The organism is Streptomyces humidus (assembly GCF_014649655.1).
Lineage (GTDB): Bacteria > Actinomycetota > Actinomycetes > Streptomycetales > Streptomycetaceae > Streptomyces > Streptomyces humidus.
In genome coordinates this window covers 1-56851 of the sequence record NZ_BMTL01000017.1, presented here as the reverse complement: position 1 = coordinate 56851, position 56851 = coordinate 1, and the positions used below count along the sequence as shown (strand labels likewise).

Annotated in this window: 52 protein-coding genes, 1 pseudogene and 1 riboswitch (1 of these 54 cut by a window edge); of the genes and pseudogenes, 24 read left to right on the top strand and 29 right to left on the bottom strand. The window is 72.6% G+C overall.

Annotated features, from left to right (window positions below):
- The 9 genes from IE239_RS20580 to IE239_RS20540 form a co-directional block, all read right to left on the bottom strand.
- Nucleotides 1–39, bottom strand: partial view of an ABC transporter permease gene (locus IE239_RS20580; RefSeq protein WP_190150812.1) — the 5' end (the start) only. Its footprint begins 1248 nt before the window's first position; the window shows 39 of its 1287 coding nt (coding positions 1–39); it begins with the start codon at nt 37–39; the stop codon falls past the left edge of the window.
- On the bottom strand, nt 39–1166 hold the full coding sequence (locus tag IE239_RS20575) for an ABC transporter permease (RefSeq protein ID WP_190150811.1): 1128 nt from the start codon (nt 1164–1166) through the stop codon (nt 39–41). Before IE239_RS20575 ends, IE239_RS20580 begins: the two co-directional genes overlap by 1 nt.
- On the bottom strand, nt 1163–2722 hold the full coding sequence (locus tag IE239_RS20570; protein WP_373308127.1) for an ABC transporter ATP-binding protein: 1560 nt from the start codon (nt 2720–2722) through the stop codon (nt 1163–1165). Before IE239_RS20570 ends, IE239_RS20575 begins: the two co-directional genes overlap by 4 nt.
- A gap of 168 nt (nt 2723–2890) precedes the next feature.
- Nucleotides 2891–3949 carry a BMP family lipoprotein gene (locus IE239_RS20565; RefSeq protein WP_190150810.1) on the bottom strand — a complete coding sequence of 353 codons (1059 nt, stop codon included), beginning with the start codon at nt 3947–3949 and terminating at the stop codon, nt 2891–2893.
- 287 nt (nt 3950–4236) lie between these two features.
- Nucleotides 4237–5466 carry an amidohydrolase gene (locus tag IE239_RS20560; protein ID WP_190150933.1) on the bottom strand — a complete coding sequence of 410 codons (1230 nt, stop codon included), beginning with the start codon at nt 5464–5466 and terminating at the stop codon, nt 4237–4239.
- 499 nt (nt 5467–5965) lie between these two features.
- Nucleotides 5966–7057 (bottom strand): hypothetical protein, encoded by a 1092-nt coding sequence (locus IE239_RS20555; RefSeq protein WP_190150809.1) that lies wholly within the window; start codon nt 7055–7057, stop codon nt 5966–5968.
- Between the two features lie 43 nt (nt 7058–7100).
- The gene (locus tag IE239_RS20550; protein WP_229878206.1) at nt 7101–8093 is read right to left on the bottom strand and encodes an N-acetylneuraminate synthase family protein; all 993 of its coding nucleotides are present in this window, start codon (nt 8091–8093) and stop codon (nt 7101–7103) included.
- Nucleotides 8094–8106: 13 nt separating this feature from the next.
- A complete protein-coding gene (locus IE239_RS20545) occupies nt 8107–9324 on the bottom strand; it encodes an acylneuraminate cytidylyltransferase (RefSeq protein WP_190150808.1) in 1218 nt (405 codons plus the stop codon).
- Nucleotides 9325–9428: 104 nt separating this feature from the next.
- Nucleotides 9429–10751, bottom strand: a complete 1323-nt coding sequence (locus IE239_RS20540) for a DUF6716 putative glycosyltransferase (protein WP_190150807.1) — start codon at nt 10749–10751, stop codon at nt 9429–9431.
- A gap of 198 nt (nt 10752–10949) precedes the next feature.
- Here IE239_RS20540 and IE239_RS20535 point away from each other — a divergent pair, with 198 nt between their 5' ends.
- The 3 genes from IE239_RS20535 to IE239_RS20525 all read left to right on the top strand — a co-directional run bounded on the left by IE239_RS20535 (nt 10950) and on the right by IE239_RS20525 (nt 14580).
- Nucleotides 10950–11936: a glycosyltransferase family 2 protein gene (locus tag IE239_RS20535; RefSeq protein ID WP_190150806.1), complete on the top strand. Its 987-nt coding sequence runs from the start codon at nt 10950–10952 to the stop codon at nt 11934–11936.
- Entirely contained in the window at nt 11936–13342 is a 1407-nt protein-coding gene (locus IE239_RS20530; protein ID WP_229878205.1) for a polysialyltransferase family glycosyltransferase, read from the top strand. The genes IE239_RS20535 and IE239_RS20530 overlap by 1 nt, the downstream gene beginning before the upstream one ends.
- Before the next feature lie 65 nt (nt 13343–13407).
- Nucleotides 13408–14580: an acyltransferase family protein gene (locus IE239_RS20525; protein ID WP_190150805.1), complete on the top strand. Its 1173-nt coding sequence runs from the start codon at nt 13408–13410 to the stop codon at nt 14578–14580.
- Here IE239_RS20525 and IE239_RS20520 read toward each other — a convergent pair.
- The gene (locus IE239_RS20520) at nt 14577–15227 is read right to left on the bottom strand and encodes a TetR/AcrR family transcriptional regulator C-terminal domain-containing protein (RefSeq protein WP_190150804.1); all 651 of its coding nucleotides are present in this window, start codon (nt 15225–15227) and stop codon (nt 14577–14579) included. The genes IE239_RS20525 and IE239_RS20520 overlap by 4 nt on opposite strands.
- Nucleotides 15228–15380: 153 nt before the next feature.
- On the opposite strand from IE239_RS20520, the gene IE239_RS20515 reads away from it, so the two are divergent.
- A complete protein-coding gene (locus IE239_RS20515) occupies nt 15381–16709 on the top strand; it encodes an FAD-dependent monooxygenase (protein ID WP_190150930.1) in 1329 nt (442 codons plus the stop codon).
- Between the two features lie 144 nt (nt 16710–16853).
- Here IE239_RS20515 and IE239_RS20510 read toward each other — a convergent pair whose 3' ends face one another.
- From IE239_RS20510 to IE239_RS20485, 6 genes are all read right to left on the bottom strand, one after another.
- Complete coding sequence (locus IE239_RS20510; RefSeq protein WP_190150803.1) at nt 16854–18434, bottom strand: acyl-CoA mutase large subunit family protein; 1581 nt, start codon at nt 18432–18434, stop codon at nt 16854–16856.
- Between the two features lie 305 nt (nt 18435–18739).
- A complete protein-coding gene (locus IE239_RS20505; RefSeq protein ID WP_190150802.1) occupies nt 18740–19906 on the bottom strand; it encodes a hypothetical protein in 1167 nt (388 codons plus the stop codon).
- Complete coding sequence (locus IE239_RS20500; RefSeq protein WP_190150801.1) at nt 19906–20565, bottom strand: RNA polymerase sigma factor; 660 nt, start codon at nt 20563–20565, stop codon at nt 19906–19908. Before IE239_RS20500 ends, IE239_RS20505 begins: the two co-directional genes overlap by 1 nt.
- Before the next feature lie 290 nt (nt 20566–20855).
- On the bottom strand, nt 20856–21740 hold the full coding sequence (locus IE239_RS20495) for a hypothetical protein (RefSeq protein WP_190150800.1): 885 nt from the start codon (nt 21738–21740) through the stop codon (nt 20856–20858).
- Nucleotides 21741–21839: 99 nt separating this feature from the next.
- Nucleotides 21840–22502, bottom strand: coding sequence for an RNA polymerase sigma factor (locus IE239_RS20490; RefSeq protein WP_190150799.1), 663 nt, complete (start codon nt 22500–22502; stop codon nt 21840–21842).
- Nucleotides 22503–22887: 385 nt separating this feature from the next.
- On the bottom strand, nt 22888–23295 hold the full coding sequence (locus tag IE239_RS20485; RefSeq protein ID WP_190150798.1) for a hypothetical protein: 408 nt from the start codon (nt 23293–23295) through the stop codon (nt 22888–22890).
- A 137-nt stretch (nt 23296–23432) separates the two neighbouring features.
- On the opposite strand from IE239_RS20485, the gene IE239_RS20480 reads away from it, so the two are divergent.
- Complete coding sequence (locus IE239_RS20480) at nt 23433–23909, top strand: DUF1877 family protein (RefSeq protein ID WP_190150797.1); 477 nt, start codon at nt 23433–23435, stop codon at nt 23907–23909.
- A gap of 35 nt (nt 23910–23944) precedes the next feature.
- On the opposite strand, the gene IE239_RS20475 is transcribed toward IE239_RS20480, so the two are convergent.
- A complete protein-coding gene (locus IE239_RS20475) occupies nt 23945–25165 on the bottom strand; it encodes an RNA-guided endonuclease InsQ/TnpB family protein (RefSeq protein ID WP_190150796.1) in 1221 nt (406 codons plus the stop codon).
- Between the two features lie 17 nt (nt 25166–25182).
- Between IE239_RS20475 and IE239_RS20470 the strand changes: the two genes are divergently transcribed.
- The gene (locus tag IE239_RS20470; RefSeq protein ID WP_190150795.1) at nt 25183–25341 is read left to right on the top strand and encodes an Arc family DNA-binding protein; all 159 of its coding nucleotides are present in this window, start codon (nt 25183–25185) and stop codon (nt 25339–25341) included.
- Nucleotides 25342–25436: 95 nt separating this feature from the next.
- Here IE239_RS20470 and IE239_RS20465 read toward each other — a convergent pair whose 3' ends face one another.
- Together IE239_RS20465 and IE239_RS20460 are read right to left on the bottom strand one after the other, a co-directional pair.
- Nucleotides 25437–25991, bottom strand: coding sequence for a hypothetical protein (locus tag IE239_RS20465; protein WP_190150794.1), 555 nt, complete (start codon nt 25989–25991; stop codon nt 25437–25439).
- A 131-nt stretch (nt 25992–26122) separates the two neighbouring features.
- Nucleotides 26123–27715, bottom strand: coding sequence for a beta-N-acetylhexosaminidase (locus IE239_RS20460; protein WP_190150929.1), 1593 nt, complete (start codon nt 27713–27715; stop codon nt 26123–26125).
- Nucleotides 27716–28000: 285 nt separating this feature from the next.
- Between IE239_RS20460 and IE239_RS20455 the strand changes: the two genes are divergently transcribed.
- The 9 genes from IE239_RS20455 to IE239_RS20415 all read left to right on the top strand — a co-directional run bounded on the left by IE239_RS20455 (nt 28001) and on the right by IE239_RS20415 (nt 35264).
- Nucleotides 28001–28555 (top strand): 2-oxo-4-hydroxy-4-carboxy-5-ureidoimidazoline decarboxylase, encoded by a 555-nt coding sequence (locus tag IE239_RS20455; protein ID WP_190150793.1) that lies wholly within the window; start codon nt 28001–28003, stop codon nt 28553–28555.
- 289 nt (nt 28556–28844) lie between these two features.
- Nucleotides 28845–29225, top strand: coding sequence for a succinate dehydrogenase, cytochrome b556 subunit (gene sdhC, locus IE239_RS20450; protein ID WP_078504082.1), 381 nt, complete (start codon nt 28845–28847; stop codon nt 29223–29225).
- Between the two features lie 5 nt (nt 29226–29230).
- On the top strand, nt 29231–29713 hold the full coding sequence (locus IE239_RS20445) for a succinate dehydrogenase hydrophobic membrane anchor subunit (RefSeq protein WP_190150792.1): 483 nt from the start codon (nt 29231–29233) through the stop codon (nt 29711–29713).
- 19 nt (nt 29714–29732) lie between these two features.
- Entirely contained in the window at nt 29733–31487 is a 1755-nt protein-coding gene (gene sdhA / locus IE239_RS20440; RefSeq protein WP_190150791.1) for a succinate dehydrogenase flavoprotein subunit, read from the top strand.
- A complete protein-coding gene (locus tag IE239_RS20435) occupies nt 31487–32266 on the top strand; it encodes a succinate dehydrogenase iron-sulfur subunit (RefSeq protein ID WP_190150790.1) in 780 nt (259 codons plus the stop codon). Before sdhA ends, IE239_RS20435 begins: the two co-directional genes overlap by 1 nt.
- A 165-nt stretch (nt 32267–32431) precedes the next feature.
- The gene (locus tag IE239_RS20430) at nt 32432–33049 is read left to right on the top strand and encodes a Uma2 family endonuclease (protein WP_190150789.1); all 618 of its coding nucleotides are present in this window, start codon (nt 32432–32434) and stop codon (nt 33047–33049) included.
- A 403-nt stretch (nt 33050–33452) separates the two neighbouring features.
- A complete protein-coding gene (locus IE239_RS20425; RefSeq protein ID WP_190150788.1) occupies nt 33453–33869 on the top strand; it encodes a hypothetical protein in 417 nt (138 codons plus the stop codon).
- 5 nt (nt 33870–33874) lie between these two features.
- A complete protein-coding gene (locus IE239_RS20420) occupies nt 33875–34402 on the top strand; it encodes a thiol-disulfide oxidoreductase DCC family protein (RefSeq protein ID WP_190150928.1) in 528 nt (175 codons plus the stop codon).
- Nucleotides 34403–34412: 10 nt separating this feature from the next.
- On the top strand, nt 34413–35264 hold the full coding sequence (locus tag IE239_RS20415; RefSeq protein WP_308435403.1) for a TetR/AcrR family transcriptional regulator: 852 nt from the start codon (nt 34413–34415) through the stop codon (nt 35262–35264).
- Nucleotides 35265–35286: 22 nt separating this feature from the next.
- Here IE239_RS20415 and IE239_RS20410 read toward each other — a convergent pair whose 3' ends face one another.
- Complete coding sequence (locus IE239_RS20410) at nt 35287–37695, bottom strand: MMPL family transporter (protein ID WP_190150927.1); 2409 nt, start codon at nt 37693–37695, stop codon at nt 35287–35289.
- A gap of 164 nt (nt 37696–37859) precedes the next feature.
- Here IE239_RS20410 and IE239_RS20405 point away from each other — a divergent pair, with 164 nt between their 5' ends.
- The 3 genes from IE239_RS20405 to IE239_RS20395 all read left to right on the top strand — a co-directional run bounded on the left by IE239_RS20405 (nt 37860) and on the right by IE239_RS20395 (nt 41108).
- A complete protein-coding gene (locus IE239_RS20405; protein ID WP_190150787.1) occupies nt 37860–38549 on the top strand; it encodes a response regulator transcription factor in 690 nt (229 codons plus the stop codon).
- Nucleotides 38546–40039 carry a HAMP domain-containing sensor histidine kinase gene (locus IE239_RS20400; RefSeq protein WP_190150786.1) on the top strand — a complete coding sequence of 498 codons (1494 nt, stop codon included), beginning with the start codon at nt 38546–38548 and terminating at the stop codon, nt 40037–40039. The genes IE239_RS20405 and IE239_RS20400 overlap by 4 nt, the downstream gene beginning before the upstream one ends.
- Before the next feature lie 151 nt (nt 40040–40190).
- Nucleotides 40191–41108, top strand: a complete 918-nt coding sequence (locus tag IE239_RS20395) for a YihY/virulence factor BrkB family protein (RefSeq protein WP_190150785.1) — start codon at nt 40191–40193, stop codon at nt 41106–41108.
- Here IE239_RS20395 and IE239_RS20390 read toward each other — a convergent pair.
- Nucleotides 41062–42423 (bottom strand): D-alanyl-D-alanine carboxypeptidase family protein, encoded by a 1362-nt coding sequence (locus IE239_RS20390; RefSeq protein ID WP_352306222.1) that lies wholly within the window; start codon nt 42421–42423, stop codon nt 41062–41064. The genes IE239_RS20395 and IE239_RS20390 overlap by 47 nt on opposite strands.
- Before the next feature lie 91 nt (nt 42424–42514).
- Here IE239_RS20390 and IE239_RS20385 point away from each other — a divergent pair, with 91 nt between their 5' ends.
- Together IE239_RS20385 and IE239_RS20380 are read left to right on the top strand one after the other, a co-directional pair.
- A complete protein-coding gene (locus IE239_RS20385; protein WP_190150783.1) occupies nt 42515–42754 on the top strand; it encodes an SCO4848 family membrane protein in 240 nt (79 codons plus the stop codon).
- Nucleotides 42755–42756: 2 nt separating this feature from the next.
- Nucleotides 42757–44142 (top strand): metallophosphoesterase, encoded by a 1386-nt coding sequence (locus IE239_RS20380; protein ID WP_190150782.1) that lies wholly within the window; start codon nt 42757–42759, stop codon nt 44140–44142.
- Nucleotides 44143–44212: 70 nt separating this feature from the next.
- Here the strand turns inward: IE239_RS20380 and IE239_RS20375 are convergent, their stop codons facing one another.
- Complete coding sequence (locus IE239_RS20375; RefSeq protein WP_190150781.1) at nt 44213–45163, bottom strand: decaprenyl-phosphate phosphoribosyltransferase; 951 nt, start codon at nt 45161–45163, stop codon at nt 44213–44215.
- Nucleotides 45156–45755, bottom strand: coding sequence for a phosphatase PAP2 family protein (locus IE239_RS20370; protein ID WP_190150780.1), 600 nt, complete (start codon nt 45753–45755; stop codon nt 45156–45158). Before IE239_RS20370 ends, IE239_RS20375 begins: the two co-directional genes overlap by 8 nt.
- Before the next feature lie 133 nt (nt 45756–45888).
- Here IE239_RS20370 and dprE1 point away from each other — a divergent pair, with 133 nt between their 5' ends.
- Complete coding sequence (gene dprE1 / locus IE239_RS20365) at nt 45889–47262, top strand: decaprenylphosphoryl-beta-D-ribose oxidase (RefSeq protein WP_190150779.1); 1374 nt, start codon at nt 45889–45891, stop codon at nt 47260–47262.
- Nucleotides 47259–48014 (top strand): decaprenylphospho-beta-D-erythro-pentofuranosid-2-ulose 2-reductase, encoded by a 756-nt coding sequence (gene dprE2 / locus IE239_RS20360; protein WP_190150778.1) that lies wholly within the window; start codon nt 47259–47261, stop codon nt 48012–48014. The genes dprE1 and dprE2 overlap by 4 nt, the downstream gene beginning before the upstream one ends.
- 128 nt (nt 48015–48142) lie before the next feature.
- Here dprE2 and IE239_RS20355 read toward each other — a convergent pair whose 3' ends face one another.
- The 5 genes from IE239_RS20355 to IE239_RS20335 all read right to left on the bottom strand — a co-directional run bounded on the left by IE239_RS20355 (nt 48143) and on the right by IE239_RS20335 (nt 53286).
- Entirely contained in the window at nt 48143–48760 is a 618-nt protein-coding gene (locus IE239_RS20355; protein ID WP_190150777.1) for a 2'-5' RNA ligase family protein, read from the bottom strand.
- 175 nt (nt 48761–48935) lie between these two features.
- Nucleotides 48936–50003 (bottom strand): tryptophan--tRNA ligase, encoded by a 1068-nt coding sequence (gene trpS / locus IE239_RS20350; protein WP_268254520.1) that lies wholly within the window; start codon nt 50001–50003, stop codon nt 48936–48938.
- A 77-nt stretch (nt 50004–50080) separates the two neighbouring features.
- Nucleotides 50081–51532, bottom strand: coding sequence for a glycine hydroxymethyltransferase (locus IE239_RS20345; protein ID WP_190150924.1), 1452 nt, complete (start codon nt 51530–51532; stop codon nt 50081–50083).
- A 38-nt stretch (nt 51533–51570) separates the two neighbouring features.
- Nucleotides 51571–51661, bottom strand: a riboswitch (ZMP/ZTP riboswitch).
- Nucleotides 51662–51680: 19 nt separating this feature from the next.
- The gene (locus IE239_RS20340; RefSeq protein WP_190150776.1) at nt 51681–52868 is read right to left on the bottom strand and encodes a glutathionylspermidine synthase family protein; all 1188 of its coding nucleotides are present in this window, start codon (nt 52866–52868) and stop codon (nt 51681–51683) included.
- Nucleotides 52869–52929: 61 nt separating this feature from the next.
- Nucleotides 52930–53286: a hypothetical protein gene (locus IE239_RS20335; protein WP_190150775.1), complete on the bottom strand. Its 357-nt coding sequence runs from the start codon at nt 53284–53286 to the stop codon at nt 52930–52932.
- A 125-nt stretch (nt 53287–53411) separates the two neighbouring features.
- Here IE239_RS20335 and IE239_RS20330 point away from each other — a divergent pair, with 125 nt between their 5' ends.
- Together IE239_RS20330 and pabB are read left to right on the top strand one after the other, a co-directional pair.
- Nucleotides 53412–54296 carry a DMT family protein gene (locus IE239_RS20330; protein WP_190150923.1) on the top strand — a complete coding sequence of 295 codons (885 nt, stop codon included), beginning with the start codon at nt 53412–53414 and terminating at the stop codon, nt 54294–54296.
- Nucleotides 54297–54419: 123 nt separating this feature from the next.
- Nucleotides 54420–56585, top strand: coding sequence for an aminodeoxychorismate synthase component I (gene pabB, locus IE239_RS20325; protein ID WP_190150774.1), 2166 nt, complete (start codon nt 54420–54422; stop codon nt 56583–56585).
- A gap of 114 nt (nt 56586–56699) precedes the next feature.
- Here the strand turns inward: pabB and IE239_RS42210 are convergent.
- A pseudogene (locus IE239_RS42210) lies at nt 56700–56851 on the bottom strand (RNA-guided endonuclease TnpB family protein); the annotation flags it as partial.

Sequence of the window (56851 nt, the reverse complement as noted above, 5' to 3'; positions counted from 1 at the left end):
CGCCGCGGGCGGCGGCGTGTCGGTCATCGTGGCAGTCATCACGCCACCTCCTGCTTCTGGGTCGGGGCGGCGGCCTGGGCGGCGAGTTCGGCGCCGACCCGCTGCTGCTGACGCTTGAGGCCGTAGCGGCGCACGAGCTCGTAGGCGATGACGACGCACAGGACGATGACGCCCTGGATGACGCCGAGGATCTCCTTGTCGTAGCCCTCGAACTCGAGGTGGTTGGTCGTGCGCTCCAGGAAGCCCCAGAGCAGCGCGCCGAGCGCGATGCCGACCGGGTTGTTGCGGCCGAGCAGGGCGATCGCGATGCCGGTGAAGCCGATGCCCGAGGGGAAGTCGTTGCTGAACTGGTGGCTGTCGTTGAGCAGGGTCGGCATGCCGATCAGGCCGGCCACCGCACCCGAGATGACCATGCTGGTGGCGATCATCTTCTTGACGGAGACACCGCTCGCGGCGGCGGCGCTCTCGGACTGGCCGACCGTGCGCAGGTCGAAGCCGAACCGGGTGCGGCCGAGCACGAACCAGTACGCGACGCCGACGAGCACGGCGATGACGATGAAGCCCCACAGCACTCCGGCGGGGCCGGTGTCGATGCTGAAGAAGTACGAGGACTTCGGCAGCGGCTTGGTGGAGATGACCGTGCCGCCGCTCTGCAGCTCGGCGAGCTTTCCGGGCTGCAGCAGGTAGGCGATGATCGCGGTGGCGATCGCGTTGAGCATGATCGTCGAGATGACCTCGCTGACCCCGCGGGTCACCTTGAGGACACCGGCGATGCCCGCCCACACGGCGCCGGTGGCCATGGCGCACAGGATGATCAGCGGGATGGAGATCCAGCCGGGCGTGGTCAGCGCGCCGCCGAGGACGGCGGCGAAGAACGCGGCGAGCCGGTACTGGCCGTCGACGCCGATGTTGAACAGGTTCATGCGGAAGCCGATGGCCACCGCGACGCCCGCCAGGTAGTACGTCGTCGCCTTGTTGAGGATGTAGACCTGGCTGTCGCTGGCGGAGCCGTAGGTCAGCATGTCGCTGAAGGCGGCGCCCGGGTTCTTGCCGGTGGCCAGGATCACCAGGGCCGTGACGACGATCGCGGCGACGAGCGCCAGCAGCGGTGCCGCGATGCCGAGGAGCAGCCGCTCCTTGTCGATCCGCTTGGTCAGCTTGTTCATCGGGCGTCGTCCTCTGTGTGCTCCAGGTGGCCGGTGGCCGCGCCCGTCATGGCGGAGCCCAGCTCCTCGGGGGTGATCGTGGCGGGGTCGGCGTCGGCGACCAGCCGGCCGCGGTACATCACCCGCAGGGTGTCGGAGAGCCCGATGAGCTCGTCCAGGTCGGCGGAGATCAGCAGCACGGCCAGACCCTCGCGGCGGGCCTCGCGGATGTGGTCCCAGATGGCGGCCTGCGCGCCGACGTCCACTCCGCGGGTGGGGTGGGCGGCGATGAGGAGCTTGGGCGCGTGGCTCATCTCGCGGCCGACGATCAGCTTCTGCTGGTTGCCGCCGGAGAGCGAGGCGGCGGTCACGTCGATACCGGGCGTGCGGACGTCGTAGGCCTGCACGATGCGCTCGGTGTCGGTGCGGGCGGCCCCGATGTCGAGCAGCTGGCCGTGGGAGTTGGGCTTCTCGGTGACGTGGCCGAGGATGCGGTTCTCCCACAGCGGCGCTTCGAGGAGCAGGCCGTGGCGGTGCCGGTCCTCGGGGATGTAGCCGACGCCGGCCTCGCGGCGGCGGCGGGTGGGCAAGCGCGAGATGTCGGCGCCGTCGAGGGTGATGACGCCGGCGTCCGGGTCGCGGATTCCCATGATCGCCTCGACCAGCTCGGACTGGCCGTTGCCCTCCACGCCGGCGATGCCGAGGACCTCGCCCTTGTGGATGGTGAAGGAGATCGCGTCGAGGATGATCCGCTGGACGCCGTCGAGGTCCGTCTGGGTCAGGTGCAGTCCGTCCAGCTTCAGCAGCGGGACGTCGGTGACCGTGGACTCCTCGGTCTCCGGTGTGGGCAGTTCGCTGCCGACCATCAGCTCGGCGAGCTGCTTGGGGGTGGTGCCCGCCGGCTTCACGGTGCCGACGGTGGTGCCGCGCCGGATGACGGTGATCTCGTCGGCGACGGACAGCACCTCGCCCAGCTTGTGGGAGATGAAGATGACCGTGAGGCCCTCGGCCTTCAGCTCGCGCAGGTTGCCGAAGAGGGCGTCGACCTCCTGCGGCACGAGGACGGCGGTGGGCTCGTCGAGGATGAGGGTCTTGGCTCCGCGGTAGAGGACCTTGAGGATCTCCACGCGCTGGCGGTCGGCGACGCCGAGCTCCTCCAGGAGCACGTCGGGCCGGACGTTCAGACCGTAGGCGTCGGAGATCTCCTTGATCTTCTTACGGGCCTTGGCGCCGATGCCGTGGAGCTTCTCCGCGCCGAGAACGATGTTCTCCAGGACGGTGAGGTTGTCGGCGAGCATGAAGTGCTGGTGCACCATGCCGATGCCGCGGGCGATGGCGTCGGCGGGGTTGCTGAAGACGACCCGCTCGCCGTTCACCGTGATGGTGCCCTCGTCCGGCTGCTGCATGCCGTAGAGGATCTTCATCAGCGTGGACTTGCCGGCGCCGTTCTCACCGCACAGGGCGTGGACTGTGCCGGTGCGGACCGTGATGTCGATGTCGCGGTTGGCGACGACGCCGGGGAATCGCTTGGTGATGCCGCGCAGTTCGACGGCAGCGGGAGGGCTGGACGCGTTGATGGCGCACTCTCCTCGGGGAAAAGGGGCTGCGTAGGGGAGGGCAGGCGTCGGCGACGCTAGCGCGGCAACTCCGCGCTACACGCGTAGAGTTGACACATTGTTATGGCTCGACGAGGGGGTTCTCATCCACCCCCCTCGTCGAGCCGGGGTACGTCGGGAACCGTCAGGTCACGGGGTGGTCTTGACCGTGATGGAGCCGTCGACGATCTTCTGCTTGGCCGCGTCCAGCTGGGTCTTGATGTCGTCGATGAAGCCGCCGCTGGTGGCCAGCGAGACACCGTTCTTGGCGAGCGAGTAGTTGTTGACGCCCGTCAGCGGCTTGCCGTCGTGCACGGACTTGATGAAGTCGTAGACACCAACGTCGACGTTCTTGACCATCGAGGTCAGGATCGAGGCCTTGTACTTGGCCAGACCCGGGATGTTGTACTGGTCGGAGTCGACACCGATGGCCCACGCGCCCTTGACGCCGTTGACGGCCTCGATCGCGCCGTTGCCGGAGGAGCCGGCCGCCGAGTAGATCACGTCGGCGCCATTGTCCAGCATGCCCGACGCGGCCGCCTTGCCCTTGTCGGGGCTGGCGAAACCGGAGAAGTCCGAGCCGTGGCTCAGGTACTGCGTGTCGACCTTGACCTTCGGGTTCGTGTCGTGGACGCCCTGGACGTAGCCCGCCTCGAACTTCTTGATCAGCGGGACGTCGACACCACCGATGAAGCCGACGTGGTTCTTCTTGGTCTTCAGCGCCGCGGCGACACCGGCCAGGTAGGAGCCCTGCTCCTCGGTGAAGGTGATGCTGTCGACGTTCTTCGCGTCCACCACGGAGTCGACGATGCCGAAGCTGACCTTCGGGAACTTCGCGGCGACCTTGGTCATCGAGGCGGCGTAGGAGAAGCCGACACCGACGACGGGGTTGTAACCGGCCTGCGCCAGGTCGGTCAGGCGCTGCTCGCGGTCGGCCTCGGTGTCGGAGGTCTTGGCGGTCAGCTCCTTGATCGAGCCGCCGAACTCGCCCTTGGCCTTGTCGGCGCCGCGCGCGGCGGAGTCGTTGAAGGAACGGTCACCACGGCCGCCGACGTCGAAGGCGAGACCGATCTTGACACCCGAGCCGCTGCCCCCGGAGGCGGACGACGAGCTGCTGCTGTCGGAGGAGGTGCTGCCACACGCGGTGGCAGTCATGGCGAGAGCTGCGGTCGCGATACACGCAGCAGAAAGCTTGGCTACCCGGCGCACGGGAAGGCTCCTTCACCTGACCTGAGCGCCTCGTCGGCGCTTGATGTGAGCACCATGTCGGTGCTCGAGCCAGGACGCCCTGTCGGCGTCGGCTTCGCGGCATCGTAACGCGCGTAGATGTCAGAAAAACACCCCTCGCGACGCCGTTATCGAACCGAGGCGAACACCGTCTGAACTCGGTGCCTCACAGCTGCGCGCCGTTGATTTCGAACCGGGGACGAATGGCTTACAACCGGGTTGCGCCAGACGGCGGAGCGGCCCTCGGGGGCCGTTCCGCCGGCCTCCGGCTACCTGGTGACCGCGTCCAGCAGGGCCGCCGCCGTGAAGAGTTCCACGCCGACGGTGATCGCCGACTCGTCCGCGTCGAAGTCGCCCTGGTGCAGGTCGCGAACGGTGCGCTCGCCGGGCGGGCGGACGCCGAGGCGGGCCATCGCGCCCGGCACCCGCTCCAGATACCAGGAGAAGTCCTCGCCGCCGAGGCTCTGCTCGGTGCCCTCGACGCCCGTCTCACCGCGCCGGGCGACCATGGCGTCCCGCAGCAGGCCGGTGACGTCGGCGTCGTTGACGACCGGGGGGACGCCCCGCACGTAGTTGATCTCGGACTTGGCGCGGTGCAGGTTGGCGACCTCGTCGATGGCCGCGACGACGATGTCCGGCGCCTGCCGCCACGCCTCGATGTCCAGGCAGCGGACGGTGCCGGACAGCTCGGCGTGCTGCGGGATGACGTTGGGCGCGTGGCCGCTCTCGATCCGGCCCCAGGTGACGGCGAGCCCGGCCCGGGTGTCGACCCGCCGCCCGACCAGCGCGGGCACGTCGGTGACCACGCGGGCGGCCGCCGTGACCAGGTCGGTGGTGAGGTGGGGGCGGGCGGTGTGGCCGCCGGGCCCGTCCAGGGAGATCTCCAGCCGGTCGCAGGCGGAGGTGATGGCGCCCTCGCGCAGACCGATCAGGCCGGCGTCGACCCGGGGGTCGCAGTGCACGGCGATGATCCGGCCGACGCCGTCCAGCGCGCCGTCCTCGATGGCGTCGGCGGCGCCGCCGGGCAGCACCTCCTCGGCGGGCTGGAAGATCAGCCGTACGGGGCGCGGGAGCCGGCCCTGGCGGTGCAGCTCGGCCAGGACGAGCCCGGCGCCGAGGACGACGGTGGTGTGCACGTCGTGGCCGCAGGCGTGTGCGCGGTCCGGGACGGTCGACCGGTAGGCGCACTCGGTCTTGGTGTCCGGGATGGGCAGCGCGTCGATGTCCGCGCGCATGGCCAGGACGGGAACGCCGTCGGCCGCGCCCACCGTCCCGATGTCGCAGATGAGGCCGGTGCCGACGGCGAGCACACGTGGTGCGAGCCCCGCCTTCTCCAGGCGGGCCTTGATCGCGGCCGTCGTACGGAACTCCTGGTTGCCCAGCTCAGGGTGCATGTGCAGGTCGCGGCGGAAGGCCACGAGCTCTGCGCGCAGCTCCTCCGGCAGGACGCCGGGGAGGGTGTCTTCCCCTGAAGGATCGGCCTCGGACTCTCGGGACATCAGTTGCTTCACCCTCTGAAGGGTAGGACGCCGAGGCGGTCGACCGACCTACGATCAACAAAACTTCAACCCGTCAGGCGAAGAAAAGTCGGCCGCGCGGCGCATGGCTGCTGTGGGGGGTGGGTAAACTCCGCCGATTCCGGTTCGGCTCCCACACTTGTTCCTTCCTCTCACGGATACCACGGACCGCTCGAGGCACGCCGTGCCTGTCCACGTTCCGGGACCGGTCCCGGCATCATCGCCCGCGCGCCGCGGTCCCGCCACGCGGGCGACGCCGGGACGCGACGCCGGGGGCACGGCGTCGCGACCGGTCCGGCCGTCGGGAAGAACCGGAGCCGGGGACCCGGGACCCTGGACCCGGGATCTCAGATCCGGCGCCCCGGCCCGCAGACCGGAGCAGGAAGCCGGGCGGGGGACCGAAGGCAGGCGGCGGGAGACGGAAGGCCGGCTGAGAAGGGGTCCGCCCACGCGGGTGACGCGGGTGACGCGGGCAGGGGGGTCAGGCCGGGTTCACCGCCGTCAGTCCGTGCGCGGCGCGCGCGGTCCCCGTGACCCCGGCCAGGAAGCCCTGCGCCCGAGGCGAGGCGTGGGCGGTCAGCCAGGCCGGGTCGATGTCGCAGACCGTGACGCGCACCTCCGTCCCCGCCAGGGCCAGGGGCAGCGTGTGGACGACCGTGGACGGGAAGCTGAGGACCGTCCGGCCGATGGGACCCCGGCGGGCGATCAGTTCCAGCGGGAGTTCGGGGCGCACGATCTGCAGTCCCGTCTCCACGGCCAGCCGGTGGAGTTTCTCCGCGCTCTCGCGGCGGTGCGCGAAGTAGCGGGTGACGCCGTGGGCTTTGGCCAGGGCCCGGACGGCCTCCACATAGCGGTCGGCGTCGACCACTCCCGTCTCCACCAGCGAGGTGCCCACCATGTCCGCGCCCTTCGTGACGCGCGGCGGGCCGAAGCGGTCCCGGGTCCAGGCGAAGCGGTTGGCCGTGCGGACCACGCCGTCCGGGGCGTCCGTGATCGGCATCGCGGAGAACACCTCGACGCGGTGGTCCGCGCCCGGCGTGAGGCGGTGGCGGGCCACGGCGGAGACCGGGGCGAAGAGCAGGTCGCGCAGGCTCGCCCGGGCGCCCTTGCGGTGCCAGCGCACCAGGCGTTCGCCGCGGGCCAGCTGGCCGACGAACTCCATGGTCGCGGTGCCGTCGTCCACCACGACGAGTTCGCCCGCCCGGGTGAGGGTCAGCAGCAGCTGGACGTAACGGGAGAACGGGTCGCCCATCACCATCCGGTCCGCGCGCCGCAGCAGGCCGGTGAGACCGCCGACGGTGCGGAAGGGGGCCGCGGCGCCGTCGCGGGCCTCCTCCCAACGGACGGTGTGCCCTTCCCGGCGGGCCAGCTCGGCCATCCGCCGCAGCTGGCCGCGGGTCATCGGGTCGGTCGGGGACAGCACGACGAGGGTGAGCCCCGCGCCGGACTCCCGCCGCCGGTGCAGCCCCCGGGAGTGCGCCCACTCCAGGACGTTCAGGAGCTGCACCGGGCTCTCCACGAAGGCGAGGGTGTGGGGGGTGGGGCCGGTGTTCTTCCCGGCGCGAGGACTCATCGTCGGACGACCATCCCGTGGGGCACTCGGAGGGACACGCGGGTCAGACCGCGAGCGGCTCGCCCGCCGCCGCCGCGATCTCCGCCTGGGCGACGACGCCCGGGACGCGGCGCAGCTTGCGCATCGGGCCGAGCTCGGAGTCGTAGACCTTCTTGACGCCGTCGCCGAGGGACGCCTCGATGGTGCGGATGTCGCGGACGAGGCGGGTCAGGCCGCCCGGCTCCACGGAGGCCGCCTGGTCGGAGCCCCACATCGCGCGGTCCAGGGTGATGTGGCGCTCGACGAAGACGGCGCCGAGGGCGACGGCGGCCAGGGAGGTCTGCAGGCCGGTCTCGTGGCCGGAGTAGCCGATCGGCACGTTGGGGTACTCCCGCTCCAGGGTGTTGATCACCCGGAGGTTGAGCTCCTCGGCCCTGGCCGGGTAGGTCGAGGTGGCGTGGCACAGGAGGATGTTGTCCGAGCCGAGGACCTCGACCGCGTGGCGGATCTGCCGCGGGGTCGACATGCCGGTGGACAGGATGACCGTCCTGCCGGTGGCACGCAGGGCGCGCAGCAGTTCGTCGTCGGTCAGGGACGCGGACGCCACCTTGTGCGCGGGCACGTCGAACTGCTCCAGGAAGGCGACCGCCTCGGTGTCCCACGGCGACGCGAACCAGGCGATGCCCTTCTCCCGGCAGTACGCGTCGATCCGGCGGTACTCGTCCTCGCCGAACTCGACGCGGTGGCGGTAGTCGATGTACGTCATCCGGCCCCAGGGCGTGTCGCGCTCGACGTCCCACTGGTCGCGCGGGGTGCAGATCTCGGGCGTGCGCTTCTGGAACTTGACGGCGTCGCAGCCGGCCTCGGCGGCCGCGTCGATCAGCCTGAGGGCGTTGTCGAGGTCGCCGTTGTGGTTGATGCCGATCTCGCCGGTGACGTAGACGGGGTGGCCGGGTCCGACGGGGCGGGAACCGAGGAGGCGCAGGCGGGCGTTGATGCGGGGCGTGACATCGGTGCTGGTGCTGGTGCGGGTGCGGGTGCTGGTGCTGGTGCTCATGGCGGAACGTTCCTTACTGGGGGAGGGTGTCGAGGGAGGGGCCGAGGATCCAGCCGGCGATCTCCCGGATCGCGCCGTCGCCGCCGGGCCGGGCGGTGACCGCGCGGGCGGCGCCGCGGACGACGTCGTGGGCGCTCGCGACCGCGACCGGCCAGCCGACGAGCGCGAAGCAGGGAAGGTCGTTGACGTCGTTGCCGACGTAGAGCACGCGCTCGGGCGCGACGCCCTGTTCCTCGCACCACTGCTTGAGCGCGAGGTCCTTGCGGTCGACGCCGTGCAGGACGGGAAGGCCGAGCTTGCGGGCGCGGGCGGCGACGACGGGGTTGCGCTCGGTGGAGAGGATCAGCATCCGCAGACCGGACCGGCGCAGGGCGGCGATGCCGAGGCCGTCGCCGCGGTGGACGGAGACGAGCTCGCGTCCGTCGGAGTCGATCAGCACCCGGTCGTCGGTCTGGGTGCCGTCGAAGTCGAGCACGACGGCGTCGACGTCGGCGGCGGTGGGCAGGGAGCCGGGGAGGTCGGCGTCGAGGAGCGGGGCGAGCGCGCGGGCACGGGCGAGGTCGTGCGGGTCGTCGATCTCCAGGACGCGGGCGGGGTCGGTGCGCACGAGTTCGGTGCGGCCGAAGAAGCGGTGCCCGTGTCTGCGGAAACCGGCCGCGTCCATCGCGTAGGCGGCGCCGGTCTCCAGGAAGTCCTGGGGGCGGTCCTGGCGGCGCGGGCGGAAGGACCGGTCGTGGTTGACCCCGGCGCCGCCCTCGCCCGCCTCGTCCGAACGGCGCCAGACGAAGCCGTGGAAGGGAGCCACCGTGACGGCCGTGTCGGCGCCCTGTTCGGCGACGGCCGCGGCGACGCCGTCGATGTCCTCACGGACGAGGAACGGGCTGGTGCACTGGACGAGCAGGACGACGTCCACCGGGGAGCCGTGCAGGGCCTCGTGGGCGTCCAGGGCGTGCAGGACGGCCGCCTCCGAGGTCGCCGTGTCCCCGGCGAGGGCGGCCGGACGCAGCACGACCTCGGCGCCCGCCTCGCGGGCCGCCGCGGCGACGGCGGGGTCGTCGGTGGACACGACCACGTCCGTGACGAGCCGGCCGGCCCGGCACTCGCGGACCGCGCGGGCGACCAGCGGGACGCCGCCCACCGGGGCGAGGTTCTTCGCGGGCACGCCCTTGGAGCCCCCGCGCGCGGGGATCACGGCGAGAACACGGCGCACGCCGGCTGCTGAGTCGGGCATGGGCGCTGCTCCTGGAGAGGTCAGAGGGGAGGTCGCTGGGGAGCCCGTCGGGCAGGCGCCGGAGAAGGCTCCCGGAGAGGCCGCCGAGGGAGCCGCCGGGGAACTCACAGCTCCCCCATGCGGCGGATCACCGGGGCCACGCGCTGGACGCCGTGCCGGTAGGCGCCGCGGGCCGCCCTGCGGACGGTCCGGCGGACCGGGCCGGGGGTGCCGGCCGCGGCCGGGGCGCCGGGAAGGGGACTGCCGTCGGGGCCGAGGTGGTGGCGGGCGAGGATGCCGGGGAGGTAGCCCGGTGCGACGGCGGGTGTGTAGTAAGGGGTCAGGGGCGGCGGCCCGGCGGGGCTGTCGAGGAGTCCGGCGATGCGGTCGCGGGCCGGGGCGAAGGCGCGGGCGTAGGGGTCTCCCCCGGAGGGGTCCCCGGCGGCGACTCCCTGGCGGGACACCCAGTCCTCGTCGGGGTCGGGGCGGTGCCCCGCGTCGAGCTGGTCCCAGGAGGCCAGGCAGCCGGACCCGACGAAGTGGTGGTTGCCGAGCGCCTCACGCACCCCGAGGTCGGTGAGGACCACGGTGGGGATCCGGCGGTGCAGGGACTCCAGGGCGGCTGTCGAGCTGACCGTGACGAGGAGGTCGGTGCGGTCGAGGACCTCGCCCATGTGCCCGTACACCAGGCGGAGGTTGGACGGCAGGTCGAGCCCCCGCGCCAGCTTCTGGTAGGGCAGTTCCTCGATGTGGGTGGTGTGCTCCCCCGGCCTGGAGCGGAGCTTCAGCAGCACGTCGCGCTCCGGGTGCAGACGCGCGTGCCGCACCAGCCGGTCCAGCAGGTAGGCGCGGTCCGCGCGGTTCTCCGGCACCGAGGGCTGCGCCGCGAACACCACGGTGAACGGGTCGTGTTCGCCGGTGTACGGCGTGCCGCCCAGGAACGGCAGGGCCACTTCGGTCACCGCCGAGGCGTCGGCGCCGACCCCCTCGTACACGGCGCGGAAACGCTCCGCGTCCTGACGGGAGTTGGCGAGGACGAGGTCGGCGCCGTGCCGCAGCAGCAGTCCGTCGGCGAGCTTCTCGTAGACGACGCCGACATAGCCGGTGACGACGACGGGGCGCCTCCCGCCGTTCTCCGCGACCCGCTTCAGACCGTGCAGGAGGGCCTGGACGCTGCCGCCGACCAGCGCGAGGACGAGGACGTCGTACGGCGTGCTCGCCACGACGCGCAGGAACTCGACGGCGGTGACCTCGCGCAGCGAGTCGGCGCGCACACCGACCTCGGCCAGCTGACGGGGGGTCGGGGTGGCCCGGCCCCGCAGCAGGAAGCCGTCCAGGACGGGGGCCGAGGGCGCTGTCCGCGTCGCGGTCAGCGCACCCCATTTCCATCGGGTGTCGGAGTCCGCGAGAACGGCAATCCGTGGGGGGTTCGCAGTACTTGCTGGCACACCGAAGACGCTAGAAAGCAAAACACGTGATTTACCCAATGCCCGATCAACGAGAAGTTAACAACGCGACACCGGAATCCGAACCGGCCCGTCGGCCGCCTGCCGGAAGACGGGGTGCACGAATCCGCCACATTCAGTTCACCCCGCGTCCTCTCGTCGCTAAGTTCCGCCGCCGGAGGCCCTCCTAGGCTTTCCCCCGTGCCCAAGCTCTCTGTGATCGTGCCGTTCTACAACGTCCGTCCGTACGCGCCGGACACCCTCAGAAGTCTTCACATGAATGCCCGTCACGAATTCGAGTTCGTGCTGGTGGACGACCATTCCACGGATGAGACCCCGGAAATTCTCGAACAGGCGGCCGAGGCTCTTTCGAAGGTCGCCCAGGTACGTCATGTGCGCCACGCGGAGAACGGCGGTCTCGCCACCGCGCGCAATACCGGACTCAATGCGGCACAGGGCGAATACCTGACGTTCCTGGACGGAGACGACTGGCTCTCACGCGGCCATCTGGGCGAACTCGTCGCCGCGATCGAGGAGCTGGGCTGCGATTTCGTGCGCACGGACCACGTCCAGGCCACCGGCCGCGCCCGCACGCTGGTCCGGCACCCGCACGGGCTGCGCGGGGAGGTCCTCGACCCCCGCCGGGCGATCCTGCCCGCCGACCGCTCCACGTCCGTCGACTACGCCTACGCCTGGGCCGGCGTCTACCACCGCCGCCTCCTCGACCGCGGCCTGCTGCACTTCACCGACGGGCTGCGCACCGCCGAGGACCGGCCGTGGATCTGGAAGCTGCACCGGGAGGCGGAGTCCTTCGCGGTGGTGAACCTGCACGGCGTCTTCTACCGCCGGGGTGTCGCCTCGTCCCTCACCCGGATCGGCGACGCCCGGCAGCTGGACTTCATCCGCGCCTTCGACCAGGTGGTCGAGGAGACCGCACGGGACCGGGACGCCGACCTGCTGCTGCCCAAGGCGGTGCGCACCTACTGCGCGATCATCGCCCACCACCTCGCGGACATCGACAAGTTCGAGCCCGCCGTCGCCGGACAGCTGCGCACGCGAAGCGCCGCCGCCGTCCGGCGCCTGCCCCAGGAGCTGCTCACCGACGTGCTCGACCGCATGGACCCGAGCCGCTCCGCCAAGCTCCGGCGACTGCGCCGGAGAATCGTCTCCGCGAAGGCGGCCGCCTGATGTCCCCCACGCCCCCCGCCCCGGAGCACACCGCGCACCACGCCCCGGAGCACACCGCGCCCCGCGCGGCCGCCCGTACGACCCAGATCTTCTGCGCCTCCACCCTCTACGGCGCCGCCACCCTCGCCGCCGCCCTCGACGCGGACGTCTTCGCGCCCGCGGACCGCCGGCTGCTGCTGGTGTGCAACAACGCGACGACGCCCGAGACGTCCCCCGCCCTCGACGAGATGCCGGGCTTCGCCGCGCTGCGGGACCGCTTCGACGAGGTCCGCTCCTGGAACGACGCCATCAGCCCCTTCCACCCGGGCGCCTGGTCCCCGCGCCCCGACGACGTGCCCCTCCTCGAGCGGTACCTGCGGCAGCTGTGGGGCCTGGGCGACGACCGGGTGACGATCGTCCTGGAGTCCATCCAGGTCAACCCGGCCCAGGCCATCGCCCAGCTGTTCCCCGGAGCGCCCGTCGACGTCTACGCGGACGGCCTGATGAGTTACGGCCCCACCCGCGACAAGCTCGACCCGCTGCTCGGCACCCGGGTGCGGCGGGTGCTCCACCTGGACCTGGTGCCGGGACTGACGCCGCTGCTGCTCACCGAGTTCGGCGCGCCCGCGCAGACCGTGCCCACCACCGCCTTCCTGAAGGTGTTGGGAGAGGTCGCCGACGCCGTGCCGGAGCTGCCGCCGCTGCCCGAGGAGTGCGCGCTGCTGCTCGGCCAGTACCTCTCCGCGCTGGAGATCCTCACCCCGCAGCAGGAGGAGGAACTGCATGCGCGCATGCTGCGCGGGGCGGTCGCGCGCGGTCACCGTACGGTCGTCTTCGCACCGCATCCGAGCGCGCCGGCCCGCTACGGCCGTGCCCTGGAGGCCGAGGCGGAGCGGCTGGGCGTCACGCTGACCGTCCTCGGGACGCCGGTGCTCGCCGAGGTGCTGTTCGACCGGGCGCGTCCCGCGCTGGTCGTCGGCTGCTTCTCGACGGCCCTGTTCACCGCCTCCTCCTTCTTCGGGCTGCCCGTGGCCCGCGTCGGCACCGAGTGGCTGCTGGAACGGCTGGTCCCCTACCAGAACAGCAACCGCGTGCCCGTCGTGCTGGCCGACGCGCTGCTCCCGGACCTGGAGGACCGCGGAAGCGAACACAGCGTCGAGGCGGACACGGTGGCCGAACTGCTCGCGGCGGTGGGCTTCGTGATGCAGCCCCAGCTGCATCCGGGGCTGCGACCGGTCGCCGAGCGGTATCTGCGCACCCGTCTCGGTCCGCGCACCGGGCGGTACTTCAGGCGCAGGCGGCTCACCGCCCTCGGGCTGCCGGGCGGCATCCCGCAGCGGCTGGCCTTCCTTCCGCGCCACGCCGCCACGCGCCGGGTGGTGCGGCGGGCGAGGGCGCTGCGCAGGGCCGTCCGCCGACGGAAATGACGACGCACACGACCACGGGCACGACGGCAGACACGACGACGGACACGACTGCGAGGGGTACGGGCATGACCGAGACGGTCGTGAGCGGCACGTCACCGGCATCGCCCGCCGCGACGGCATCGCCCGCCGCGACGGCGCCGGTCCACGGGACCGGTGGACCGGGCGGGCCGGACGGGCCGGGCAGGGCCGAGGGCAGACTGCGGGCCCTGGACGGGCTGCGGCTGGTCGCCGCGCTGATGGTGGCGGTGTACCACTACGCGGGCCGCGACGGCGAGGTCTCGCGCGCGTGGGGGACCTCGCCGAGGGTGCAGTTCCCCACGCTGCACGTCTTCGCCTCGTACGGCTGCCTCGGCGTCCAGGTCTTCTTCGTGATCAGCGGGTTCGTGATCTGCATGAGCGGCTGGGGCCGGACGCCGCGGTCGTTCGCCGCCTCACGCGTGTCCCGGCTGATGCCCGCCTACTGGGCCGCCGTCCTGCTGGTGACGGCGGTCTTCGCGCTGCCGCCGGTCGTCTTCGCGGCCGTCTCCCCGAGCGACGCGCTGGTCAATCTGACCCTGCTCCAGCAGCCGTTGGGCGCGGACCGGGTGCTCGGCGTGTGCTGGACGCTGTGGGTGGAGATACGTTTCTACGTCCTGTTCGCGCTGTGCGTCGTCCTGCCGGGCGCGAACCGCCGCCGGGTCGTGATGTTCTGCGCGGGCTGGACGATGGCCGCCGCGATCGCGCAGGCGGCGCACGAGCCGCTGCTCGATCTCGTCCTGATGCCCGAATACGCGCCGTTCTTCGTCGGCGGGGTCGGCCTCCACCTCGTCCACCGCGACCGGCGCGACCCCTACGCCTGGGGAATCGTGGCCGCGGGCTTCCTGATCGGCCAGCACTACGCGGTGCGCCGACTGTCCGGCGTCCCGGACCCGCATGCCTTCGCCCACCGCACGAGCCTCGGCGTCGTCCTCGTGGTCGCCTTCGGCTTCGTGGCGGTCGGGGCGATCGCGCTGGGCCTCCTGCACCGGGCGAACTGGCGCTGGCTCACGGTCGCGGGGACGCTGACGTACCCGTTCTATCTGGTCCACGAGCATCTCGGCTGGGTGGCGATCCGCTTTCTGCACCGCGGTCTGCGTCTGCCGTCGGCGGCGACCTTCGCACTGACCCTCGTCGCGATGCTGCTGCTGGCCCTGCTGCTCAACCGCTGCGTGGAGAAACCGCTGGCACCCCGGCTCCGGCGCGCGCTCTCGCGGGCCTAACGGACCCCGTATTGTGCGGCGATCCCGGCCACGACGATCTCGAGGCCCTCCTCGAAGTGCCGGTCGTAGTCGGCGAAGATCTCCGCGCCCGCCTGCGCGGCCAGCGGGAACTCCCGCATGGAACGCGCCCGTTCGTCGAGGTCGTACCCCTCGCGCCGTTCGCCGGGCCGTGGTTGGACGCCCTGCTCCTCGGTGACGAACCCGAGGGTGTACAGGTACGACGTCGAGGTCGCGCGGACGGCCTGGGCGAGGGTGAAGCCCGCGGCCGTGAACAGTCGCAGGGTGTCCTCCATCTGCTCGGCGTGCACGAGCTCGGTGAAGCGTGAGCCGCTGAAGACCTTCGCGCCGTCGCGGTAGCCGCGCAGCGCCTCGCGCAACCCCCGGTTGGACTTGCGCAGCCGCTCCTGCCAGGTGTCGTCGGGACCGAGCGCGGTTCTGGCGGTCATCCGCCGGAACATCTCGGTGGCCATCTCGTCCAGCAGCGCCTGTTTGTCCTTGAAATGCCAGTACAGAGCGGGCGCCTTGACGTCCAGCTCACGGGCGATGGCCCGCAGCGTCAGGCCGTCGAGGCCCACCTCGTCGAGCAGCCGCAGGGCGGTGTCGGCGACCCGCTCGCGGTCCAGGGGCACGCGTCGTTCGATGCTCACGCTTGACAGCTTAACGCCGTTAAGGACACCCTCGTGGGGGACGGCACTTAACAGCGTTAAGGAGATGCGGTGAACGGTGACGCCGTGGACACGGACACCCGGCGGCGGAACCCGCGGCCGGACAGGCGGCGGGACGGACGGCGGGACGGGCGCGTGGACGTGCTGATCGTCGGCGCGGGCCCCACCGGCCTCGCCCTCGGCATCGACCTGGCCCGGCGCGGCGTCGACGCGCTGCTGCTGGAGCGGGGTGAGACCCTCGCCCCCGGCTCACGCGGCAAGGGCCTCCAGCCGCGCACCCTGGAGGTCTACGAGGACTTCGGCGTCGTCGACGAGGTCCTCGCCGCCGGAGGCCCGTACCCCGTGAGCGTCGTCTGGACGGACGGCCGCCGGACCGGGGAGCACCGGATCTTCGACCCCGTGGAGGACGGCGGGGAAATCTCCCGGTTCACCGTCCCCTGGATGGTCCCGCAGTGGCGCAACCAGGAGATCCTGCGGGCGCGGCTGGAGGAACTGGGCGGGACGGTCGCCTTCGGCCGCGAGGTCGCCGGGATCGGCCAGGACGAGGACGGTGTGACGGCGCGCCTGGCCTCCGGCGAGGAGATCCGCGCCCGGTACGCGGTCGCCGCCGACGGAGGCCGCTCGACGGTCCGCCGGGCGCTCGGCATCGCCATGTCGGGCGAGACGGTCGACCCGTACCCGCTGCTGGTGGCGGACGTGCGCATCCCCGGCCTCGGCCGGGACCGGTGGCACGTCTTCCCGCCGAGCGGACAGGGCGCCGGCTACGCGTCGATCTGCCCGCTGCCGGGCACGGAGGACTTCCAGCTGGTGGCTCAGCTCTCCGGCCGCACGGACATCGACCTCTCCCCGGACGGCGTCCGCAAGGCGGTCGCCGAGCGCACGCACCTCTCCCCCGCGGACGTCACCGAGGTCCGCTGGTCCTCCGAATTCCGCCCCCGCGCCGCCCTGGCGGACCGCTTCCGCGAGGGCCGGGTCTTCCTCGCCGGGGACGCGGCGCACGTCCACTCCCCGGCGGGCGGCCAGGGCCTCAACACCAGCGTCCAGGACGCCTACAACCTGGGCTGGAAGCTGGGCGCGGTGCTGAGCGGGCGGGCGCCGCAGGCTCTGCTCGACACCTACGAGGAGGAACGGCGTCCGGTGGCCGAACACGTCCTCGGACTGTCGACGGCGATCCACCGGAACCAGGCGCGCCGGGGCGCGGGGACCCGGCAGCTGGGGCTGCACTACCGGGAGTCGTCGCTGAGCGAGGAGACGAGGCCGGCCCCGGGCGCGCTGCGCGCCGGTGACCGCGTCCCCGACCTGACGGTGGACGGCGTCCGCCTCTTCGACCGGCTCAGGGGCCCGGACTGGACTCTGCTGACCCTGGACGACGGGGTGTTCCTGGTCCGCCCGGACGGCTACGTGGGCTGGGCGGGCCCGTCCGTGGACGGCTCGGACGCGTACCGGGCGCGTGTCGGCGCCTGAGCCTGCCCTGACGGTCGCCCGACCGTCAGAGCAGGCCCCCCGGGCCGGAACGGCCTCCGCCGACCGGTCCGGCGGCTCCGCGTCCGGCGTGACCGGGGGCGCCTGGAGACCGTCCACGGCCGCCCCGGCGAGGGAACCGCCGGCTCAGAAGGCGTCCGACGGCACGTACGTCCCCCAGACCTCCCGGAGGGCGTCGCACACCTCGCCGACCGTCGCCCGCGCCCGCAGCGCTTCCTTCATCGGGTAGAGGACGTTGCCCTCGCCCTCCGCCGCCTTCCTCAGGGCGTCCAGCGCGGTGTCCACCGCCGGCCGGTCGCGTTCGGCCCGCAGCCTCGCGAGCCGATCCGCCTGCCGGGCCTCGATGGCCGGGTCGACGCGGAGCGGCTCGTAGGGCTCCTCGGCGTCGAGCCGGAAGCGGTTGACGCCGACCACCACCCGCTCGCCGGAGTCGGTCTCCTGCGCGATGCGGTAGGCGTTCTGCTCGATCTCGTTCTTCTGGAAGCCCTGCTCGATGGCCGCCACCGCACCGCCGAGGTCCTCGACCCTGCGCATGAGCCCGACGGCCGCCGCCTCGACCTCGTCGGTCATCCTCTCGACGGCGTAGGAGCCCGCGAAGGGGTCGACGGTCGCCGTCACGTCCGTCTCGTGGGCCAGTACCTGCTGGGTGCGCAGGGCGAGGCGCGCGCTCTTGTCCGTGGGCAGCGCGATCGCCTCGTCGAAGGAGTTGGTGTGCAGCGACTGGGTACCGCCCAGGACCGCGGCCAGACCCTGGACGGCGACCCGCACCAGGTTCACCTCGGGCTGCTGGGCGGTGAGCTGCACGCCGGCCGTCTGCGTGTGGAAGCGCAGCATCAGCGACCTGGGGTTCCGCGCGCCGAACTCCTCCTTCATCACCCGGGCCCAGATCCGGCGTGCGGCGCGGAACTTCGCGACCTCTTCGAGGATCGTCGTACGGGCCACGAAGAAGAACGAGAGGCGGGGTGCGAAGTCGTCCACGTCCATCCCCGCCGCCACCGCCGTACGCACGTACTCGATGCCGTCCGCCAGAGTGAAGGCGATCTCCTGCGCGGGCGAGGCGCCCGCCTCCGCCATGTGGTAACCGGAGATCGAGATGGTGTTCCACCTCGGGATCTCGGCCCTGCAGTACCTGAAGATGTCGGCGGTCAGCCGCAGTGAGGGCTTCGGCGGGAAGATGTACGTGCCGCGCGCGATGTACTCCTTGAGGACGTCGTTCTGGACCGTGCCCGTGAGCCGCGCCGCCGGGACGCCCTGCTCCTCGCCGACCAGCTGGTACATCAGCAGGAGCAGCGCCGCGGGCGCGTTGATCGTCATCGACGTCGAGACCTCGTCCAGCGGGATCCCGCCGAACAGCACCCGCATGTCGTCGACCGAGTCGACCGCGACGCCCACCTTGCCGACCTCCCCGTGGGCGATCGGGGCGTCGGAGTCGTAACCCATCTGGGTCGGCAGGTCGAAGGCGACCGACAGGCCCGTCGTGCCGTGGGCGATCAGCTGCCGGTATCGGGCGTTGGACTCCGCCGCGGTGCCGAAGCCCGCGTACTGGCGCATGGTCCAGGGGCGGCCGGTGTACATCGACGGGTACACGCCCCGGGTGAAGGGGTAGCCGCCCGGCTCGCCCAGTCTCTCGACGGGATCCCAGCCGGTCAGGTCCTGCGGCCCGTAGACCGGCTCGATGGGCAGTCCGGACTCCGACTCACGCGCCATGGGTGCGATGCCTCCCGCTGGTCTGTCCGCTCCGGGACCTTCCTCCCAGGATGGCCGCAGACGCCGTTCCTCACCATGCCGGGACGGCACGGGGCACGGGGGCGGGGCGGGGGCGGGTGTAAGGGGCGCGGGCGGGACCGGGGGAACGTGTCCCGCCCGCGCCAGGCGCACGAGCCGAAGGTACGGGGGGAACCCCGGCTCGGTGCAAGGGCCGATGACCAGTCGGCTCACTTGTTACTGCGTTCCACCCGCGGAAAACGTCACACCTCTCGTCGAAAAATTTCGACGAATTAAGAAACCGCAGGTCAGTGACCGTGTGGACGGCGGCCGTCGTGGTGACGGCCGTCGTGATGACCGCGGCCACCACCACTTCCGCCGTGCCCGGTGTTTCCGCCGTTGCCGCGGGTGACGCCCGGATGTCCGTGGCCTCGGTCGTCGCCGTCGTCGCCCCGGCCGGACTTGCCGTCCGGGCCGCCGCGGCCGCTCGCCCCGCCCTTGCTCCCGCCGTCGCCCCGGCCCTTTCCGGCGTTCCGGCCGGCGGCGCCCTTCCCCGTGCCGCGGTCGTCGCCGCGGGAGGTCGCGCCGACGCCCTGGAGGACGCCGGCGCAGAACGCCGGTACCCGCTTCGGGCCGCCCGCACGGTGCTCCAGGGCGCGTCGCCGCTCGGCGTCCGGGATCCTGCCGGAGCCCAGCTCACGGCAGGACGCGATCACACCGGGCGGCCATGCGCCGGGAGAAGCCGGAGGCACCGGGACGCCGTCGTCCGTCGTCCCGTCCCCGGCGGTTCCGCCGCCGACGGCCCTGTGCCCGCCGTCCGGCGTCGCGGGAGCCGTGCCGCCGCCGACCGTGCCGGAGGCGTCCGGGGACGGCGGGACGAGCGCCCGGCCGGGGGACGCCGGGGCGGAGACGGACACCCCGGGGCGGCCCGGCTCCGCGCCGCCGAACGGCGTCGGCAGGAGGCCCGTCCCGCTCGCGGCCGCGACTCCGCCGGCCACCCCGACGGCCAGCGCCGCGGCCAGCCCCAGACGCACGGATCGGCTCCAGCGGGTGGGACGGCCGGACGCCGGGACCGGACCGCCGATCCGCACCAGGCCGGCGTCGGCGGCGAACACCTCGGCGCGCGCCGCCTGTCCGGCGCCGCCGACGGGTACCGCGCGGTCCGCCGCGGCGGACGGGGCGGCGCGGAAAGCGAGGTCGGTGCGGTCGGCGTGCGCCTTGCGGAAGGCTGCCAGGGCCGCGGCCTCGCCGGGGAGCTCCTCGTCGTCGCCCGGGGACCCGGCGCTGGAGGGCGACAACGCAGAAAGCGCGGACAACGCAGACCGCTCCGACAACGCGGACAGCGCGCCCAGGGTCCGGGCGAGCCGTTCGGCCTCTTCCCGGGCCGGGCCGTCGACAGCATTGTCGGGTGACTCACCGCGCAGCAGACGCTCCGCCGTCTCGCGGTCCAGCCACCTGTCCTGCTTGTCGGCCATCACATGTCCTTCTGCGTCCGCGCGCGCACACGCGTCACACCCGCGGACGTCACCGCCCGCGAGCACGGGCCTGGTTGAGGCGGCAGCGCGTCGAGCGCCCCCGGCGACTCCGGATCCCCGCCGAGCAGTTCGGCGAGCTTCCGCAGGCCGCGGTGCGCGGCCGTGCGGACCGCGCCTGGTCGTTTGCCGAGCGTCTCGGCGGCCGTCTTGGCGTCCAGGCCCATCACCACGCGCAGGACGACGGCCTCGGCCTGGTCCTGCGGCAGCCGGGCGATGAGGCCGAGGGCGTGGCCGGTGGCCAGCGCCTCCATGGCCTCGCCCGCGGTGTCGGACGCGGCGGCCCGGCCGGTCAGCTCGGTCTCGTCGGCGACCGTCGCCGGGCGTCTGCCGCGCATGCGCACATGGTCCAGGGCGCGGTTGCGGGCGATCCGGGCGGCCCAGCCCCGGAAGCGGTCCGCGTCGCCGCTGAACCGCTCCAGGTCCCGGGCGACCTGCAGCCAGGCCTCGGAGGTCACGTCCTCGGCGTCGAGATCGCCGACGAGCGTGCGCACGTACCCGAGCAGCCGCGGGTGCACCGCGCGGTACACGGTCCGGAACGCGGTCTCGTCCCCGTTCTGTGCCGCGAGCACCGCGGCTGTCAGCTCCGCGTCGTCCCCCACGTCGTGGTTCCTCGGTCGATGGTGCGCGGTTTCTGAGGACCGCAGGTCGTTTGCGGTGGTCTGCCGCTTGGCCGTCCGGCGCGAAAGGCACGTTACGACCTGAAACAGCCGCGCGTCCATGTTCGTAGAACATGCAACTGACTCGTGACGCACTGGATGTGCTCGGGGTGTGACAGAAAACGCACGCACGGCGCTGTAGAGAGTACGGGCCGCCGCGCGGCCCGTGCCGCGCGACGGCCGGGGCCTCTCCTGTGGGGGGTGGCGGCCTCGGCCGTTGCCGTGGCGGCGGGTCACCCGCCGCTGCCGGCCCCGGTGTCCTGCGCCTTCGCCGGATCCGCCGCCTTGGCGGAAGTCCCGGGCTTCGCGGACGCGGGGGGCTTCGCGGGCGTCACAGCGCCGCCGCTCCCGGAACCGCTGTCCGCGCCGGAACCCTTCTCGCCGCCGGAACCCTTCCCGGCGCCGCCGCCCTGCCCCCGGGCCGGGCTCCTTTCGGGCTTCGCGGGTCCGTCCGCCGTGTCACCGCCGGGCTTGCCGCTGCCCGCGCCGTTCGCCGTCCGCCGCTCCTGGGCCGCGCAGTACGCCGGGACGTTCTTCTCGCCGCCCGCGGCCGTCACAAGCCGCCGCCAGGCGGTGGAGTCCATCGCGTCGCCCCGCCCCCGGACCTTGTCGTAGGCGCGGCAGTGGGCGTCGTCGTCCCCGGCGCTCGCGGGGCGGTCCCGGTCGGCCTCGTCCGTCGTGGAGGGGGCGGCGGAACTCGTCCCGGACGGGTCCGAGGCGTCGGCGGGCGCCCCCGCCGACGGCTCGGTGCGCCTCGCGCCGTCGGCCCCGTCGCCGTGGACGCCGGAGCCGATCGCGGCGAACGCGGCCCCGCCCAGCGCGAGGCCGGCGACGAGAGCGCAGAGCGTGACCCGCAGCGAGCGCACGGTGTGGCGTCGCGCCCTGGGCCGCCAGTCGTCCCGGCGCCGGGTGCGGACGTGGTGCGCACCCGCCTCCCGGGCGGTCCGGAAGGCGGCGAGCGCCCGCAGTTCGCCCTCGCTGCCCTCGCCCGCAAGGTCGCCGGGTTCGCGCAGGGCCTGGGCGAGCCGCGCCTCGAACCCCGGCGGTCCGGGGACGCCGTCGTCAGGGTGCGCGCGGCGACGGCCGTGGCCCGCGCCGTCGTTCAGCCGTTCACCCATGTCCGTTTCCGCCTTCGTCCCATGCATCCGCCGGGACCGCTCGACCGCTGGTCCCGCGTTGATCCCTCACTGATCCATACGGTTCGCGAACGTTTCCGTTCACGTCGACTCCCCCAGCGTCCTGGGGCCGCCATCCGTCACACCTTCGCCGTCGCGACCGTCCGCGCCGCCCGCACCGTCCGCGCCGGCCACGCCCAGCTCGCGGGCGAGCCTCTTCAGGCCCCGGTGCGCGGCCGTGCGCACGGCGCCGGGCCGCTTGCCGAGCACCCGCGCCGCGGCGGGGCCGTCCAGTCCGACGACGACCCGCAGCAGCACGGCCTCCGCCTGGTCCCGGGGCAGTCCGCGCACCAGTTCCAGCGCCTGCGCGGTGGACAGGGACTCCAGCGCCTGGTCGTGCGTGCTGTGCGGCCCGGGCAGGTCGAGGACGGCGTCCTGGTCCAGCCCCGCCGAGCGCGGCCGCACCCGCAGCCGGCGCAGGTGGTCGAGCGCCCGGTGCCGGGCGATGGTCGCCGTCCAGCCGCGGAAGCCGGCCCCGTCGCCGCGGAACCTCCCCAGATCCCGGGCTATCTCCAGCCAGGCGTCGGAGGCCACGTCCTCCGCGTCGTCGCCGACGATCCCTCGCAGGTAGCCGAGCAGTCCGGGCTGCACGATCCGGTACGCCATCGCGAACGCGGCCTCGTCGCCGTCCTGGGCCCGCGCCACGGCCGCGCCCAGTTCCCCGTCGTAGGCGTGCGCGCGCCCGGGTTTCCCTCCCTGGCCCAAGACTTTCCTCGTTCGTACGGAGTTCGTTGCGGGCGCGCGGCTCCCCCGCCGGACACGTCCGGATGCGGCCAGGCCCCCACGGTCAACAGCGCCGGGCCGCACAGAAGTGTCACAGGGTGCGGTCGGGCCACGGCTCTGCGGGCCCGCCCGTGCGGCGTGCGGCGGTAGAGCCGCGGAGCCTCCTCCGCGTCGCCGGCCTCAAACCGGTCGACGGCCCCGCAGAGCGGTTGCCGGGCCCTCCTGCCGGACCCGCCCGCCGGGCCCGCCCGCCGGGCATCCGCGCGCCGACCGTCCGGCCGGACCTGGCGCCGGGCCCGTCGGCCCGCCGCACCGGAGCCTCGCCGACGTGCGCCCCGAGCCGAGGCGGCGGCCGGCCCGGCGCCGGTCACCGCCTCCCGCGCATCGCGTCCCGGCACAGCAGCCGCAGGGAGCCGTGGCCGGCGAAGCAGCGGCGGGCCTCGTCCAGGGGCTCCCACAGACGGCCGTCCGGGGTGCGGACCCAGTGGTCGCCGCCGGCGCCCCACCACTCGGCGCCGGTCTGCCGGACGATCACCTCTCCTGCGTAGGCCCCGAGACCGCGCAGCAGCTTCTCCGACTCCGGGAGCGGGGCGCCCGCGCGGCGCAGTTCCTCGATCAGCCGGTCGACGCGCCACAGACTCTGCGCCGAGTGGTCGAGGTGCGGGCGCACGTCCTCGCGCACGGCGGCCACGGCGTCCGCCGCCCAGCGCGCCGCTCTGGCGGCGGCGGAGGGCCGGCCGCCCGCCTGGTCAGTCGGTTGAGTCGTCCACGTCACAAAAGAAAGAGCGCCGCCCGGCCGTGATCCGTCACGCGGATCCGGGACCTCCCCGGGACCGGCACAGAGCCGCCCCGACTCCACCGCAGGACGGGCACAGAGGTGACGTTTCCGGGTCCGCGCGCGCTCTCCGGGTGATGAACGCCTACCTCCAGCTCCGCGCCGTGCCGCCGTCGGCACTGCGCAACAGCGCGACCTGGCTGCGGAAGCTGTTCGACGACCACCCCGCCGACGCCGCCGCCGACGACGCCGTGCGCGACCGGATGCGCCGGCACCGCGCGCAGCCCCTGGACGGCCACTACGGCGACCAGCAGCTGCTCTACCCCGACGCCCACGTCGTGCTCGGCGGCGAGCCCGTGCACCCGGCCGGAGCGAAGGGGGCGCCGCTGGTGGTGCTGACCGTCGCCCAGACGGCGCGGGTCGCCGCGTTCCTGGCGCGGAGCGACTTCGACGACCTGTGGCGCCCGGCCAGCGCCGCGCTGCTGCCCCGCTACGGGGGCCGTGCCGAGGAGACCCGCACCCGGGCCGCCTTCGCCTGCGCGCACCGGGAGCTGACGGACTTCTACACCGCGACCGCCCGCCACCGGGACGCGGTCGTCAAGTGGCTGCCTTGACATCCTCCCCCGGCTGAAGCCGGGGGATTCCTAGCTCAGGCTGCCTCCGGGAGCGGCGCTCCCGGGGGACTTCCACCATCAGCACCAGCCGGGTTGAGACCAGCCCGGACGAGCATCACACGTGCGGAGTTCTTGTCCCTGGGGGACACGGCTCCGCACGCGGTGCACGCATACGTTCGTTCAGAGAGGGGAAGTGCGTGCTTGGTTCTTGCACCGCACTCGGAGCAGTCCATCGTGGTGTGGGCCGGGTGCACCAGGTGCACGATACGGCCGTGCTTGCGGGCCATCTCGGTCAGCGCGGTCCTGGTCGCGCCGATCGCCGCGTCGGCGGCCTTGCGGGCCATGGTGGACTTCGCGAGGAACTTCGGCTTGAAGTCCTCGACGGCGAGCTGGTCGAAGTCGCGCACGACCGCCTTCGCCCACTTGCGGCCGGTGTCCTGGCGCTGACGGGCAACCTTCTTGTGGACCTTGGCCGCCGCGCGGGATGCCGCCCGGTAGCCCTTCGAGGCGGCCTTGCCGCGTGCGGGCTTCCGCCTCGCCATCTGCTTTTGGTACCGGGCCAGCTTCGCGGCGGCGGTGCGGCCATGCTGGGCGTGCGGAAGGTCGTGCGCGTCCGAGGTGGTGGTGGCGGTCTCCTTGACGCCCCAGTCGATCCCGATCGCCCGGCCCGTCGAGGGCAGCGGCTCGGCGGCGGTCTCCACGACGAACGAGGCGTACCAGTGGCCGAGGCTGTCGCGGTACACCCGGACCGACGTGGGGTCGGCGGGCAGGTCACGGGACCACACCACGGTCAGGGCGATGTCCCCGGCGAGGTGGAGACGGCCGTCCTTCAGCCGGAAGCCGCGCCGCGTGTAGTTCAGCGACGGCAGGGCGTCGCGCTTGCGCTTGATCCGGGGCATCCCGGCACGCTGCCGCATCGGCAGCCTGGCCTTGATGTCCTTCAAGGCTTTGGCGCGGGACTTGCCGAAGTCGCGGATGGTCTGCTGCTGCGGCACCGAAGCACCTTCGCGCAGCCATCCCATGGCGGTGCGGGCCTCGGTCAGCATCTTGTCGAGCTGCGCCGGACCGCACGTCACCTTCTCGGTGGCGTCCTTGTTCAGGCCGTGGACCTTGCGGGACATGGCCACGCATTCGTTCCAGATCCACCGGCAGCGCGCCCACTCGGCATCGAGTCCGGCCAGCGCGGTCGACGACACGCGAAGCCGGTAGGTGTACCGGGCATGCCCGGCCCCTTCGGCTATCACTGGTGTCGTCATGCCCTCATAATAGCACCATGGATAACGAAGTACGGATCACACTCCGCCTCCCCGAAGAACTCCGCGACTGGCTGCGTGACCACGCTCAGCGCGAGCGTCGGTCCCTCAACTCCGAGATCGTCTACATGCTTGAGGTCGCCCGCACCGCCGTGGGTGGAGACGACCAATCGCCTTGACGGCGATTGCTCTTTCCTTGCCCTGCTCCGCAGGGGTCCGATTCCTCCCCGGCCTGAAGGCCGGGGCATCCTCGGAGGTATCAGGTGACCGGCGTTCACCTGCGTCCGCGCGCCCGGCGCGACACCACCGCGCGCAGCACCCGGCGGCCCTCCGTGGACTCCTCCAGCGCGCGGCGCAGCCCGCTCGCCCCGTGGCCGGCGAGGACCTCCAGGACGGTGATCTGACGGCGCAGCTCTGCGGCGACGAGGGGTGACATGCCCTCGGTGCGGCCCTCGCGGCGCGCGTCGACCGGGTGCTCGTCGGTCGCCGCGTCGAGGAGACGGTGGATCTGGAGCGAGGCGACCGAGCAGGCGTCGGCCCAGACCCGCACCTCGTCGGCGCGGCGGTCGTCCGGGGCGGCGGCCAGCATCCGGTGGGCGAGGAGTTCCGCCTCGTCGCCCTCCTCGGCCGGGGATCCCAGCTTGCCCCGCGCCTGTTCCAGAAGTTCACCCCAGTCGGCGGCGTCGGAGGCCTCGGTGAGGTTCCTCCAGAGCGGCCGCAGGATGTCGTCGTCACCGCCGAGCAGGGGGACGCAGCGGTCCAAACAAGCCAGCCCGCTGGCGGCCAGTCCGCGGTCGTCGGCCTGAGCGATCAGTTCCACCAGGCTCATCCACGCCTCCCTCGCCAGGGCGCCTACCTTACGGAGCCCGCATTTCCCCTTTACTGCGTGCGACGGGCCAGGAGTGTCACAGGAGGTTTCCGGCCACGTCGGCGAGGGCCCGGCCGCTCCGCCCGGCGGGATCAGCCCAGCCGGCCGGCGAGCGCCGTGAACTGTGCCCAGGACAGCTGCGGAGTCCGTGCGTCCCACAGCTTCTGCGAGGTCGCCCGCAGCGGCATGCGGATGCCGGCCGCGACCTGGTCCTGCGTCTGGGAGTTCGCGAGGTCGCACCAGACCGAGAGGGAGCCGCCGAGGATCTGGGCGTCGTACTTCGCGGGCACCGGCGTCGTGCCGCGCAGCACCCGCGGGGTCCACTGCTGGTAGATCCGCCGGCCGGTGGGGTAGGCGAAGTCGTTGGGCTCGCCGAGGACGTAGTACAAGTACTCGTCGTTGTAGTTGAGCATCTTGCGCCCCGCGGCGAGGTACTCGACCGGCGGGCGCGCCCCGATCTCCTTGCCGGTCCAGTACGCGACCACGAGGCCGGAGGCCGGCTTGACCGACGTGCCGCGGAAGAAGCCGTCGTTCCACACCCGCATGGTCCGGTCGTGGGCGCGGACGGTGTCGGCGCGGTCGTTGAGCCAGCCCGTGGTGAGGTCGGCCACGCCCGCGCCGGAGCCGTACCGGGCCCTCGCCGCGGCGGCGAGCTGGGGGTAGGAGGCGGACGGGCTGGACACGGTCAGCGCCTGGTACTCGTCGCCGCCGAGATGCCAGTACGCGCCGGGGAACACGCCTGCGTATTCGTCCAGCAGGTCGTCGAGGAGGTTCGCGGACTCGTCCTTGGAGATGTCGATCGCCCCGCGGGTGGCCACGCCGCTCGCGTTGCGCAGCTGCAGCTCGGGATGGGCGGCGAGGACGGCGCCCAGGTGACCGGGCGAGTCGATCTCCGGCACGACGGTGATGTGCCGGCTCGCCGCGAGGTCGACGATCTTCTTCACCTGGGCCTTGGTGAGGTGCCGCGCGGCGACGATCTCCGGGTGGCTGTCGGACTGGATCCGGAAGGCCTGGTCGTCGGAGAAGTGCAGGCCGAGCTGGTTGTACTTGAGGTCGCCTAGCTCTCGCACCCGGTCCTCGATCCAGGCGGGGCTGAAGTACTTGCGGGCGATGTCCAGCGTGAACCCGCGCTGCGGTTTGGCCGGCTGGTCGCGCACGACGCCCTCGGGGGCGGTGCCGCCGCCGTGCACCTCCTGCTTGAGGGTGCGGGTGCCGTAGAACACGCCGGCGTCGGAGGGCCCGCTGATGGTGACCCGCCCGCCGCGCACGGTCATGGTGTACGACTCCGGGTTCGCGCCCTCGTCGTCGTTGAGCGCCAGCCTCAGGTCCCCGGCGCGCACGTCGTTCTTCTGCCCGGCGTACGCCAGTCCCAGCTCGCCGGCGATCAGCCGCCCCTCGTCGGCGAGCCCGGCGTCGCTCACCACGACCCGGCGGGTGGACGCGGGACGCCAGCCCGGGCCGCGGGCCGGGGTGTGGGAGCGGACGGCGGGGATGGTCCGGGGGGCGGTGGACAGAGGGTACGAGCGGCTGGGCGTCGGCGCCGCGGGCGGCACGGCGGCGGCGCCGACCGAGGTCCCGGCGGTCTGCCGGGAGGCGGCCGAACCCGCCGGGGTCCCGGCGCCCTGTCCCGACGAGGCCCACACGCCGAGTCCGACGCCGAGCGCGGCCACCAGCCCGCCCGCCAGCAGCGCCCGCAGCGCCACGGTCCGCTGCGGCCCGCGCCGCGAACCGCGCCGCGAACCGCGCCGCGACTCCTTCTTCGGCGCCGGACGCCGATGCCTGTGCCTGCTCACCCCGCCAACCGTACGGCCCTCATCCGGGGGAGGCGCGTCGAAGACTGCGCGACGGGGTCCACGACACGTTCGGAAACTCTCTCGTTCGAGTGAAATTCGGGCGTCCGTCAGACACGTACTGACTGCTCTCGGTAACGTAGCGACACATCTTTCACTGCATCCCCTGCCACATCACACGTGACGCGAGGATCCACGCTGCCTGCGCACCCTCTCTCCCCTCTCTCCGGCTGCATCGCCATACCGGCGCAGACCCGGAGCTCACCCACGCCCCTGCTCGACGGCTTCAACACCGCCCCCGTCGACGAGGCGCACCGCACCCTCCTCACGTGTCTGCGCAGCGTCAGCTGGGCCCGCCGGATCGCCGACCACCGCCCCTACCCGACGCTCGACGCCCTCCTGGCCGCGTCGGACGAGGCCGCATACGACCTGACCTGGGCCGATCTGGCCGAGGCACTGACCGCGGAGACCCTGCCCGCCCTGCCGGAGGACGCGTACGGAGCGGCCCACACGGCCCTGAGCGCGGCGCACGCGGCCTACGAGGCCCGCTTCGGCCACGCCTTCGTCATCAGCCTGGCGGCCGTCCCGCCGGACGAACGCCTGGACCGCGTCCTGGAAGGCATCCGGTCACGATTGGCGAACGATCCGGAGGACGAGCGGGTGGTGGCGTCGGAGGAACTCCGCCACCTCGGCAGAGCCCGGCTGGCGAGCCGCTTCAGAGGCACGGGCCCGTGAGGGGTTCCGGGGTGGCGACCCCTGCGGCGGCGGCGCGGGCCGCGAACGGCCCCGACCGGCACGCACACGGCGCATAACCGCACGAACCCGGGCAGACATCCGCACAACCCACCTCGGCGGCCGGGAACACTCACCCATATGCGTGCCACTTTGATCACACCGGTAGGCCCGGCGTAAGCCCGGCGGCGGTGCATGGCTACGATGCTGGGGGCCGGTGGACCGTACCCGGCCGGGCCCGTCCGACGCCGAAGCCGGCAGGCCCTGATCCCCGCTCCCGGAGGGTTCTTCCGTGCCGGCTGGAACGCTGTACCGCGGCCGGGAAGGAATGTGGTCCTGGGTGGCTCATCGAGTCACCGGCGTCCTCATCTTCTTCTTCCTGTTCGTCCACGTGCTCGACACCGCGCTCGTGCGTGTCTCCCCCGAGGACTACGACAAGGTCGTAGCCACCTACAAGACCCCGATCGTCGCGCTGCTGGAGTACGGCCTCGTCGCCGCCATCCTCTTCCACGCGCTCAACGGTCTGCGCGTCATCGCCGTCGACTTCTGGTCGAAGGGCCCGCGCTACCAGAAGCAGATGCTCTGGAGCGTCGTCGGCCTGTGGCTCGTGCTGATGCTCGGGGCGATCTACCCCGTTCTCGGGCACGCCGCTCGTGAACTGTTCGGGAGCTGACACCGATGGCCACCACTGAATCCACCGCAGCCGGTGTCGGCCCCGTCGAGGGCGGCTCGCTCTACGACGTCGACCACCCGGCGCCCTTCATCGAGGCCCCGCGCAAGCGCACGAAGAAGACCCCCAAGTCCACCCGGGGCAACTTCGAGATGGCCGCCTGGCTGTTCATGCGTCTGTCCGGCGTCGTGCTGGTCGTCCTGGTCCTGGGTCACCTGCTGATCCAGCTCGTCCTGGACGGCGGAGTCTCCAAGATCGGCTTCGCCTTCGTGGCCGGCCGCTGGGCCTCCCCGTTCTGGCAGGTCTGGGACCTGCTGATGCTGTGGCTCGCGATGCTGCACGGCGCGAACGGTCTGCGCACGGTCGTCAACGACTACGCGGAGCGCGCGAACACCCGGCTCTGGCTCAAGGGCCTGCTCTACACCGCCACGGTGTTCACCATCCTGCTGGGCACGCTGGTGATCTTCACCTTCGACCCGAACATCCGCTAGGCACGGGGCTGCGAGAATCATGAAGATCCACAAGTACGACACCGTCATCGTCGGCGCCGGCGGCGCCGGTATGCGCGCCGCCATCGAGTCGACGAAGCGCAGCCGCACCGCCGTGCTGACCAAGCTCTACCCCACCCGCTCCCACACGGGCGCCGCGCAGGGCGGCATGGCCGCCGCGCTCGCCAACGTGGAGGAGGACAACTGGGAGTGGCACACCTTCGACACGGTCAAGGGCGGTGACTATCTGGTCGACCAGGACGCCGCGGAGATCCTGGCGAAGGAGGCCATCGACTCCGTCCTCGACCTGGAGAAGATGGGCCTGCCGTTCAACCGCACGCCCGACGGCACGATCGACCAGCGCCGCTTCGGCGGTCACAGCCGCAACCACGGCGAGGCCCCGGTCCGCCGCTCCTGCTACGCGGCCGACCGCACCGGCCACATGATCCTTCAGACGCTGTACCAGAACTGCGTGAAGGAGGGCGTGGAGTTCTACAACGAGTTCTACGTCCTCGACCAGCTGATCACCGAGGTCGACGGCGTCAAGCGGTCGGCCGGCGTGGTGGCCTACGAGCTGGCCACCGGCGAGATCCACGTCTTCCAGGCGAAGGCCGTCATCTACGCCTCGGGCGGCTGCGGCAAGTTCTTCAAGGTGACGTCGAACGCGCACACCCTGACCGGTGACGGCCAGGCCGCCGTGTACCGGCGCGGGCTGCCGCTGGAGGACATGGAGTTCTTCCAGTTCCACCCGACCGGCATCTGGCGCATGGGCATCCTGCTGACGGAGGGCGCCCGCGGTGAGGGCGGCATCCTGCGCAACAAGGACGGCGAGCGCTTCATGGAGAAGTACGCGCCGGTGATGAAGGACCTGGCGTCGCGTGACGTCGTGTCCCGGTCCATCTACACGGAGATCCGCGAGGGCCGCGGCTGCGGTCCCGAGGGCGACCACGTCTACCTCGACCTCACCCACCTCCCGCCGGAGCAGCTGGACGCGAAGCTCCCGGACATCACCGAGTTCGCGCGGACCTACCTCGGCATCGAGCCGTACACGGACCCGATCCCGATCCAGCCCACCGCGCACTACGCCATGGGCGGCATCCCGACGAACGTCGAGGGCGAGGTCCTCAGCGACAACACGACGGTCGTCCCGGGCCTGTACGCGGCCGGCGAGGTCGCCTGCGTGTCGGTGCACGGCGCCAACCGTCTGGGCACGAACTCGCTGCTGGACATCAACGTGTTCGGCCGCCGGGCGGGCATCGCCGCCGCCGAGTACTCCCAGAAGGCGGACTTCGTCGAGCTGCCGGAGAACCCGGCCGAGCTGGTCGTCTCCCAGGTGGAGCGGCTGCGGGCGTCGACGGGGACCGAGCGCGTGTCGGTCCTGCGCCGCGAGCTGCAGGAGACCATGGACGCGAACGTCATGGTGTTCCGCACCGAGCAGACCATCAAGACGGCGGTCGAGAAGATCGCCGAGCTGCGCGAGCGCTACAAGAACGTGTCGATCCAGGACAAGGGCAAGCGGTTCAACACGGACCTGCTGGAGGCCGTCGAGCTGGGCAACCTCCTGGACCTGGCCGAGGTCATGGCGGTCTCCGCGCTGGCCCGCAAGGAGTCCCGCGGCGGTCACTACCGCGAGGACTACCCCAACCGCGACGACGTCAACTTCATGCGCCACACCATGGCGTACCGCGAGGTGGGCGACGACGGCAGCGAGACCGTCCGTCTCGACTACAAGCCGGTCGTCCAGACCCGCTACCAGCCGATGGAGCGTAAGTACTGATGGCAACCCCGACCCTCGACAAGGCGGACGCGGCCGGCGCCCCCGAGCCCGGCTTCGCCGACTCCCCGTACATCACGGTCACCCTCCGCGTGCGCCGCTTCAACCCCGAGGTCTCGGCCGAGGCGGTCTGGGAAGACTTCCAGCTGGAGATCGACCCGAAGGAGCGCGTCCTCGACGCCCTCCACAAGATCAAGTGGGACGTCGACGGCACGCTCACCTTCCGCCGTTCCTGCGCCCACGGCATCTGCGGCTCGGACGCGATGCGGATCAACGGCAAGAACCGTCTGGCGTGCAAGACGCTGATCAAGGACATCAACCCCGCCAAGCCGATCACGGTCGAGCCCATAAAGGGCCTGACGGTCCTGAAGGACCTGGTCGTCGACATGGAGCCGTTCTTCCAGGCGTACCGCGACGTGATGCCCTTCCTGATCACGAAGGACACCAACGAGCCGACGCGCGAGCGTCTCCAGACGGCCGAGGACCGCGAGCGCTTCGACGACACGACGAAGTGCATCCTGTGCGCGGCCTGCACGTCGTCCTGCCCGGTGTTCTGGAACGACGGGCAGTACTTCGGCCCGGCCGCCATCGTGAACGCCCACCGCTTCATCTTCGACTCGCGTGACGAGGCCGGCGAGCAGCGGCTGGAGATCCTGAACGACAAGGACGGCGTCTGGCGCTGCCGTACGACGTTCAACTGCACGGACGCCTGCCCGCGCGGCATCGAGGTCACCAAGGCGATCCAGGAGGTGAAGCGGGCGCTGATCACGCGCCGCTTCTGACGCCGCCTCCGGCACGTCGTCGAGGGCCCCGCCTCCCGGTTCACGCCGGGGGCGGGGCCCTTCGGCGTGCCGACGCCACGATCGGGTGAACGTGATCAAGAGGGACACCGGCGGGCCGCCCGGCCTACGATGATGTTCTCGACACCGGCCCCGAGGAGGCACGCGATGTCCGCTGCATCCGTCGAGCAGCCCTACGCCGACGAGCCGTTCTCGCTGACGGCCATCGCCGACGAGATCATGGAGCGTCATCCGGGCTACCGCGTCGAGATCGTCGGAGGTCACCTCCTCGTGACACCGTCACCGGATGCCCCGCACGCCCGTGCCCTGACAAAGCTCATGCGACCGTTCATCGCCGCAGGGCTCGACGACGGGGACAGCGAGGTCCTCCAGAACGTCGGGCTGTGGCTGCCGACGGGCGCGGAGGACTACGCGATTCCCGACCTCGTGATCGTCGACGCCGACATCGACGACCACTTCGTGGAGAACAACGCGTACGACCCCGGCTGCTTCCGCCTGGTCCTGGAAGTGACCTCGGGGAACTGGAAGGACGACCTCAAGACCAAGGTCGCCGCGTACGCCCAGGCGAAGGTGCCCGTCTACGTCGTCGTCGACCGCAAGCACCAGCGTGTCCACGTCCTCACCGAGCCGATCACGGGCGGTTACGACAGCCACCAGTTCTACGCGCCCGGCCAGTCCGTCACCCTGCCCGACGTCATCGGCGCCAAGGTCACCCTGGACGCCGCCGAGATCCTCGCGGCGGGCCGGGCGAAGAAGAGCGACTGACCTCTCGTCACGAGGCCTGCCACCGCGGGTCGCCGCCGGGCAGACGGCGCAGGCGGCCCCCAGGCCTTCGCGGCCCAGCGCCTGCTGTCGCTCTTGTGGTCCCGGAGGAAGACGTCCTCCGGGCGCCGCGGGCGAAAGGTCGCCGCCGGCGCTCGCGCCGAAGAACAGCTACGCATCCACGGCACCGCTCGACGCGCCGTTCGCCGTGGCCGTAGGCAGTCCGCCGAGATCGCCGGCCCCTGAGGGTACGCCCCCGGGCTTCACGTGCCGCTCCGAACGCCCCGCGCCCGGGCAGGCGTCGAGGCCGTACCCGTCACGCCACCCCCCTGTTGAACGTGTTCAAAAACAGCGCTAGAGTCGTCCTCGACAGCGTTTTGAACGCGTTCAAGAAAAGGTGGGGAACATGGACCGCACGGTCATCGCCTACGTCGTCTACCTGATCGTCAGCATCGCTCTGACGATCTGGGTGGCCAGGACCCTCAGCCACCACGGGCGGGTCTTCCTGGCCGACGTGCTCCAGGGGAACGAGAAGCTCGCCGACGCCGTCAACCACCTCCTGGTGGTCGGCTTCTACCTCGTCAACCTCGGCTTCGTCGCCCTCTATCTGAGCGGCGACGACACCATCGAGGACACCCGAGGCGTCTTCGAGGCCCTGTCGACGAAGCTGGGCGTGGTGCTGCTGGTGCTCGGGGCGATGCACCTGGCCAACGTCTACGTGCTGAACCGGATCCGGCGGCGCGGGGCCATGGAGCGCGAGCAGGTTCCGCCGGTCGCCCCGCAGGGCTGGACCGCTCCGTCGGCCCCCGCGGCCGGGGCGTGAGCACCATGCCGGTCCGCGCGGCCGCCCCGGCCGTCCAGGCCGCCGTTGACCGGGACGCCCGCCGCGTCCCGGTCCGCCGGCTCACCGTCCTCTACGACGCCGAGTGCCCGCTGTGCGGGTTCCTGCGCGACTGGCTGAGCCGGCAGCCACAGTTGGTGCCGCTGGAGTTCGTCCCGGCGGGCTCCGCCGAGGCGTGCGCCCGCCACCCGGGCCTCGACCATCGCGCCACCCTCGACGAGATCACCGTCGTCGGCGACTCGGGCCAGGTCTACCAGGGCGCCGCCGCCTGGATCGTGACCCTGTGGGCGCTGCGTGAGCACCGTCCGCTGTCACACCGGCTGTGCACGCCCGCCGGCGCGAAGGTCGCGCGGGCCGCCGTGCTCTCCGCCGCGAAGTGGCGGCGCGGACACCGGCGCGGCGCCGGCTGGGGCGGGGGCGTCTACCGCAGCGCCGACGGGTGGACGTACGACCCGTACGGGGGCTGGACCCACCACCCGCCGACCTGTGCCGACGGCCACTGCGCCACTGACTAGGCTCTCTTCCGTGCCCGCTGACAACGACGGCCCCGCCGAGGCCGCTCCCCCGACCCCGTCCCGCGAGGGCGCACCCGCGTCCAAGTCCGAGCAGACGCGCGCGCTGATCCTGGAGACCGCGATGCGGCTGTTCCAGGAACGCGGCTACGACCGGACGACGATGCGGGCCATCGCCCAGGAGGCCGGGGTCTCGGTCGGCAACGCGTACTACTACTTCGCCGGCAAGGAGCACCTGATCCAGGGCTTCTACGACCGGCTGGCGGCGGAGCACCGGGAGGCCGTCCGGGACATCCTGGCGCGGGAGACGAGTCTGGAGGCCCGGCTGGCGGGGGTGTTGCGGGCCTGGCTGGACGTGGCGAAGCCTTACCACGAGTTCGCCGTCCAGTTCTTCAAGAACGCCGCCGACCCGGACAGCCCGCTCAGCCCGTTCTCCGCCGAGTCGGAGCCCGCGCGCGTGCAGGCCATCGGCGTCCACCGGGAGGTGCTCGCGGGCTCGAAGGCCAAGGTGCCGGAGGAACTGCGCGAGGTGCTGCCCGAGTTGATGTGGCTCTCGCAGATGGGCCTCGTCATGTACTGGATCTACGACCGCACGGAAGGGCGCGAGCGCAGCTACCGGCTGGCCGGGCGGGGTGCGCGGCTGACCGCGCGGGGCGTGGCGCTGGCCCGGTTCCGGGTCCTGCGGCCACTCGTCCTGGAGGTGCACGAGCTGTTCACGGACTTCCTCCCCGGCATGACCAACGCCCCGCCGGACCCCGCCGGCAGGCGCCCGGACGGCGGGGACGCCGAGAGCGCGGCGGGCGAGGACGAGGGGGACGACAGGCGCGACAGTCGTGACCGGGACGAGGGGGCCACCGGGCCGTAGGCCGCGGCGGCCCCGTCGCCGGTCAGTTCACGCTGTCCAGTTCGTCCTCGGAGAGTTCGACGTCGAAGACCAGCGGCTCCGCCGCGACCGTCAGCTGCCGGGCGTGGGAGGCGGACGAGGAGGCCGCGGTCGCCAGCAGATACGTTCCCGGGCCCGGCACCGAGAGGATGTAGGAGCCGTCGGCGAGCGAGGTCACGCGGTCCAGCCGCCGGCCGCCCTTGGTCATGAGCGTCATCGTCGCCCCCTCGACCGGGTCGCCGGCCGCGTCCCGGACGAAACCGTGGACGGCGGAGGCGGGGCCGCCGTCGGCCGTGGGGAGCGCCTCGTGCGGCTCGTCCTCCTTCGGCTCCACCGCGAGATGCGGCAGCCGCTTCTCCAGCCACGCCGGCAGCCACCAGTTGGAGTCGCCGAGCAGGTGCATCGCGGCCGGGACGAGAGCCGTGCGCAGGACGAAGGCGTCCAGGGCGACGGCTGCCGCGAGGCCTACGCCCGCCATCGCCGCGCCCGAGTCGCCGCTGAGCACGAACGCGAGGAACACGCAGACCATGATCAGGGCGGCCGAGTTGATGACCCGGCTGGTCTCCGCCAGGCCCACGCGGACCGCTCGCGCGTTGTCCCGGGTGTGCACCCACTCCTCGTGCATCCGGCTGACCAGGAAGACCTGGTAGTCCATCGACAGGCCGAAGAGCAGGGACAGCATGATGACCGGCAGGAAGGCGTTGATCGGGCCCTCCTTGCCGAGGCCGAGCAGCTCCAGTCCCCAGCCCCACTGGAAGATCGCGACGAGGACGCCGAAGGAGGCCGCCGCCGCGATCAGGTTCATCACCGCGGCCGTCAGCGGGACCACCAGGGAGCGGAAGGCGACCAGGAGCAGCAGGAAGCCCAGGCCGATGATGGTGGCGATGAACAGGGGCAGGCGGTCCCCGGTGACCGTCGCGAAGTCCTTGGAGACCGCGGTGACGCCGCCCACGTGCGCCGTCACCCCGGCCTGCGGGACGACGTCGTCGCGCAGCCGGTCGATCAGCGCGTCCGTCTCCTTCGACTGGGGCGAGGTGGTGGGGACGACCTGGATCACGGTGACGCCGTTCGCGGGCGGCAGCGCGGCCACCTGGGCGACGCCGGGGGTGTCCTTGACGGCCTTGACGAGCGCGGTGGCGTCGCCGCCGTCCACGACCACCTGGAGCGGGCCGTTGAAGCCCGGTCCGAAGCCCTGGGCGAGCAGGTCGTAGGCCTTCCGGGTGGTCGTGGCGTCGTCGTTGTTGCCCTGGTCGGTGGCACCGAGGCGGAGCGACAGAACGGGGAGCGCGAGGACGGCCATGACGACGACGGCGAGCGCGGCGATCGTCCGGGGACGGCGCTGCACCCTCGTCGACCAGCGGGCCGCGGGAGTGCTCGCCTTCTCCGGCTCCGGGCCCGACGCGGCGAGGCGCTTGCGCTGCTTGCGGCTGAGCACGCGCACGCCGAGGAAGCCCAGCAGGGCGGGCAGCAGCGTCGTGGCCGCGAGGACGCTCAGCACCACGGTCACGGACGTGCCGATGACGACGCCGTCCAGGAAGCGCAGGTTCGTCACCAGCATCCCGGCGAGCGCGATGCACACCGTGCCGCCCGCGAACAGGACCGCCCGGCCCGAGGTGTTGAGGGCGGTGACCGCCGACTCCTCCGGGTCCAGGCCGCGCAGGACGCCCTTGCGGTGCCGGGTGACGATGAACAGGGCGTAGTCGATGCCGACGCCGAGGCCGATCAGGGAGGAGAGCAGCGGGGCCAGGTCGGGGATGTCGGTGACGTGGCTGAGCAGCTGGGTGGAGAACAGGCCCATGCCGACGCCGAAGACCGCCACGGCGAGCGGCAGCAGCATCGCGAAGAGGGAGCCGAAGGCGAGGAACAGCACCACCGCGGCCGCCGCGAGGCCGACCATCTCGGCGAGGCCGGTGGGCGGTTCCTGCACCCGCTGGATCGCCTGGCCGCCCAGCTCGACCTCCAGGCCGCCCCGTTCGGCGCCCTGCGCGGCGTCGACGACGTCCTGGACGAGCTCCTTGGGCACGGAGTTCGCCTGCTCGGTGAACGTGATCTGGGCGTAGGCGGTCCGGCCGTCACCGGAGACCTGCGTCGCCGCCCCCGCGTAGGGGCTGGTGACGCCGCCGACGCCCTTCATCTTCGCGATGTCGTCGAGGGCGGGCTGGATCCGGGACCGTACGTCCTGGTCGCGGACCGAGCCCTCGTCGACCGTCCACACGACGGTGTCGGTGTCGCCCGCGCGCGCGGGGAACGCCTTCTCCATCAGGTCGTACGCCCTCTTGGAGTCCGTGTCGGGGAGGGAGAACACGTTCGCGTAGTCCGTGCCCGCCGTCGAGGCCGAGAACCCCAGGCCGAACAGCGCCCCCACCCACACCAACAGGACCACCAGCCGATGCCGATAGCACCAGCGTGCCAATGCCGCCACGTTCGCAACTCCTCACACAGATCGAAGGTCCCCCAGGTCCCGGGTACCAGGATCGGCCGCGCAGGGCGGACCGGCACGGCGACGGCCGTGACTCTCAAGGAACTCCAAAGCACGAACCGGCCCCGAAGCCCGCGGACCCCGCCGATACTGGGGGCATGACGAAGGCCTCCGGCACCGTGCTGGTCGTGGAGGACGAACCGAGTATCGCGGACGTCCTCGCCATCGCCCTGCGCTACCACCGCTTCGAGGTGATGATCGCGGGCGGCGTCCGCGAGGCCCTCACGCTCGCCGAGCGCACCAGGCCCGACGTGGCGCTGCTCGACGTGATGCTGCCCGACGGCGACGGGCGCGCACTGGGGCGTGAACTGCGCGTGCGCAGGCCCGACCTGGCGCTGGTGTTCCTCACCGCGCGGGACGCGCCCGCCGAGATCGTCGGGGCGCTCGGCTTCGGCGACGACTACATCACCAAGCCGTTCGACATCGACGTGGTGGTCGCGAGGATCACCGCCGTCCTGCGCCGCACCCGGCCCGCCGACGTCCTCCCCCAGCGGCCGCCGCTGCGGTACGGCGATCTGGAGCTGGACGAGACGACGTACAGCGTGCACCGCGCGGGCCGCTCGGTCGAGCTCACGCCCACCGAGTACGCGCTGCTGCGCTTCCTGGTGCGCAACGGCGGCCGGGTCGTGCCCAAGGAGCAACTCCTGCGCCACGTCTGGCAGTACGAGCACACCCCGCCGGAGTCGACGGTCGTCGAGACCTACATCAGCTATCTGCGCCGCAAGCTGGACGTCCTGGGGCCGCCGGTGATCACCACCCGGCGGGGCGTGGGATACGGGCTGGCATGAGGCGGGCGCACCGGCACGGCATCCACTCGCTGCGGGCCAAGCTGACGGCGGCCAACGTGGCGCTGCTGGCGCTCGGCATCGCCGCCGCCACCGCCGTCAGCCTCATGGCGATGCGGCACTACCTGCTGAGCCAGATCGACTCCGAGCTGACCAAGACGCGCACCTCGCTGGGGAGTACGCAGCTCACCCTGCGCCAGATCGACTCGCTCAGCGTGCTGTCCTTCGTCCGCGACCGGCTGGCGCCCGAGGACTCCGCCGACCGGCCCACCCCGGACACGGTGTTCACCGCCGTGGACCGCCGGGGCGAGGCGGTACCCCTCTTCGGCGTCAAGCCGACCGAGGCCCAGCTGGGGCTCGCACAGGCCGTCACGGACCCCGGCGCGCTCACCCGTGACTCCGACCCGCACGACGTGACCGTGCGCGGGGCGGCGTACCGGGTGACGGCGACCCGGCTGCCCGACGGCACGTACATCCTGCTGGCGACCTCGACGGACGCACTCCACCGGGGCATCGCGAAGGCCCTGCGGCTCGACCTCGCCGTGGGCACCCTGCTGCTGGCCCTGCTCGCCTGTCTGACGCTGTTCAGCGTGCGGCGGCGGATGCGGCCGCTGGAGGACATGGTGGAGACGTCGACGGCGATCGCCGAGGGGGATCTCACCCGCCGGGTGCCCTCCAGCTGCCATCCCACCCAGGAGGTCGAGCAGCTGCGGCTGGCCCTGAACTCCATGCTCCACCAGGTCGAGACGGCATACCTCACGCGCGAGCGCAGCGCGGCCCAGCTGCGCCGCTTCGTCGCCGACGCCTCGCACGAGCTGCGCACCCCGCTGTCCGCGATCCGGGGTTACCTTCAGTTGTACGACCAGGGGATGCTGCGCGAGCCGGAGATGGGGGTCCCCCCGGTCGAGGGGATCCAGAACTGGGGCAGCAGGCGGGCCTGGGACCGGATGAACGGCGAGGTGGACCGGATGGGCCGGCTCGTCGACGAACTGCTCACCCTGGCCCGGCTGGACCAGCAGCCCGAGCTCCGGCTGCGCAACGTCGACGTGTGCCGGCTGGCGCGGGACGCGGCGCAGGACCTGCGGGCACAGCAGCCGGGGCGGCCGGTCGCGGTGGAGGCGGACGGGGCGGTGCTGGTGTGGGCCGACGAGTCGGGGCTGCGGCAGGTGCTGGGGAACCTGATGGCCAACGTCCGCACCCACACGGCCGACGACGTGCCGGTGCGGGTCGGCGTGCGGCGCGTGGACGGGGTCGTACGGCTGTCGGTCGAGGACAAGGGGCCGGGGCTGGGACCGCAGGACGCCGCCCGGGTCTTCGACCGCTTCTTCCGGGCCGGCGGCGGCGCCGGCAGCGGGCTCGGGCTGGCGATCGTGCAGGGGGTGGTGGAGGCCCACGGCGGCGATGTGACGGTGTGCACCGCGCCCGGCGAGGGCCTCGAGGTGACGGTCACCCTGCCCGCCCACGCAGAAGCCCACGCCGAGTCCTGCGCCTGAGCGACGCCCGGCCGGGAGGCGGGCCCCGCCGGGCCGGGACGGAACGCGCCGTTGCCGCCCCCGCCGCCCGCCGGGCGGGTGTCCCGCGTTTTCGGGGTACCCGTACCCGGGACTTCGGCGTCAGCCGGGCGGAGCGGGGCAGAGTGGGATCATGGACTGGCTGAAAAAGCTTCCCGGCGTCGGGCCGTGGGTCGTGCGCCTCATGGCCACCCACGCGTGGCGGTCGTACGAACGCCTGGACCGGGTGAAGTGGACGCGGCTGGCGGCCGCCATGACCTTCGTCAGCTTCGTCGCCCTCTTCCCGCTGCTCACCGTGGCCGCGGCCATCGCCGCCGCCACACTGAGCGAGTCCCAGCAGCGGCGGCTCCAGAACAAGATCGCCGACCAGGTCCCCGGCATCTCCGACCAGCTCGACGTGCACAGCCTCGTCCAGAACGCCGGCACCGTCGGCTCCATCGCCGGTGCGCTCCTGCTGCTAACCGGCATCGGCTGGGTCGGCCAGGTGCGGGACTGTCTGCGCGCGGTGTGGGAGTGCCCCGACAAGGACGAGAACCCGGTCCTCGCCAAGGCCAAGGACGCGGGCGTCCTCGTCGGCCTCGGCGGCGCGGTGCTGCTGACCATCGCCATCTCCACCGTCGCGTCGGCGCTGGTCGGCTGGATCACCGGCGAACTCGGCGTCGACGAGGCCGGCTGGGGCGGCGTCCTGCTGCGCCTCGCCGCGTTCTCCGTCGCCGTCCTCGCCGACTTCCTCCTGCTGCTGTACGTCCTGACGCTGCTGCCCGGCGTCGAACCGGCCCGGCGCCGGCTCCTCGTCGCCGCGCTCATCGGCGCCGTCGGCTTCGAGCTGCTGAAGCTGCTGCTGAGCGGCTATATGCAGGGCGTGGCCGCGAAGAGCATGTACGGCGCGTTCGGCGTGCCCATCGCCCTGCTGCTGTGGATCAACTTCACCTCGAAACTGGTCCTGTACTGCGCCGCCTGGACGGCGACGGGCAGCGCGCCCGAGAACCGCCGGGACGTCGACGTCAGCGGCGACGTCGTACCAGGTCCGGCAGCGGCCAACGGCGGTTGACCAGGAACGCGCCGCCCGCGAGCAGCGCCAGCAGGCTGCCGGTGACCGCCAGCGCGGTCCACAGCCCGCCGGAGCCGCCGCCGGTCACCGCGCCGGCCACCGGCTTGTGCGAGGCGCTCCCCGCGCCGCCGGCCTGCCCGTCCTCCGCGGAGGACGACTGGTTCGCGCCGGGCTGCGCGCTGCTCCGCGCACCCTGCGGCCGGACCAGCTCGCCCACCGGCGTCACCTTGCCGGTCGCCTGGAAGCCCCAGTCGAGCAGCTTGGCGGCCTCCTTGTAGACCTCGTTGTGGTCCGTCTTCGACGGGTTCATGACCGTCACCAGCAGCACCTTGCCGTTGCGCTCGGCGACACCGGTGAAGGTGGCGCCCGCGTTGGTGGTGTTGCCGTTCTTCACGCCCGCGATGCCCGGGTACTGGGTGATGTCGTAGTCGCCGCTCAGCAACCGGTTGGTGTTCTGGATCTCGAACGTCCCGCGGCTGATCTTCCCCTTCTTGTTCTTCGTCGTCGCGCCGGGGAACTTGGCCGAGACGGTCGAGCAGTACTCCCGGAAGTCCGCCTTCTGCAGGCCCGAACGGGCGAACAGCGTCAGGTCGTACGCCGAGGACACCTGGCCCGGGGCGTCGTAGCCGTCGGGGGAGACGACGTGCGTGTCGAGTGCCTGGAGCTCCCCTGCGTGCTCGTTCATCTCCTCGACGGTGGCCGCCACCCCGCCGTTCATCGCCGACAGCACGTGCACGGCGTCGTTGCCGGAGCGCAGGAAGACACCGAGCCACAGGTCGTGGACCGTGTACACCTCCCCCTCCTTTATCCCGACGAGGCTGGAACCGGCCCCCATGCCGGCCAGGTCCTTCGGATCCACCTTGTGCAGGGTGCTCCTGGGGAACCTCGGCAGCACGGTGTCGGCGAAGAGCATCTTCATGGTGCTCGCCGGGGGCAGCCGCCAGTGCGCGTTGTGCGCGGCCAGCACGTCGCCCGACTCGGCGTCCGCGACGATCCACGACCGCGCGGTGAGGTCCTTGGGCAGCACCGGCGCACCGCCCGCGAGCGCCACCTGCGTCCCGGCCTGTCCGAGCCTCGTGCCGCCCACGGTCGACATGCCGGCCGGGGGAGCGACCGACGGACCGGCCGTCGACTTGGCCGGGCTCGAGCCCGCCGGCGATGCGGACGCCCGTGCGGACGGCGAACCGGACGACGCCGGCGACGGCGACGGACTCGGCGCGGCGAGCGAGACGGGCGCGGTCAGCGCGAGGGACGCGAGGGTCGCGGAAGTGACCAGCAGGGCACGCCTGACGGTCTGATTCATGGGTGCGGGCACGACGGAGAAATTACCCGGCGCACGACGGGAAGTCCCGCCGCCCTCCCCACCCCGGTCACGGAACAGGACACGGGGCGGCGATACTGAACGCATGACGCTCAGCCGCCGCCTTTCCTGGTTCCTGCTCGCCTTCGGGGTGTGGAGCTGGATCATCTGGATCACTTTCGTCAAGAACCTGGTCAAGGACGGCAGCGGGCTCGCCTTCGACGACGGTCACCCCACGGCGTACTTCTGGGTGCACCTCACGCTCGCCGTCGTCTCCTTCCTTCTGGGGACGGTCGTGGGAGCCATCGGGTTGCGTGGTCTGCGCGCACTCGGCCGGACGTCATAGCCGTGGTGATCGTCTTCGCCCTGTTCGCGCTCACTCTCGTGGCCGCCGCCAACCAGTACCTGTGGCTGCGGCTGTTCCGCGACACGACCCGCGGGCCCGGCCGGGTGCGCCGCGGCGGCGCGGTCCTCCTCGCGGGCGGCTGGGCGCTGGCGATCGGCGCTCTGGTCGCCGAACGCGCCGGCGCGCCGTTCTGGCTGCAGCGGATCCTGGCCTGGCCGGGCTTCCTGTGGCTGGCGGTCTCGGTCTACCTGCTGCTGGCCGTGCTCGCGGGCGAGGCCGTACGGCCGCTGCTGCGCCGTCTCCTGGAGCGGCGTGCCCGTGCCGCCGCCACCGCCGAGGCGCCCGACGACCCCGCACGTCCCGCACCCCTCCCGGTGGGAGCGCCCGTGTCCGGGCAGCCCACCCCCGAACAGCCCGTTTCCGAACAGCCCGTCGCCGAACGGCCCGAGCCCGGACTGCAGAAGCCCGGGCAGGCGAGGGCCGAGCAGGTCCGGGCCGGGGAGACGCGGGCCGGGGAGACGGCTGACGGGCCGACTCCGACGTCCCTCTCCGGGACGACGTCGGAGCCCTCCCGGCGGCTGTTCGTCTCCCGCGTGGTGGCCGGAGCGGCGGCCGCGGCCGCCGTGGGCACGGTCGGGTACGGCACCTACGGCGTGCTGCGCGGCCCCCGGGTCAGGCGGGTGACCGTGCCCCTCGCCAAACTCCCGCGCGCCGCCCACGGTTACCGCATCGCCGTCGTCAGCGACATCCACCTGAGCCCGGTCCTCGGGCGGGGCTTCGCGCAGAAGGTCGTCGACACGATCAACGGGACCCAGCCCGACCTGATCGCGGTCGTCGGCGACCTCGTCGACGGCAGCGTCAAGGACCTGGGCCCGGCCGCCGCCCCGCTGGCACGGCTGAAGGCCCGTCACGGCAGCTACTTCGTGACCGGCAACCACGAGTACTTCTCCGGCGCCGGGCAGTGGGTCGAGGAGGTGCGGCGGCTCGGCCTGGACCCGCTGGAGAACGCCCGCACCGAGCTGCCCTGGTTCGACCTGGCCGGCGTCAACGACATCGCGGGCGAGAGCGAGGGCCAGGGCCCCGACTTCGCCAAGGCCCTGGGCGACCGCGACACCGCGCGCGCGTGCGTGCTCCTCGCCCACCAGCCCGTCCAGATCCACGACGCCGTACGCCACGGCGTCGACCTGCAGCTCTCCGGGCACACCCACGGCGGCCAGCTGTGGCCCGGCAACTTCCTCGCGGAGGCCGCGAACCCGACGGTCGCGGGCCTGGAACGCTACGGCGACACCCAGCTGTACGTGTCCCGGGGCGCGGGCGCCTGGGGGCCGCCCACCCGCGTGGGCGCCCCCTCCGACATCACCGTCGTCCGGCTGGCCTCCGTACGCTGACGCGGACGGCCGCTTCGCGGTCCTGTCCGACGGCACGAGGGCCGGCTCCCCGGGCAGGCCGGGGCGCGGGTCAACAGCCGGACACCGCGAGCCCGTACAGGGCGAGCCAGGCCAGGGCGATGAGGGCGAGGGCACGGTCGTGGAGGACGACCTCCTCGGGCTCTCCGGCGGCGCCCCGGTCGGCGAAGACCGCGTAGCGCAGGACCGCCAGGACGAAGGCGACGACGGACAGCTGCCGCCAGGGCAGCACGCCGGTCTGCGCGGCGTCGCCGTCCTCCAGGGCCCACAGGCAGTAGCCGAGGACGGCGACCCCGGCGGCCAGCTGCCAGACGAAGCGCAGGTAACCGGTGGTGTACTCGGTGAGCAGGGCGCGCGTGGCGCCCGCGCGGCCTGCCATCTGGACGGCCTCGGAGTAGCGCTTGGCCGCGACCATGAACAGCGCGCCGAACCCGGTGGTGATCAGGAACCAGCGGGACAGGGGGATGCCGAGGGCGAGCCCGCCGGCCGTGGCCCGCATCAGGAAGCCGGTCGTGACGACGACGAGGTCGAGGACCAGGACGTGCTTCAGGGTCAGGCAGTACGCCAGTTGCATCGCCAGGTAGGCGGCCAGGAGCACGGCGACGGCGGGGGTGGTCAGCCGGGCCGCGGCGAGCGGCGCGAGGGCCGCGAGGGCGCCGCCGACGGCGTAGGCGAGGGACGCCGGCACCTGTCCGGCGGCGACCGGGCGGTGCCGTTTGGCGGGGTGGGCGCGGTCGGCCTCGGCGTCACGGGCGTCGTTGACCAGGTAGACGGCGGCGGAGCAGGCGGTGAACAGGGCGAAGACCAGGGCGAGTCGGACGGGGGCGTGCGGTGCGAAGAGCCGGCCCGCGGCAGCGGGGGCGGCGACGACCAGCACGTTCTTGATCCACTGCCGCGGGCGGGCGGTGCGCACGAGTCCGCCGAGGAGGCTGCCGGGGCGGGCGGGCGGCCGGGGCGGCTGCGGGCGGTGGGTGCGCTGCCGGTGCAGCAGTGTCTCAGCCACGCCGCCCTCCCTTCGGACGGCGCGCGCCGAGGCGCGCGGTGAGGACGCCCAGGGCCGCGCCGGCCGCCACGTCGGAGGGGTAGTGGACGCCCACGACGAGCCGGGAGAGGCACATCGCGGCGGCCAGCGGGGGGACGGCGTACGCGCCGAGGGAGCCGAAGGCGACGGCGGCGGCGGCCGCGGAGGCGGCGTGCGAGCTGGGGAAGGAGTGCCGGCCGGCGGTGCGCACCAGGGGTTCGACGTGGGTGGGGCGCGGGCGGCGGACGATGCGCTTCAGGACCGTGCCGGCGATGTGCGCGCCGGCGGTGAGCGCGGTGGCGCGCAGCCAGGCGGTGCGGCGTGGGCCGTCCACGGCGGCTCCCACGGCGCCCGCCGCGATCCACAGCGCGCCGTGCTCGCCCGCCAGGGACAGGGCGCGCGCGGCGCGGGCGACGCGCGGGTCCGCGCCCCGGGCGCGCAGCGCCGAGAGGATCCGGCGGTCGAGGTCGCCCAGGTCCCTCGGACCACCCGGGCCGTCCGGTCCCTGCCGTTCACCGAGTCCGCCCGGTCCGCCCGGTCCGCCCAGCTCGTCCTGTCCGTGCAGCTCGTCCATGTGGACCCACTGTTCACGTCGCCCCTGACGGAACTCCGGCAATATGGGGCGACATCCCATTAATCACCCATTTCGGGGATAGGAGTCACGTTTAGCAACTGTTCGTTCACATATGGGCGATACGGTCGCGGACATGTCTGCCGAGACCGCTTCCGAGACAGTTTCCGTCACGGGATGGGGCCGTACGGCTCCCACCGCCGCGCGGGTGATCCGCCCCCGGACCTATCCGGAGGCCGTGGCGGCCGTCCGGGACTGCGGAGCACGGGGCGGCATCGCCCGGGGTCTGGGACGGGCCTACGGGGACGCGGCGCAGAACGCGGGCGGCACGGTCATCGACGTCACCGGACTGGACCGGATCCATGTCGTCGACGCCGGCGCGGGCGTCGTCCTGTGCGACGCGGGCGTCTCCCTGCACCGGCTCATGGAGGTCCTGCTTCCGCTCGGCTGGTTCGTGCCGGTGACCCCAGGCACCCGTTACGTGACCGTGGGCGGGGCGATCGCCGCCGACATCCACGGCAAGAACCACCATGTCTCGGGCTCCTTCGCCCGCCATGTGACGTCCTTCGAACTGCTCACCGCCGACGGCACGGTCCGCACGGTGCGCCAGGGCGATCCCCTGTTCGACGCGACCGCCGGCGGCATGGGCCTGACCGGGATCGTCCTCACGGCGACGGTCCGGCTGCAGCCCGTCGAGACCTCCCTGATGGCGGTCGACACCGAGCGCGCCGCCGACCTCGACGACCTGATGGCCCGGCTGACGGCCGGCGACCACCGCTACCGGTACTCGGTCGCCTGGATCGACCTCCTCGCGCGCGGAGCGGCCACCGGACGCGCGGTGCTTACCCGCGCCGACCACGCGCCCCTGGACGCCCTGCCGCCCCGCGCGCGCAGGGCCCCGCTGTCGTTCCGCCCGTCCCGGCTCCCGGCCCCGCCCGCCCTCCTGCCGGACGGGCTCCTCACCCGCACGAGCGTCGGGCTGTTCAACGAACTCTGGTTCCGCAGGGCTCCCCGCGCACGGACCGGCGAACTCCAGAGGCTCTCCGCCTACTTCCACCCGCTGGACGGCGTCCCCCACTGGAACCGCGTCTACGGCCGCGGCGGGTTCGTGCAGTACCAGTTCGTCGTCGGACACGGCCGGGTGGACGCCCTGCGCCGGATCGTGCGGCGCGTCTCGGCCCGCCGCTGCCCGTCCTTCCTGGCCGTCCTCAAGCGGTTCGGGGAGGCAGACCCGGGCTGGCTCTCCTTCCCCCGCCCGGGCTGGACCCTCGCCCTGGACATCCCGGCCGGGCTGCCCGGCCTCGGGGTCTTCCTCGACGGGCTGGACGAGGAGGTGGCCGCCGCCGGAGGCCGCGTCTACCTCGCCAAGGACTCCCGGCTGCGGCCGGACCTGCTCGCCGCGATGTACCCGCGGCTGGACGACTTCCGCGCGCTGCGCGCGGAGCTGGACCCGCGCGGGGTGTTCGTCTCGGACCTCGCCCGTCGACTCAACTTCCAGGAGCCAGCATGAAGGACGCCTTCGGCCTCCCCCAGTCCCTTCTCGTCCTCGGCGGCACGTCCGACATCGCCCTGGCCACCGCGCGCCGGCTGGTCGCCCGCCGCACCCGCACCGTGTGGCTGGCGGGCCGCCCCTCCCCCGCCCTGGAGTCGGCGGCCGCGGAACTGCGCCTGCTGGGGGCGGACGCGCACACCGTCCCGTTCGACGCGCTGGACCCCGACGCCCACGAGGCGGTCCTCGGCAAGGTGTTCGCCGAGGGCGACGTCGACCTGGTCCTGCTCGCCTTCGGAGTCCTCGGCGACCAGGCGAACGACGAACGCGAACCGGCTGCCGCGGTGCGCGTCGCGCAGACCAACTACACGGGGGCGGTGTCGGCGGGCCTGATCTCGGCGCGGGCCCTGCAGACGCAGGGCCACGGCTCCCTGGTCGTCCTGTCCTCCGTCGCCGGCGAGCGGGCCCGCCGCTCGAACTTCATCTACGGCTCCAGCAAGGCCGGCCTCGACGCCTTCGCCCAGGGCCTGGGCGACGCGCTGCACGGCACGGGCGTGCACGTCATGGTGGTGCGCCCCGGGTTCGTCCGGACGAGGATGACCGCCGGGCTGCCCCGGCCGCCGCTGGCGACGACGCCGGAGGCGGTCGCCACGGCCGTCGAACTGGGGCTGCGCCGCCGCTCGGAGACGGTGTGGGCGCCGGGTCTGCTGCGCGTCGCGATGTCCGTGCTGCGGCACACACCGCGGTGGCTGTTCCGACGGCTGCCGGTCTGAGGCCTTTCCTCCGGACCGCCGGCCCGGCTCTCGACCCTCGGCGCTCTCGACCCTCGGCGCTCTCGACCCTCAGCCACGTGGCGCCCGGCAGGAACCGCGACTGTCGGCGACGCTCGTGATCGATACGCCTAGGGCGTCGGGCCGACGCGGTCGGCGCCCGCGCGGGTCCAGCGGGTCGGCCGTGAGTCGCGGTCCAGGTGGGCGGCCTGCGGGGGGACCACCGTGCCGCCGAACGGGTACTCGCGCAGCTTGCGCCAGACGCCGTCGGCCCCCTGCTCGGCGAGGGCGAAACCGGTGCAGGGCCACGCGGCCTCGTAACCGGAGAGCTCCTCGAACGCCCGGTCCATCGCCGCCTCGTCGATGCCGTGCGCGACGGTGACGTGCGGGTGGTAGGGGAACTGCAGCTCGCGCACCAGGGGCCCGGAGGCGTCCCGGATGCGCTGCTGGAGCCAGGCGCAGGTCTCGGCGCCCTCGACGACCCTCAGGTACACCACCGGTGACAGCGGCCGGAAGGTGCCGGTGCCGGACAGCCGCATCGGGAAGGGCCGGCCGGCCGCGGCGACCGCGGTGAGGTGCGCCTCGACGGCCGACAGCGCGCCCGCCTCGATCTCGGTCGGCGGCAGCAGCGTGACGTGGGTGGGGATGCCGTGAGCCGCGGCGTCGCCGAAGCCTGTGCGCCGCTCCTGGAGCAGGCTGCCGTGAGGCTCCGGGACCGCGATCGAGACGCCGATCGTTACGGTCCCCACGTCTTCTCCTGTCGTCATGTCGTGAGGGCGGGGTTGGCGCCCGGTTCGCACTCGGTCGTGCGGCTATCGACTGTACGGCCACGGCTGTGCTCTGGGCAGGCGCAGGGGAAGTGACGTGCAGCGCTCCGTACGGCGGAACACGTGTGCGGCGCGCCCCCGGCGCCTCCGCGCGCCTTCAGTGCTTCGCGGGCAGGAAGCCCACCCTCTCGTACGTCCGCGAGAGCGTCTCGGCGGCGACCGCGCGCGCCTTCTCCGCGCCCTTGGCGAGGATCGAGTCGAGCGTCTCGGGGTCGTCCAGGTACTGCTGCGTGCGGTCCCGGAACGGCGTCACGAAGTCGACGACGACCTCGGCGAGGTCCGTCTTCAGCGCGCCGTACAGCTTGCCCTCGTACTGCCGCTCCAGCTCGGCCACGCTCGTGCCGGTGAGGGTCGAGTAGATGCCGAGCAGGTTCGACACGCCCGGCTTGTTCTCGGGGTCGAACCGGATCACCGTGTCGGTGTCCGTGACCGCGCTCCTGACCTTCTTCGCCGTGACCTTCGGCTCGTCGAGCAGGTTGATGAGGCCCTTCGGCGTGGACGCCGACTTGCTCATCTTGATCGACGGGTCCTGAAGGTCGTAGATCTTGCCCGTCTCCTTCGGGATGTACGGCTTCGGGACGGTGAAGGTGGGGCCGTAGCGGCCGTTGAAGCGCTCGGCGAGGTCGCGGGTGAGCTCGATGTGCTGGCGCTGGTCCTCGCCGACCGGCACCTCGTCGGCCTGGTACAGCAGGATGTCGGCGACCTGGAGGATCGGGTAGGTGAACAGGCCGACGCTCGCGCGCTCGGCGCCGTGGCGGGCGGACTTGTCCTTGAACTGCGTCATGCGGCCGGCCTCGCCGAAGCCGGTGAGGCAGTTCATCACCCAGGCGAGCTGCGCGTGCTCGGGAACATGGCTCTGGACGAAGAGCGTGCAGCGGTCGGGGTCGAGCCCGGCCGCGAGGAGCTGGGCGGCGGCCAGCCGCGTGTTCGCGCTGAGCTCCTTCGGATCCTGCGGGACCGTGATCGCGTGCAGGTCGACGACCATGTAGAACGCGTCGTGGGACTCCTGCAGGGCCACCCACTGGCGGACGGCGCCGAGGTAGTTGCCGAGGTGGAACGAGCCTGCGGTGGGCTGGATTCCGGAGAGCACGCGCAAAGGGCGCGCCGTGGCGGAGCCACTCCCCTGAGGGCGGTGGTCGGCGACGGGCGGGCGGTCAGAGGCCATGCCCACATTGTCGCAGAGCGCGGGGAGCGGCCGTGAACGCGTCCCGGGCGGCGGGTGGGACCGCCCGGGACGGCATGTCAGCCGAGGTCGATCTCGGGGTACAGCGGGAAGCCGGCGACGAGGTCGGTGGCCCGGCGGGAGATCTCGTCGGCGACCTTCGCGTCGAGGACGTGGGAGGCCTTGGACGGGGCGCCCGACTTCGTGACGCCCGGCTCGGCGGTGGTCAGGACGCGGTCGATCAGGCCCGCCACCTCGTCCATCTCCGCCGTCCCGAGGCCTCGCGTGGTCAGGGCCGGGGTGCCGATGCGGATGCCGGAGGTGTACCAGGCGCCGTTGGGGTCGGCGGGGATGGCGTTGCGGTTGGTGACGATGCCCGAGTCGAGCAGCGCGACCTCGGCCTGGCGGCCGGTGAGGCCGTAGGAGGAGGCGACGTCGATCAGGTTGAGGTGGTTGTCCGTGCCGCCGGTGACGAGGGTCGCGCCCCGGCGCGTCAGGCCCTCGGCCAGCGCGCGGGAGTTGTCCACGATGCGCTGCGCGTAGTCCCGGAAGGACGGCTGCCGGGCCTCGGCGAGGGCCACGGCCTTGGCGGCCATGACGTGCGGGAGCGGACCGCCGAGGACCATGGGGCAGCCGCGGTCGACCTGGTCCTTGAGGGAGTCGTCGCACAGGACCATGCCGCCGCGCGGGCCGCGCAGCGACTTGTGGGTCGTGGTGGTGACGATCTGGGCGTGCGGGACCGGGTCGAAGTCGCCGGTGAGGACCTTGCCGGCGACCAGGCCCGCGAAGTGCGCCATGTCGACCATCAGGGTCGCGCCGACCTCGTCGGCGATCTCGCGCATGATCCGGAAGTTCACCAGGCGGGGGTAGGCCGAGTAGCCCGCGACGATGATCATCGGCTTGAACTCGCGGGCCGACGTGCGCAGCGCGTCGTAGTCGATCAGGCCGGTCGCCGGGTCCGTGCCGTAGGAGCGCTGGTCGAACATCTTGCCGGAGATGTTGGGGCGGAAGCCGTGGGTGAGGTGGCCGCCGGCGTCCAGGGACATGCCGAGCATGCGCTGGTTGCCGAAGGCCTGGCGCAGGGTGGCCCAGTCGGCCTCGGAGAGGTCGTTGACCTGGCGGGCGCCGGTCTTCTCCAGGAAGGGGACCTCGACCCGGTCGGCGAGGACGGCCCAGAAGGCGACCAGGTTGGCGTCGATGCCGGAGTGCGGCTGGACGTAGGCGTGGCGGGCGCCGAAGAGCTCGCGGGCGTGCTCGGCGGCCAGCGACTCGACGGTGTCGACGTTGCGGCAGCCGGCGTAGAAGCGGCGGCCGACGGTGCCCTCGGCGTACTTGTCGCTGAACCAGTTGCCCATCGCGAGGAGGGTGGCCGGGGAGGCGTAGTTCTCGGAGGCGATCAGCTTGAGCATCTCGCGCTGGTCGTGGATCTCCTGGCCGATCGCGTCGGCGACGCGCGGCTCGACGGCGCGGATCACGTCGAGGGCGGCGCGGAAGGCGGTGGACTCGGTGGAGAGGGGCTGCTGGTCGGACATGTGGCGGCCTCCGGGTGGCGTGCGTGCGGTCACGGTCTCGGTCTGGCCCAGGCGCACGGCACTCTCGCTGCTCACGGGCCGCTCCCCGATGGTCCGTCCCATCCCAGCGCGCCAGTCACGGCCCTTCCAGCAGCCTACCGGGTGCCCGTCAGAGGATCACGTGCGGGACGAAGCGGGCGTACTCGTCGGTGATCAGGCCGGCGGACTCGCGGATGCCGAGGCCGGCCGGCTCGTCGCGCACGACCCAGGCGCCGAGGACGACGTGGTTGCCGTCGAAGGCGGGCAGCGGGGCGAGCTCCTGGTAGCAGCGGGGCTCGTCGTCCCGTACGACGGGCCCGGCGCCCTTCTCGTGGACCGTGACGCCGGCGCCCTCGCGGCCCAGCAGGGGCTTGGCGACGTAGCCCGTGGTGGCGGCCAGCTCGCGGGGGCCGTCCAGGTAGGCGGGCAGCAGGTTGGGGTGGCCGGGATACAGCTCCCACAGGACGGCCAGCAGCGCCTTGTTGCTCAGGAGCATCTTCCAGGCCGGCTCGATCCACATCGTCGAACCGGTGCCGCCGCCGTTGTCGAGCGTGTCCAGGACGTGCCCGGCGAAGCGGTCGGTGGTGAGCCACTCCCAGGGGTAGAGCTTGAAGCAGCTGCGGATGAAGCGGAGTGAGCCGTCGACGAAGCGGCCGGACAGGGGGTCCCAGCCGATCTCCTCCATCGACGTCCAGTCGGTGTCCAGGCCGGCCTGCTCCGCGGTCTCCTTGAGGTAGGCGATCGTCATGAGGTCCTCGCCGAGTTCGTCGGCCGAGGAGTGCGCGAAGTGCAGCGGGGCGCCGGGCGGCAGGAGGGCCGCCTGCGCGCGCCAGGCGTCGACGAGGCGTTCGTGGAGGGAGTTCCACTGGTCGGCGCCGGGAAAGCGCTCCTCCATCCAGAACCACTGGGGGGAGGCGGCCTCCACCAGCGAGGTGGGGGTGTCGGCGTTGTACTCCAGCAGCTTGGCCGGGCCGCCGCCGTCGTAGTGGAGGTCGAACCTGCCGTAGACGGAAGGGAGTTCGGCACGCCGCCGCCAGGCCTCGGCCACCGCCGCGGCGACGCGCGGGTCGGTGATGCCGAGGTCGGCGAGGCGGCCGGAGTCGACGAGGTGGGCGGCGGCCGCCAGGCACATGGCGTGCAGCTCCTCGACGGTCCCCTCCAGCGTCTCGATCTCGTCGAGCGTGAACGCGTAGTAGGCGCTCTCGTCCCAGTAGGGGCGCAGAACCCCGTCGGGGTGACGGGTGAGGGGGTAGACGAGTCCCTGTTCCTCGACGGTCCGCTGCCAGTCGGGGCGGGGTTCGACGGTGTGGCGTCGCATGGGTGACGGTGTCCTCTTCAGCAGCTCGGTCCGGTCGTCCGCGTCCGGTCGTCCCGGTCGCTCAGCCGCCCGAGCCGCCCTTGTGGCCGCCGTCCCCGAAGCCGCCGCGGTCGACGCCGCCGCCGGAGCCGCCGCTGCTCGAACCGCCAGAGCCCTTGCCGGACTTGGTGAAGGAGCCGCCGTCGACGAAGGAGCCCTTCTTGCTGCCGCCGTAGTACCAGACGGCGTGCGACGTGGCCGAGCCGGACTTGCAGTTCTTGTCGGCGACGACCTTGTAGCCCTTGGCGCGGTGGTGACTGTCGCGGTCGACGCAGCGTCTGTCCGGTTCGGAGGAGCAGGCGGTGAGGGCCGTGGCCAGCAGGCTCACGCCTCCGAGGACCACCGTGCCCGAACGGAACCGTCGGCGTATGTCCGCCATGTCGTCTCCCCCTGTCGCATCGCCCCTACGGCGATTTCCGGCCGCCAGCCTAGACAACCGGTGGGGAGACGGGCGAGGTCGGCCCGTGCGGGCCGCTCGCCTACAGTCCTCTCGTGCTCTTCGGAATGGTGTGCGCCCTCGGCGCGGCGGTCTGCTTCGGTACGGCGACGGTGTTGCAGGCGATGGCGGCGCGGGCGGCCGCCGCCGGGGAAGGCGACGGCCGCGGCCCGGCGGGCGACGCGGCGGTGCTGCTGCGGGCCGTGCGCCATTGGCGTTATCTGGCGGGACTGGGGCTGGACGGACTGGGGTTCGTGTTCCAGATCGCCGCCCTGCGCTCGGTGCCGATCTACGCCGTGGGCGCGGCCCTCGCGTCGAGTCTCGCGGTGACGGCGGTGGTCGCCGCCCGGCTGCTGGACGCGCGGCTGAGCCGGACCGAGTGGGCGGCCGTGGCAGTGGTGTGCGCGGGGCTCGGGATGCTGGGACTGGCCTCCGGTGCGGAGGGCCGGGAGAGCGGGCCGGCGGCCCTGCCGTGGGCGATGCTCGGCGCGGCGGTGGCGGTGCTGCTGCTGGGGCTGGCCGGCGGGCGGCTGCCCGAGCGGGGACGGGCGCTGACGCTGGGCCTCGGTGCCGGGTGCGGGTTCGGGGTGGTGGAGGTGTCGGTGCGGCTGATCGGCTCGGTCTCCCCCGTGGACCTTCTCACCGACCCCGCCCTGTACGCGCTGCTGCTGGGCGGCGGGGCCGCGTTCCTGCTGCTGACGACGGCGCTGCAGCGGGGGTCGGTGACGACGGCCACCGCCGGGATAGTGATCGGGGAGACGATCGGACCGGCGCTGGTCGGCGTGGTGTGGCTGGGGGACCGCACCCGGGAGGGGCTGGCCTGGCTGGCCGTGCTGGGGTTCGCGGTCGCCGTCGCGGGCGCGTTGGCGCTGGCCCGGTTCGGGGAGGCGCCGGAGCCGGAGCGGACGGGGACGCCCGGTCCGGCGCAGGAGTCCCCGGGCCCGGGCGCGTAGCGGGAGATCACCCTGCGGACCGGGAGGAAGCCGCTGCACAGGCGGTGCGAGATCGTCGGCGGTTGAACGCGGAGCAAGCCCTTTCCGTACTCAGGCCAGAGAACGATCTAGGGAGGTGGGCGGGTGAAGACCCTGCTCATCGACAACCACGACTCGTACACGTACAACCTGTTCCAGCTGATCGCCCAGGTCAACGGCGAGGAACCGGTGGTGGTCCGCAACGACGCCCCTGCGGACGCCGTTCTGGATCTCGCGGGCTTCGACAACGTGGTGGTCTCGCCGGGACCCGGACATCCCGCCAGGGCGCGCGACTTCGGCATCGGCGCCCGGGTGCTCGCCGAGGCGTCGGTGCCGGTGCTCGGCGTCTGCCTCGGGCACCAGGGCATCGCGCACGGGGAGGGCGCCGAGGTGACCGACGCCCCGGAGCCGCGGCACGGGCATCTGTCGGCCGTCCGGCACGACGGCCGGGACCTGTTCCAGGGGCTGCCGCAGTACTTCACCGCGGTCCGCTACCACTCGCTGGCCGTGCGCGAGCCGCTGCCCGACTCGCTGGAGGCCACCGCGTGGGCGGAGGACGGCGTCCTCATGGGGCTTCGGCACCGCGAACGGCCCCTGTGGGGCGTGCAGTTCCACCCGGAGTCGGTGCTGACCGAGTACGGCCACCGGATGCTCGTGAACTTCCGCAACCTCACGGCGGAGCGGGCCCGCAAGCCGCGCACGAAGAACACCGCGGTGCCCCCCGCGCCGACCGCGTTCCCGCGCACCCCGGTGACCGTCCCGCGGCCCCGCCGTCCCGCCCACCGGCTGCACACCCGCCGCATCGCGGGGGCCGTCGACGCGGAATCCGCCTTCGCGCGGATGTACGCCGGCTCGCCGCGGGCGTTCTGGCTGGACAGCTCCCGGGTCGAGAAGGGGCTCTCCCGCTTCTCGTTCCTCGGCGACGACAGCGGACCGCTCGCCGAGTTCGTCCGTTACGACGTCGAGGCGGGCACCTGTGAGATCGAGCGGGCGGGACGGCCGCCCCGTAAGGTCCGGGCGAGCGTCTTCGACTACCTCAGGCGGCAGCTGGCGGGCCGCCGCGTCGACGCCACGGGGCTGCCGTTCGACTTCACCGGCGGCTACGTCGGCTACTTCGGTTACGAGACCAAGGCCGACTGCGGCTCGCCCAACCGGCACCGCTCCGCCGCCCCGGACGCCTGCTGGCTGTTCGCCGACCGGCTCATCGCGGTGGACCACCAGCAGGGCTTCACCTACGCGGTCTGCGTGGCCGAGGACAGCCCGCAGGCCACCCGGGAGGCCGCCGACTGGCTCGACGCCACGCTGGCCGGTCTCGCCGCGCTCCCCGTGGCCCCCGTCCGGGCTCAGCCCCCGGCCCCTGAGCCGCCGTCCGGGGCCGACCTCGAGGCCGTCGAGCCGTGGCTGGTGCGGGACCGGTCGACCTACCTCGCGGATGTCGCGGCCTGCCGGCGCGAGCTGGCGGCGGGCGTCAGCTACGAGATCTGCCTGACCGACGCCGCCTGCTTACCCGCCCCCGCCGACGCCTTCGCGTTCTACCGGACGCTGCGCCGCGTGGACCCCGCCCCCTACGCCGCGTTCCTGAGCTTCGGCGACCTCGACGTGGCCGGCTCCTCTCCCGAGCGCTTCCTGCGGATCACCCGGGACGGCGTCGCCGAGGCCAAGCCCGTCAAGGGCACCGCGCCACGCGGCGCCGGACCGCTGGAGGACGCCCGGCTCCGGGACGCGCTGGCGGCGGACGCCAAGACCCGCGCCGAGAACCTGATGATCGTCGACCTGCTCCGCAACGACCTGGGGCGGGTCTGCCGGACCGGCTCCGTGCGGGTGTCCAGGCTCATGGCCACCGAGACGTACACCACCGTCCACCAGCTCGTCTCCACCGTCGAGGGCAGGCTGCGCGAGGGCGTGGAGGCCGTGGACTGCGTGCGCGCCTGCTTCCCCGGGGGGTCGATGACCGGCGCGCCCAAGCTGCGCACGATGGAGATCATCGACGGTCTCGAGACCGAGGCGCGCGGGGTGTACTCGGGGGCGCTCGGCTACCTCGGGTGCAGCGGCGGCGCGGACCTCAACATCGTCATCCGCACCGCCGTCATGGCCGACGGCGTGCTGCGGCTGGGCGCGGGCGGCGCGGTCGTCCTCGACTCCGACCCGGTCGCCGAGTACGACGAGATGCTGCTGAAGACGGCTGCGCAGATGCGGGCCCTGCGGGAGCAGGGCACGGACGCGGCGGACGCGCAGCCGGGCCGGGCCACGGCCGGGGAGGCCGCCCGCTGACGGCGCGGCGGCCGATGGAACACGGACCATACTCCTGGTCCTGGGCTGGGCTGCTGCTGCTGCTGCTCCTAGGATCGACGTCTTGACGCTCTCCTCCCTGAAGGAAGGAGATTCTTACGGCTCGCGCCGTGAGACTTCCTGTTTCATCGCCGACCGCCCGCCCGGAGTGCTCCGTTGAGGTCTTACACCAGCTCCACAGGCCGATACCGCCAGTCCGGCGGCCAGCAGGTTCTTCGCCGCGTTCACGTCCCGGTCGTGGGTCGTGC

What these genes read in the sequence shown, in the direction of transcription:
- IE239_RS20445 (WP_190150792.1), top strand. Translation starts at nt 29,231, where the DNA reads ATGGCCACCACTGAATCCACCGCAGCCGGTGTCGGCCCCGTCGAGGGC.
- IE239_RS20475 (WP_190150796.1), bottom strand. Translation starts at nt 25,165, where the DNA reads ATGACGACACCAGTGATAGCCGAAGGGGCCGGGCATGCCCGGTACACC.
- IE239_RS20550 (WP_229878206.1), bottom strand. Translation starts at nt 8,093, where the DNA reads ATGAGCACCAGCACCAGCACCCGCACCCGCACCAGCACCAGCACCGAT.
- dprE1 (WP_190150779.1), top strand. Translation starts at nt 45,889, where the DNA reads ATGTCTGCCGAGACCGCTTCCGAGACAGTTTCCGTCACGGGATGGGGC.
- IE239_RS20430 (WP_190150789.1), top strand. Translation starts at nt 32,432, where the DNA reads ATGTCCGCTGCATCCGTCGAGCAGCCCTACGCCGACGAGCCGTTCTCG.
- IE239_RS20330 (WP_190150923.1), top strand. Translation starts at nt 53,412, where the DNA reads ATGGTGTGCGCCCTCGGCGCGGCGGTCTGCTTCGGTACGGCGACGGTG.
- IE239_RS20395 (WP_190150785.1), top strand. Translation starts at nt 40,191, where the DNA reads ATGGACTGGCTGAAAAAGCTTCCCGGCGTCGGGCCGTGGGTCGTGCGC.
- IE239_RS20420 (WP_190150928.1), top strand. Translation starts at nt 33,875, where the DNA reads ATGCCGGTCCGCGCGGCCGCCCCGGCCGTCCAGGCCGCCGTTGACCGG.
- IE239_RS20510 (WP_190150803.1), bottom strand. Translation starts at nt 18,434, where the DNA reads ATGGCGCGTGAGTCGGAGTCCGGACTGCCCATCGAGCCGGTCTACGGG.
- trpS (WP_268254520.1), bottom strand. Translation starts at nt 50,003, where the DNA reads ATGGCCTCTGACCGCCCGCCCGTCGCCGACCACCGCCCTCAGGGGAGT.
- IE239_RS20470 (WP_190150795.1), top strand. Translation starts at nt 25,183, where the DNA reads ATGGATAACGAAGTACGGATCACACTCCGCCTCCCCGAAGAACTCCGC.
- IE239_RS20400 (WP_190150786.1), top strand. Translation starts at nt 38,546, where the DNA reads ATGAGGCGGGCGCACCGGCACGGCATCCACTCGCTGCGGGCCAAGCTG.
- IE239_RS20545 (WP_190150808.1), bottom strand. Translation starts at nt 9,324, where the DNA reads ATGCCCGACTCAGCAGCCGGCGTGCGCCGTGTTCTCGCCGTGATCCCC.
- IE239_RS20405 (WP_190150787.1), top strand. Translation starts at nt 37,860, where the DNA reads ATGACGAAGGCCTCCGGCACCGTGCTGGTCGTGGAGGACGAACCGAGT.
- IE239_RS20425 (WP_190150788.1), top strand. Translation starts at nt 33,453, where the DNA reads ATGGACCGCACGGTCATCGCCTACGTCGTCTACCTGATCGTCAGCATC.
- IE239_RS20480 (WP_190150797.1), top strand. Translation starts at nt 23,433, where the DNA reads ATGAACGCCTACCTCCAGCTCCGCGCCGTGCCGCCGTCGGCACTGCGC.
- IE239_RS20505 (WP_190150802.1), bottom strand. Translation starts at nt 19,906, where the DNA reads ATGGCCGACAAGCAGGACAGGTGGCTGGACCGCGAGACGGCGGAGCGT.
- IE239_RS20345 (WP_190150924.1), bottom strand. Translation starts at nt 51,532, where the DNA reads ATGTCCGACCAGCAGCCCCTCTCCACCGAGTCCACCGCCTTCCGCGCC.
- IE239_RS20385 (WP_190150783.1), top strand. Translation starts at nt 42,515, where the DNA reads ATGACGCTCAGCCGCCGCCTTTCCTGGTTCCTGCTCGCCTTCGGGGTG.
- IE239_RS20495 (WP_190150800.1), bottom strand. Translation starts at nt 21,740, where the DNA reads ATGGGTGAACGGCTGAACGACGGCGCGGGCCACGGCCGTCGCCGCGCG.
- IE239_RS20465 (WP_190150794.1), bottom strand. Translation starts at nt 25,991, where the DNA reads ATGAGCCTGGTGGAACTGATCGCTCAGGCCGACGACCGCGGACTGGCC.
- IE239_RS20555 (WP_190150809.1), bottom strand. Translation starts at nt 7,057, where the DNA reads ATGAGTCCTCGCGCCGGGAAGAACACCGGCCCCACCCCCCACACCCTC.
- sdhA (WP_190150791.1), top strand. Translation starts at nt 29,733, where the DNA reads ATGAAGATCCACAAGTACGACACCGTCATCGTCGGCGCCGGCGGCGCC.
- IE239_RS20435 (WP_190150790.1), top strand. Translation starts at nt 31,487, where the DNA reads ATGGCAACCCCGACCCTCGACAAGGCGGACGCGGCCGGCGCCCCCGAG.
- IE239_RS20560 (WP_190150933.1), bottom strand. Translation starts at nt 5,466, where the DNA reads ATGTCCCGAGAGTCCGAGGCCGATCCTTCAGGGGAAGACACCCTCCCC.
- IE239_RS20335 (WP_190150775.1), bottom strand. Translation starts at nt 53,286, where the DNA reads ATGGCGGACATACGCCGACGGTTCCGTTCGGGCACGGTGGTCCTCGGA.
- IE239_RS20370 (WP_190150780.1), bottom strand. Translation starts at nt 45,755, where the DNA reads ATGGACGAGCTGCACGGACAGGACGAGCTGGGCGGACCGGGCGGACCG.
- IE239_RS20530 (WP_229878205.1), top strand. Translation starts at nt 11,936, where the DNA reads ATGTCCCCCACGCCCCCCGCCCCGGAGCACACCGCGCACCACGCCCCG.
- IE239_RS20340 (WP_190150776.1), bottom strand. Translation starts at nt 52,868, where the DNA reads ATGCGACGCCACACCGTCGAACCCCGCCCCGACTGGCAGCGGACCGTC.
- dprE2 (WP_190150778.1), top strand. Translation starts at nt 47,259, where the DNA reads ATGAAGGACGCCTTCGGCCTCCCCCAGTCCCTTCTCGTCCTCGGCGGC.
- IE239_RS20525 (WP_190150805.1), top strand. Translation starts at nt 13,408, where the DNA reads ATGACCGAGACGGTCGTGAGCGGCACGTCACCGGCATCGCCCGCCGCG.
- IE239_RS20575 (WP_190150811.1), bottom strand. Translation starts at nt 1,166, where the DNA reads ATGAACAAGCTGACCAAGCGGATCGACAAGGAGCGGCTGCTCCTCGGC.